The organism is Planococcus sp. A6 (assembly GCF_028823615.1).
Classification (GTDB): Bacteria; Bacillota; Bacilli; order Bacillales_A; family Planococcaceae; genus Planococcus.
This window is the reverse complement of record NZ_JAPEHT010000002.1, coordinates 1-54,993: the sequence shown is the minus strand read 5'-3', so window position 1 is coordinate 54,993 and position 54,993 is coordinate 1. Positions and strand designations below refer to the sequence as shown.

Annotated in this window: 74 protein-coding genes (1 of these 74 only partly in view); 8 read left to right on the top strand and 66 right to left on the bottom strand. The window is 45.3% G+C overall.

Features of this window, described 5'->3' with window-relative positions; translation table 11 throughout:
• The 33 genes from msrB to ON064_RS00600 all read right to left on the bottom strand — a co-directional run.
• A protein-coding gene (gene msrB, locus ON064_RS00755; protein WP_274623205.1) for a peptide-methionine (R)-S-oxide reductase MsrB crosses the window boundary here: on the bottom strand, positions 1–6 show its 5' end (the start). Its footprint begins 420 nt before the window's first position; only the first 6 of its 426 coding nucleotides appear in the window; it begins with the start codon at positions 4–6; its stop codon lies beyond the left edge, outside the window.
• Positions 3–533, bottom strand: a complete 531-nt coding sequence (gene msrA, locus ON064_RS00750) for a peptide-methionine (S)-S-oxide reductase MsrA (RefSeq protein WP_274623204.1) — start codon at positions 531–533, stop codon at positions 3–5. The genes msrB and msrA overlap by 4 nt, the downstream gene beginning before the upstream one ends.
• Positions 534–549: 16 nt before the next feature.
• Complete coding sequence (locus ON064_RS00745; protein WP_058380640.1) at positions 550–1,125, bottom strand: YpmS family protein; 576 nt, start codon at positions 1,123–1,125, stop codon at positions 550–552.
• Between the two features lie 11 nt (positions 1,126–1,136).
• Positions 1,137–1,934: a GDSL-type esterase/lipase family protein gene (locus ON064_RS00740; RefSeq protein WP_274623203.1), complete on the bottom strand. Its 798-nt coding sequence runs from the start codon at positions 1,932–1,934 to the stop codon at positions 1,137–1,139.
• Positions 1,935–1,963: 29 nt separating this feature from the next.
• Positions 1,964–2,803, bottom strand: a complete 840-nt coding sequence (locus ON064_RS00735) for a DegV family protein (protein WP_274623202.1) — start codon at positions 2,801–2,803, stop codon at positions 1,964–1,966.
• A 63-nt stretch (positions 2,804–2,866) separates the two neighbouring features.
• Positions 2,867–3,586: a lysophospholipid acyltransferase family protein gene (locus ON064_RS00730; RefSeq protein WP_274623201.1), complete on the bottom strand. Its 720-nt coding sequence runs from the start codon at positions 3,584–3,586 to the stop codon at positions 2,867–2,869.
• Positions 3,579–4,076, bottom strand: coding sequence for a dihydrofolate reductase (locus ON064_RS00725; protein ID WP_274623200.1), 498 nt, complete (start codon positions 4,074–4,076; stop codon positions 3,579–3,581). Before ON064_RS00725 ends, ON064_RS00730 begins: the two co-directional genes overlap by 8 nt.
• Positions 4,077–4,095: 19 nt before the next feature.
• Positions 4,096–5,037 carry a thymidylate synthase gene (locus tag ON064_RS00720; protein WP_274623199.1) on the bottom strand — a complete coding sequence of 314 codons (942 nt, stop codon included), beginning with the start codon at positions 5,035–5,037 and terminating at the stop codon, positions 4,096–4,098.
• A gap of 122 nt (positions 5,038–5,159) precedes the next feature.
• Entirely contained in the window at positions 5,160–5,753 is a 594-nt protein-coding gene (locus ON064_RS00715; RefSeq protein ID WP_274623198.1) for a YpjP family protein, read from the bottom strand.
• 590 nt (positions 5,754–6,343) lie between these two features.
• Positions 6,344–6,853 carry a class I SAM-dependent methyltransferase gene (locus tag ON064_RS00710; RefSeq protein ID WP_342455302.1) on the bottom strand — a complete coding sequence of 170 codons (510 nt, stop codon included), beginning with the start codon at positions 6,851–6,853 and terminating at the stop codon, positions 6,344–6,346.
• Between the two features lies 1 nt (position 6,854).
• Positions 6,855–7,124 (bottom strand): hypothetical protein, encoded by a 270-nt coding sequence (locus tag ON064_RS18370; protein ID WP_342455301.1) that lies wholly within the window; start codon positions 7,122–7,124, stop codon positions 6,855–6,857.
• Positions 7,121–7,555: a BrxA/BrxB family bacilliredoxin gene (locus tag ON064_RS00705; RefSeq protein WP_058380632.1), complete on the bottom strand. Its 435-nt coding sequence runs from the start codon at positions 7,553–7,555 to the stop codon at positions 7,121–7,123. Before ON064_RS00705 ends, ON064_RS18370 begins: the two co-directional genes overlap by 4 nt.
• 229 nt (positions 7,556–7,784) lie before the next feature.
• Positions 7,785–8,147, bottom strand: coding sequence for a YolD-like family protein (locus ON064_RS00700; protein WP_274623197.1), 363 nt, complete (start codon positions 8,145–8,147; stop codon positions 7,785–7,787).
• Positions 8,148–8,608: 461 nt separating this feature from the next.
• Positions 8,609–9,730: an N-acetylmuramoyl-L-alanine amidase gene (locus ON064_RS00695; RefSeq protein ID WP_274623196.1), complete on the bottom strand. Its 1,122-nt coding sequence runs from the start codon at positions 9,728–9,730 to the stop codon at positions 8,609–8,611.
• Between the two features lie 2 nt (positions 9,731–9,732).
• Positions 9,733–10,221 (bottom strand): phage holin family protein, encoded by a 489-nt coding sequence (locus ON064_RS00690; protein ID WP_274623195.1) that lies wholly within the window; start codon positions 10,219–10,221, stop codon positions 9,733–9,735.
• A 117-nt stretch (positions 10,222–10,338) separates the two neighbouring features.
• Positions 10,339–10,830: a hypothetical protein gene (locus tag ON064_RS00685; protein WP_274623194.1), complete on the bottom strand. Its 492-nt coding sequence runs from the start codon at positions 10,828–10,830 to the stop codon at positions 10,339–10,341.
• A gap of 450 nt (positions 10,831–11,280) precedes the next feature.
• Entirely contained in the window at positions 11,281–13,500 is a 2,220-nt protein-coding gene (locus ON064_RS00680) for an endonuclease/exonuclease/phosphatase family protein (protein WP_274623193.1), read from the bottom strand.
• 144 nt (positions 13,501–13,644) lie between these two features.
• Entirely contained in the window at positions 13,645–13,905 is a 261-nt protein-coding gene (locus ON064_RS00675) for a hypothetical protein (RefSeq protein ID WP_274623192.1), read from the bottom strand.
• Positions 13,905–16,664 (bottom strand): phage tail spike protein, encoded by a 2,760-nt coding sequence (locus ON064_RS00670; RefSeq protein WP_274623191.1) that lies wholly within the window; start codon positions 16,662–16,664, stop codon positions 13,905–13,907. Before ON064_RS00670 ends, ON064_RS00675 begins: the two co-directional genes overlap by 1 nt.
• Positions 16,661–18,088, bottom strand: coding sequence for a distal tail protein Dit (locus ON064_RS00665; RefSeq protein WP_274623219.1), 1,428 nt, complete (start codon positions 18,086–18,088; stop codon positions 16,661–16,663). Before ON064_RS00665 ends, ON064_RS00670 begins: the two co-directional genes overlap by 4 nt.
• A 5-nt stretch (positions 18,089–18,093) precedes the next feature.
• Positions 18,094–21,861 (bottom strand): peptidoglycan DD-metalloendopeptidase family protein, encoded by a 3,768-nt coding sequence (locus ON064_RS00660; protein ID WP_274623190.1) that lies wholly within the window; start codon positions 21,859–21,861, stop codon positions 18,094–18,096.
• A 39-nt stretch (positions 21,862–21,900) separates the two neighbouring features.
• Positions 21,901–22,146, bottom strand: coding sequence for a hypothetical protein (locus ON064_RS00655; RefSeq protein ID WP_274623189.1), 246 nt, complete (start codon positions 22,144–22,146; stop codon positions 21,901–21,903).
• Between the two features lie 80 nt (positions 22,147–22,226).
• Entirely contained in the window at positions 22,227–22,736 is a 510-nt protein-coding gene (locus ON064_RS00650; RefSeq protein ID WP_274623188.1) for a hypothetical protein, read from the bottom strand.
• A gap of 18 nt (positions 22,737–22,754) precedes the next feature.
• Positions 22,755–23,570: a phage tail tube protein gene (locus ON064_RS00645; protein WP_274623187.1), complete on the bottom strand. Its 816-nt coding sequence runs from the start codon at positions 23,568–23,570 to the stop codon at positions 22,755–22,757.
• The gene (locus ON064_RS00640; protein ID WP_274623186.1) at positions 23,570–23,803 is read right to left on the bottom strand and encodes a hypothetical protein; all 234 of its coding nucleotides are present in this window, start codon (positions 23,801–23,803) and stop codon (positions 23,570–23,572) included. The genes ON064_RS00645 and ON064_RS00640 overlap by 1 nt, the downstream gene beginning before the upstream one ends.
• Before the next feature lie 11 nt (positions 23,804–23,814).
• Positions 23,815–24,168: a hypothetical protein gene (locus ON064_RS00635; protein ID WP_274623185.1), complete on the bottom strand. Its 354-nt coding sequence runs from the start codon at positions 24,166–24,168 to the stop codon at positions 23,815–23,817.
• Between the two features lie 10 nt (positions 24,169–24,178).
• The gene (locus ON064_RS00630) at positions 24,179–24,601 is read right to left on the bottom strand and encodes a hypothetical protein (RefSeq protein WP_274623184.1); all 423 of its coding nucleotides are present in this window, start codon (positions 24,599–24,601) and stop codon (positions 24,179–24,181) included.
• On the bottom strand, positions 24,594–24,965 hold the full coding sequence (locus tag ON064_RS00625; RefSeq protein ID WP_274623183.1) for a hypothetical protein: 372 nt from the start codon (positions 24,963–24,965) through the stop codon (positions 24,594–24,596). Before ON064_RS00625 ends, ON064_RS00630 begins: the two co-directional genes overlap by 8 nt.
• Positions 24,962–25,378: a head-tail connector protein gene (locus ON064_RS00620; protein WP_274623182.1), complete on the bottom strand. Its 417-nt coding sequence runs from the start codon at positions 25,376–25,378 to the stop codon at positions 24,962–24,964. The genes ON064_RS00625 and ON064_RS00620 overlap by 4 nt, the downstream gene beginning before the upstream one ends.
• A gap of 1 nt (position 25,379) precedes the next feature.
• On the bottom strand, positions 25,380–25,718 hold the full coding sequence (locus ON064_RS00615; protein WP_274623181.1) for a hypothetical protein: 339 nt from the start codon (positions 25,716–25,718) through the stop codon (positions 25,380–25,382).
• A gap of 13 nt (positions 25,719–25,731) precedes the next feature.
• On the bottom strand, positions 25,732–26,823 hold the full coding sequence (locus ON064_RS00610; protein ID WP_274623180.1) for a phage major capsid protein: 1,092 nt from the start codon (positions 26,821–26,823) through the stop codon (positions 25,732–25,734).
• Positions 26,824–26,836: 13 nt separating this feature from the next.
• Entirely contained in the window at positions 26,837–27,226 is a 390-nt protein-coding gene (locus ON064_RS00605; protein ID WP_274623179.1) for a hypothetical protein, read from the bottom strand.
• Positions 27,226–28,452 (bottom strand): hypothetical protein, encoded by a 1,227-nt coding sequence (locus ON064_RS00600; protein WP_274623178.1) that lies wholly within the window; start codon positions 28,450–28,452, stop codon positions 27,226–27,228. The genes ON064_RS00605 and ON064_RS00600 overlap by 1 nt, the downstream gene beginning before the upstream one ends.
• Positions 28,453–28,531: 79 nt before the next feature.
• On the opposite strand from ON064_RS00600, the gene ON064_RS00595 reads away from it, so the two are divergent.
• Positions 28,532–28,807, top strand: coding sequence for a hypothetical protein (locus tag ON064_RS00595; RefSeq protein WP_274623177.1), 276 nt, complete (start codon positions 28,532–28,534; stop codon positions 28,805–28,807).
• A 30-nt stretch (positions 28,808–28,837) separates the two neighbouring features.
• On the opposite strand, the gene ON064_RS00590 is transcribed toward ON064_RS00595, so the two are convergent.
• The 31 genes from ON064_RS00590 to ON064_RS00440 form a co-directional block, all read right to left on the bottom strand.
• Complete coding sequence (locus ON064_RS00590; RefSeq protein ID WP_274623176.1) at positions 28,838–31,003, bottom strand: phage minor head protein; 2,166 nt, start codon at positions 31,001–31,003, stop codon at positions 28,838–28,840.
• 55 nt (positions 31,004–31,058) lie between these two features.
• Positions 31,059–32,486 carry a phage terminase large subunit gene (gene terL / locus ON064_RS00585; protein WP_274623175.1) on the bottom strand — a complete coding sequence of 476 codons (1,428 nt, stop codon included), beginning with the start codon at positions 32,484–32,486 and terminating at the stop codon, positions 31,059–31,061.
• A complete protein-coding gene (locus ON064_RS00580; RefSeq protein ID WP_407951581.1) occupies positions 32,467–33,090 on the bottom strand; it encodes a helix-turn-helix domain-containing protein in 624 nt (207 codons plus the stop codon). The genes terL and ON064_RS00580 overlap by 20 nt, the downstream gene beginning before the upstream one ends.
• Before the next feature lie 36 nt (positions 33,091–33,126).
• Complete coding sequence (locus ON064_RS00575) at positions 33,127–33,426, bottom strand: hypothetical protein (protein ID WP_274623174.1); 300 nt, start codon at positions 33,424–33,426, stop codon at positions 33,127–33,129.
• Positions 33,427–33,605: 179 nt separating this feature from the next.
• Complete coding sequence (locus tag ON064_RS00570) at positions 33,606–34,097, bottom strand: helix-turn-helix domain-containing protein (RefSeq protein WP_274623173.1); 492 nt, start codon at positions 34,095–34,097, stop codon at positions 33,606–33,608.
• Between the two features lie 11 nt (positions 34,098–34,108).
• Positions 34,109–34,303: a hypothetical protein gene (locus ON064_RS00565; RefSeq protein WP_274623172.1), complete on the bottom strand. Its 195-nt coding sequence runs from the start codon at positions 34,301–34,303 to the stop codon at positions 34,109–34,111.
• Positions 34,304–34,491: 188 nt separating this feature from the next.
• Entirely contained in the window at positions 34,492–34,695 is a 204-nt protein-coding gene (locus ON064_RS00560; RefSeq protein ID WP_274623171.1) for a DUF3954 domain-containing protein, read from the bottom strand.
• A 30-nt stretch (positions 34,696–34,725) separates the two neighbouring features.
• The gene (locus ON064_RS00555; protein WP_274623170.1) at positions 34,726–34,878 is read right to left on the bottom strand and encodes a hypothetical protein; all 153 of its coding nucleotides are present in this window, start codon (positions 34,876–34,878) and stop codon (positions 34,726–34,728) included.
• Entirely contained in the window at positions 34,875–35,198 is a 324-nt protein-coding gene (locus tag ON064_RS00550; RefSeq protein WP_274623169.1) for a hypothetical protein, read from the bottom strand. Before ON064_RS00550 ends, ON064_RS00555 begins: the two co-directional genes overlap by 4 nt.
• Position 35,199: 1 nt before the next feature.
• Positions 35,200–35,628 (bottom strand): RusA family crossover junction endodeoxyribonuclease, encoded by a 429-nt coding sequence (locus ON064_RS00545; protein ID WP_274623168.1) that lies wholly within the window; start codon positions 35,626–35,628, stop codon positions 35,200–35,202.
• Positions 35,625–35,795 (bottom strand): DUF6011 domain-containing protein, encoded by a 171-nt coding sequence (locus ON064_RS00540; protein ID WP_274623167.1) that lies wholly within the window; start codon positions 35,793–35,795, stop codon positions 35,625–35,627. Before ON064_RS00540 ends, ON064_RS00545 begins: the two co-directional genes overlap by 4 nt.
• A gap of 93 nt (positions 35,796–35,888) precedes the next feature.
• Entirely contained in the window at positions 35,889–36,017 is a 129-nt protein-coding gene (locus ON064_RS00535; RefSeq protein ID WP_274623166.1) for a hypothetical protein, read from the bottom strand.
• 25 nt (positions 36,018–36,042) lie between these two features.
• On the bottom strand, positions 36,043–36,243 hold the full coding sequence (locus tag ON064_RS00530; RefSeq protein ID WP_274623165.1) for a hypothetical protein: 201 nt from the start codon (positions 36,241–36,243) through the stop codon (positions 36,043–36,045).
• Complete coding sequence (locus tag ON064_RS00525) at positions 36,243–36,725, bottom strand: dUTP diphosphatase (RefSeq protein WP_274623164.1); 483 nt, start codon at positions 36,723–36,725, stop codon at positions 36,243–36,245. Before ON064_RS00525 ends, ON064_RS00530 begins: the two co-directional genes overlap by 1 nt.
• Positions 36,725–37,324 carry a hypothetical protein gene (locus ON064_RS00520; RefSeq protein WP_274623163.1) on the bottom strand — a complete coding sequence of 200 codons (600 nt, stop codon included), beginning with the start codon at positions 37,322–37,324 and terminating at the stop codon, positions 36,725–36,727. The genes ON064_RS00525 and ON064_RS00520 overlap by 1 nt, the downstream gene beginning before the upstream one ends.
• Positions 37,325–37,448: 124 nt before the next feature.
• Entirely contained in the window at positions 37,449–37,937 is a 489-nt protein-coding gene (locus ON064_RS00515) for a hypothetical protein (RefSeq protein WP_274623162.1), read from the bottom strand.
• Positions 37,938–37,980: 43 nt separating this feature from the next.
• On the bottom strand, positions 37,981–38,163 hold the full coding sequence (locus ON064_RS00510) for a hypothetical protein (protein WP_274623161.1): 183 nt from the start codon (positions 38,161–38,163) through the stop codon (positions 37,981–37,983).
• An 82-nt stretch (positions 38,164–38,245) separates the two neighbouring features.
• Entirely contained in the window at positions 38,246–38,932 is a 687-nt protein-coding gene (locus ON064_RS00505; RefSeq protein ID WP_274623160.1) for a hypothetical protein, read from the bottom strand.
• Positions 38,933–38,953: 21 nt separating this feature from the next.
• Positions 38,954–39,121: a hypothetical protein gene (locus tag ON064_RS00500; RefSeq protein WP_274623159.1), complete on the bottom strand. Its 168-nt coding sequence runs from the start codon at positions 39,119–39,121 to the stop codon at positions 38,954–38,956.
• An 89-nt stretch (positions 39,122–39,210) separates the two neighbouring features.
• On the bottom strand, positions 39,211–39,648 hold the full coding sequence (locus tag ON064_RS00495; RefSeq protein WP_274623158.1) for a YopX family protein: 438 nt from the start codon (positions 39,646–39,648) through the stop codon (positions 39,211–39,213).
• Positions 39,635–40,606, bottom strand: a complete 972-nt coding sequence (locus tag ON064_RS00490; protein ID WP_274623157.1) for a DnaD domain-containing protein — start codon at positions 40,604–40,606, stop codon at positions 39,635–39,637. The genes ON064_RS00495 and ON064_RS00490 overlap by 14 nt, the downstream gene beginning before the upstream one ends.
• 29 nt (positions 40,607–40,635) lie before the next feature.
• Positions 40,636–41,337: an MBL fold metallo-hydrolase gene (locus ON064_RS00485; RefSeq protein WP_274623156.1), complete on the bottom strand. Its 702-nt coding sequence runs from the start codon at positions 41,335–41,337 to the stop codon at positions 40,636–40,638.
• Positions 41,337–42,266 (bottom strand): RecT family recombinase, encoded by a 930-nt coding sequence (locus ON064_RS00480; RefSeq protein ID WP_274623155.1) that lies wholly within the window; start codon positions 42,264–42,266, stop codon positions 41,337–41,339. Before ON064_RS00480 ends, ON064_RS00485 begins: the two co-directional genes overlap by 1 nt.
• Before the next feature lies 1 nt (position 42,267).
• On the bottom strand, positions 42,268–44,241 hold the full coding sequence (locus ON064_RS00475) for an AAA family ATPase (RefSeq protein WP_274623154.1): 1,974 nt from the start codon (positions 44,239–44,241) through the stop codon (positions 42,268–42,270).
• 109 nt (positions 44,242–44,350) lie between these two features.
• Positions 44,351–44,710, bottom strand: a complete 360-nt coding sequence (locus ON064_RS00470) for a hypothetical protein (protein ID WP_274623153.1) — start codon at positions 44,708–44,710, stop codon at positions 44,351–44,353.
• A gap of 13 nt (positions 44,711–44,723) precedes the next feature.
• Positions 44,724–44,957 carry a hypothetical protein gene (locus tag ON064_RS00465; RefSeq protein ID WP_274623152.1) on the bottom strand — a complete coding sequence of 78 codons (234 nt, stop codon included), beginning with the start codon at positions 44,955–44,957 and terminating at the stop codon, positions 44,724–44,726.
• Positions 44,958–44,961: 4 nt separating this feature from the next.
• Positions 44,962–45,111, bottom strand: a complete 150-nt coding sequence (locus tag ON064_RS00460; RefSeq protein WP_274623151.1) for a hypothetical protein — start codon at positions 45,109–45,111, stop codon at positions 44,962–44,964.
• A 262-nt stretch (positions 45,112–45,373) separates the two neighbouring features.
• A complete protein-coding gene (locus ON064_RS00455) occupies positions 45,374–45,886 on the bottom strand; it encodes a helix-turn-helix domain-containing protein (RefSeq protein WP_274623150.1) in 513 nt (170 codons plus the stop codon).
• Between the two features lie 88 nt (positions 45,887–45,974).
• On the bottom strand, positions 45,975–46,277 hold the full coding sequence (locus ON064_RS00450) for a DNA-binding protein (protein WP_407951582.1): 303 nt from the start codon (positions 46,275–46,277) through the stop codon (positions 45,975–45,977).
• A gap of 49 nt (positions 46,278–46,326) precedes the next feature.
• Entirely contained in the window at positions 46,327–46,995 is a 669-nt protein-coding gene (locus tag ON064_RS00445; protein WP_274623148.1) for a Rha family transcriptional regulator, read from the bottom strand.
• An 82-nt stretch (positions 46,996–47,077) separates the two neighbouring features.
• Positions 47,078–47,305 (bottom strand): helix-turn-helix transcriptional regulator, encoded by a 228-nt coding sequence (locus ON064_RS00440; protein ID WP_274623147.1) that lies wholly within the window; start codon positions 47,303–47,305, stop codon positions 47,078–47,080.
• Between the two features lie 153 nt (positions 47,306–47,458).
• Here ON064_RS00440 and ON064_RS00435 point away from each other — a divergent pair, with 153 nt between their 5' ends.
• The 6 genes from ON064_RS00435 (at position 47,459) to ON064_RS00410 (ending at position 52,031) form a co-directional block, all read left to right on the top strand.
• Positions 47,459–47,812 (top strand): helix-turn-helix domain-containing protein, encoded by a 354-nt coding sequence (locus ON064_RS00435; protein WP_274623146.1) that lies wholly within the window; start codon positions 47,459–47,461, stop codon positions 47,810–47,812.
• 86 nt (positions 47,813–47,898) lie between these two features.
• Positions 47,899–48,627: a PH domain-containing protein gene (locus ON064_RS00430; RefSeq protein ID WP_274623145.1), complete on the top strand. Its 729-nt coding sequence runs from the start codon at positions 47,899–47,901 to the stop codon at positions 48,625–48,627.
• A 138-nt stretch (positions 48,628–48,765) separates the two neighbouring features.
• Entirely contained in the window at positions 48,766–49,641 is an 876-nt protein-coding gene (locus ON064_RS00425; protein ID WP_274623144.1) for a DUF4747 family protein, read from the top strand.
• 12 nt (positions 49,642–49,653) lie between these two features.
• Positions 49,654–50,196 carry a hypothetical protein gene (locus ON064_RS00420; protein ID WP_274623143.1) on the top strand — a complete coding sequence of 181 codons (543 nt, stop codon included), beginning with the start codon at positions 49,654–49,656 and terminating at the stop codon, positions 50,194–50,196.
• Between the two features lie 99 nt (positions 50,197–50,295).
• Complete coding sequence (locus ON064_RS00415) at positions 50,296–50,754, top strand: ImmA/IrrE family metallo-endopeptidase (RefSeq protein WP_274623142.1); 459 nt, start codon at positions 50,296–50,298, stop codon at positions 50,752–50,754.
• Between the two features lie 104 nt (positions 50,755–50,858).
• Positions 50,859–52,031 (top strand): tyrosine-type recombinase/integrase, encoded by a 1,173-nt coding sequence (locus tag ON064_RS00410; protein WP_274623141.1) that lies wholly within the window; start codon positions 50,859–50,861, stop codon positions 52,029–52,031.
• Between the two features lie 1,115 nt (positions 52,032–53,146).
• Here ON064_RS00410 and ON064_RS00405 read toward each other — a convergent pair.
• Both ON064_RS00405 and ON064_RS00400 read right to left on the bottom strand, forming a co-directional pair.
• On the bottom strand, positions 53,147–53,341 hold the full coding sequence (locus ON064_RS00405; protein WP_274623140.1) for a hypothetical protein: 195 nt from the start codon (positions 53,339–53,341) through the stop codon (positions 53,147–53,149).
• Positions 53,342–53,933: 592 nt separating this feature from the next.
• Positions 53,934–54,200, bottom strand: a complete 267-nt coding sequence (locus ON064_RS00400; protein ID WP_274623139.1) for a hypothetical protein — start codon at positions 54,198–54,200, stop codon at positions 53,934–53,936.
• A 194-nt stretch (positions 54,201–54,394) separates the two neighbouring features.
• On the opposite strand from ON064_RS00400, the gene ON064_RS00395 reads away from it, so the two are divergent.
• Positions 54,395–54,993 (top strand): Mu transposase domain-containing protein (locus ON064_RS00395; RefSeq protein ID WP_407951580.1); only part of this gene is annotated, 599 nt, incomplete at its 3' end.

Sequence of the window (54,993 nt, the reverse complement as noted above, 5' to 3'; positions counted from 1 at the left end):
TTTCATTTCGATTCCCCCCAATGGTTTTGGATAAATGCCTTGCGACCGGATCCTGTCGCATAGCGGTTATAATGCGTTGGGTTTTTCTCGTAATAATCTTGGTGATACGTTTCGGCTGGATAAAATTCCTTCGCCGGTAAAATATCCGTTGCGATCGGTTTAGTGAACTTACCCGACTGCTCCAATTGCTGTTTGGATTTTTCAGCAGCGATCCGCTGTTCTTCCGTATGGTAATAAATGGCGGTTTTGTAAGAATCGCCGCGGTCGAAAAACTGGCCGCCTGCATCGGTCGGGTCGATCTGGGACCAATACACTTCTAGCAGTTGCTCATAAGGGTAAAGCTCCGGCTGGAACGTGATTTCAACAGCTTCCCGGTGGCCGGTCAAGTTTGTGCAGACTTGCTCATAGGTCGGATTCGGCAAATCGCCGCCTGTATAGCCACTGACGACAGCTTCGATGCCTTCGAGCGAATCAAAAGGCTGTACCATGCACCAAAAACAGCCGCCGGCAAATGTCGCTTTTTCAGTCTTCATTTTACTCCTCCTCACATTATGGCTGAATCGTTACTAAAAGACGGATGTCGTCTTCTTCAAGATCGAACGATGTTGCGCGTACTGAAACGCCGCCGTTGATGGGAATTTCGGTGAGATTCAACACGACTTCCTCTTCTTTCGGCAGTACTTCCATAAATTCTGGAAGATCCACGGAGTCTCGAAGCAATTTTAACGCTGATTCCGGTGGTATGTCGAGCCGTCCGACTTCGACCGAACGCTGTTCCAACAGCAAATTGCCATCCGGCAGCACGACCGGGTCGAATGTCAACAAGATCGGCAAGGTCACCCCAAAGACCGTCAACTCGGTCGACAAGCTGACATTATCGGTCACCGACAGGCGCAAAGGCATCGGCTGGCCTTCCATCGCATCAGCGATATAGGTATTCGCAATGCCTTCAAAATCGGCTTTGGTCGTATTGACGACGACGGTATTGCCTTCTGGCGGCGGGCTGCTTTCCGCTTGGTAGGTCTTAAAATTATCGGATGGTGTTGTAATGAACAGGAAAAATCCAATGACGGCAATAAGGTTCAACACCAATAGCACGAAAAAGGCAAAACGCCATTTCTTCATCTTTCCACCTCCTATCCTTGGAAGCTGATTCCGCATTGCTCCATTCTTTCCGATACCCGCTCAGCCATCAGGTCATAGCCTTTGCTGTTCGGATGGAAGAAATCGGTATGATATACCAAATTCTCGTTGCCGACGAATAAATCGCTGACAGGGACGAAACAGGCATGCGGATCGTCTTCCACTGTTTCTTGCATGACTCCATTATAGGAGGCGATGATTTGATCGAATTCCTCCACTTCATCCGTCACCAGAGAAAACGGATTGTACAGGCCGACGACGATGAGCGGCGCAGATGGATTTAACGAGCGGATGGATGTGTAGATGGTCTCGAAGCGGTTCTGGTAAAGAATTAACTCTTCGGTGAATGCATCGATATTCAGCGAAAACAAATCCCGTTTCACGATGCGCATGACGTCGTTGCCGCCGATCGTCATGAAAATGTAATCCGAAGCGAGCAACGGTCCGGACAGCTTGCCTTGCTGGAACAGTGCCAATAATTGGTCGCTTCTTCTGCCGCGCTTCGCCGTGTTTTCAAGGGCGATGCCTTCCACCCCCGGCCATTCCGCCATTTCTAGCGCCAGACGGCCGGCATAGCCCCCGCGGTTCTCCGTATCGCCCACGCCTTGTGACAAAGAATCGCCAAGGGCCGTGATGATGACAGTTTGCGGGATGAAGTTCGGCGGGACGGTGTAAGGGGTGAATTCCACCGGCAAGCGCGGCGCCGCTTCTTCTTTACCGAAATTGAACGTTGAAGCACATCCCGCAAGCACAATCGATAAAGCGATGACAATATACAGGATGCGTTTCACGTCCGTCTCTCCTTTATGATTCTTTTAATTTACTCCGTGTAATACATGAACCCGATGGCGCCAATCCCCGTATGCGTGGAAATGACCGGAGTCGTGAAATCATATCGTACGGCGGTAAAGCCGGTTTCTTTGATTTTTTCGCGCAGCGGCTCGGCCATCGACTGGCCATTTGCCTGGGCGATTCCGACACCTTTGACCACTTTGCCTTTTGTGCGTTCAGCGAAATCTTTCACCAAATAATCCACCACTTGCTTATGGCTGCGCATTTTGGCGACAGGGGTGTATTCGCCGTCGTCAAGGGAAGCAATCGGCTTGATTTTCAAGAACGATCCGATCATCGCACGGCCTTTGCCGATGCGCCCTCCTTTGACTAAATTATCGAGCGTATCGACTACGACATACAGTTTCGTATTGCGCCGCACCTGCTCTACGCGTTCGACGATTTCCTGGACGGTTTTGCCTTGCTTTGCCATAGTGGCAGCTTCGAATACCTGGAACGTCAGGGCATGGGAAATATAACGGGAATCGATGACGGTGACATCGGAATCCGTCAATTCCGCAGCGGTGCGCGCCGATTCCACGGTACCGCTCATGCCCCCGGTCATATGGATGGAAATGATTTGGCTTCCGTCCTTGCCGAGTTCGTCATAGAGCTCTTTGAAAACGCCTGGAGCCGGCTGGGAGCTCTTCGGGAATTCATCTGAATTCTTCATCAGTTCAAGAAAAGCTTCCGGTTCCAAATCGACACGGTCCAGATAGGTCTTGCCCCCGATCTGGATCGATAACGGAACGACGTGTAGCCCGTATGCTTCTATTTCTTCTGCTTTCAAATCAGCAGTCGAATCCGTTACAATGTGAATTTTCGACATTCGATCACTTCCATTTCATCTACTTATAGGGTGTTAACGGGATTAGCTTTTCACACAAACGATTTACTGAACATCAGCCAGCGCTTGTTCAATGCGGCTTCTGACCAATTGCGCCGCTTTCACGCCCGCAGCGTCCAGCTCTTGCGGAGTTAAGGGTTCAAGCACTTGAACCCTTACACGGGCCGGACGGATTTGGTTATTGTTGTTTTCCATTATGCGCGATGTGCCTTCGATGGCGATCGGCACAACCGGTACGCCAGCTTCTTTCGCGATGCGCATGAATCCTGCTTTAAACTCCTTGAGCCCTTGCCCTTTGCTTCTCGTGCCTTCCGGGAAAATCAAAATGGAATGGCCTTCGTGAAGCTTTCCGATGGTATCGGTGATGGACTTGAATGCGCTGCGGCGGTCGGTACGGTCTAGGAATACGCAATTCATCTCTTCCATATAAGTTGGGATGATCGGGAATTTCCTCACTTCTTCTTTGGAAATAAAGCCAAACGGTTTCGGGATCGACGACAACAGCACCGGAATGTCGAAATTACCTTCGTGGTTGCTGACAAACAACACGGGCCCTTCCGGTAAATAATCGAGCCCGCTCACTTCGACCTGGCTGCCCGTCCGCTTCATGATGCCTGACGCCCATTTCTGGGGTTCGCTATGGATCAGCTTGCTGTATTCCTCTTGGCTCATGCCCGCTTTACGCTTTTTGAATTTCGCCAAATTGGTGGCAGCAATCGGTAAATAGCCGAATAGATAGGAAAATGTTCGGGCGGACTTAATCACCTGATTCTCCCCCTGCGCTTCGTTCGTACACCAAATACGAATACGGGATGCCGTTCGAGTGTTGGCGTTCAGACTCCGATACTAACTTCCATTCCCTTCCGTATTCAGGAAAAAACGTGTCTCCTTCGAAAGCTTGGTGAACCAGTGTAATATACAACCTATCGGCGATCGGCAAGGCTTCACGGAAAATCTGCTCGCCGCCGATAATCATTACTTCGTCGTGCTGCTCTCTGGCCAATTCGATGGCATCTTCCAGGTTATGGGTGATGTCTGCGCCTTGTGCTGTGTATTCCGTGTTGCGCGTCACGATGATATTGCGTCGCTTTGGCAAAGGCCGGCCAATCGACTCGAAGGTATTGCGCCCCATTACCATGCCTTTTCCCAAGGTGTGTTTTTTAAAATAGGCCAAATCTTCCGGAATATGCCACGGCAATTGATTGTCCTTGCCGATTACGTGATCCGGGTCGTGCGCCACCATTAATGAAATCATAAGTTCTCCTCCTTGGCCGTTATACAGCAACAGGCGCTTTGATCCGCGGATGCGGGTCATAGCCCTCGATTTGAATGTCTTCCATGCTCATGTCGAACATCGATTTGCCTTCTGTCAATTTCAAAGATGGCAAGGCTTTGGGTTCTCTGCCCAATTGCTCCTGCACTTGCTCTAAATGGTTCACATACAGATGCGTATCGCCAGTCGTGTGGATGAACTCCCCAGGCTCGAGCCCGCATTCCTTGGCGACCAGATGCGTCAAAAGTGCGTAGGATGCGATATTGAACGGCACGCCGAGAAAGACGTCTGCGCTTCTTTGGTATAGCTGGCATGATAATTTGCCGTCTGCCACGTAAAACTGGAACATGATGTGGCAAGGCGGAAGCGCCATATCATCGATGAATTCCGGATTCCAAGCCGTTACCAAATGGCGGCGCGAGTCCGGGTTGTTCTTGATCGATTCGACGACATTTTTCAGCTGGTCGATCTGGCTGCCGTCAGTCGCCGCCCACGATCGCCATTGCTTGCCGTAAACCGGCCCCAAATCACCGTATTTTTTCGCAAACTCGTCATCAGCCAGCACTTTTTCCTGGAACAGCGTCATTTGCTGTTTGTACAGTTCCGCAAATTTCGGATCGCGCTGTGCCCGCCGGCCGAAATCACTCATGTCCGGCCCGTCGTATTCATCGCTCTCGACCCACTGGGCAAATGCCCACTCGTCCCAAATGTGGTTATTATCCTTCAATAAAGTCTGGACATTCGTATCGCCTTTGATGAACCAGAGAAGTTCAGAGACGATCAGCCGGAACGCCGTTTTCTTGGTGGTCATGAGCGGGAAGCCCTCTGCCAGGTCAAAACGCATCTGATGGCCGAATACGCTCAGCGTCCCGGTTCCCGTGCGGTCTTCTTTTTTGGCTCCTTGCTCCAGAATATGTTCACACAACGCTAAATATTGTTTCATGCAATTCCCTCCATTATTAGTAACATCATAACAAAAACAACTCGAATAAGAAAAACTTTAAGAATACCATGTTTTCAGAAAAAATGAGGGCATTAAAAAAAACCGTTATGATGATAACGGTTTCAAGAAAGCCATTTAGGCGGGGTGTCTTTGGACCAGTAGATGTCCCCGATGCTGATGTGGCGCTGGTACTGATCGCTTGCTAAATGGTAATGGAAATTGAATGAATAGCCTTCGAGCGGCTTTTTCTCTGTACGCACATGGAAACGGATTTCATCTTGCCCGCTGTCTTTGTCATAAACGTGGAAAATTTTCTCTGCGTGGTCGCCGGACGGTTTTTCGGAAATCGCCAAATTACGCAATCTGTCTTTGCCGTATGCAGCCAGTTCCGTGTCGATGACGTCCTGGATCGTCGGCAAAATGCGCGTACGGAATTCCGAGTCGATTACGGGTCCGATGCGCGATCCGAATTTCATATAGGACTGTTCTTCTGCTGCTTGGCGGAAATCGGCCAAAATCGAATCGGTCGTCACATAATATTCTTCCGGGTCTATCCATTCTATCGTATATTGTTTCGTTTGCCCTTGGCTTGCATGCGTTTTTGGGCTATCCTCTTCATCGAGCAAGGACTCCCAAATCATATGGTTTGGCGTAATGGCTCCTAGCGTCAGAACCGTTACAGCAACCATCAAGGACTTCTGCCACCAACTCTTCACTAAACATCACCCTCAATTTTGAACATTTTGTCAAGATAGTTATAGTAATAAACGATTTTTAAGTGGAAAGGTTTCATCTTGTTCCATTTCATTGTACAATAAAGCGAGTAAGTACGCCTTGTTTTTTTCAAAAAGGAGGAATTTTCATGGACGCGTCATTATTGATTGGATTGGGTCTATTGTTTATGCTTGTGTATTTGACTTCGCTATCCTTTACAGACTAAAAAAATCTCCCGCTTTGGGAGATTTTTTTATGATATCGAGAAACTCATGGGCACGTATTTTTCGAAGCTTATCGCTCGCTTTCCGTGGGCTCGCGTCCAAGCCTCCTCAGCCGCTATGCGTCTTGCGGGGTCTAGGCCGTCTCACTAATCCACAGGAAAGATAAGGTCGACCTACGGGAGACATTATCTTTGCGAAAGTAATGCTCAGCATTATTGAGCAAAAGGGTTTACGAGCGAACGCTTCTTCAAATACTTAAATAGAACATTGATTTTTGAATGCGGAAAAGATAATCTTCGTTTAATTTATAATGGACTACAGACTTCTTCAACACTCTAAAAAAATCTCCCTTATTGGGAGATTTTTTATTAGCTCTTATTCATTTGTATGACGCCGAAATGGAATTTCGTATTCGGGCGCACGCGCCGATTGAAGCCGAACGTCTCAAAATCAGTCGAGCGGAAATGCGCTTTCAAGACGACGCTTTTTCTTGCAACGCGCTTCGCTTCCTCTACCCATTCCTCCGTCAATTGCCCGTGATCCGCGTTGTTCCGGAGCGGCGCAAAGTTCGACGCTTCGGCAATTTGTTCTGTGAACATTGGGTCCATGTAAACGACATCGAAGGAATCATCATCAAGGCCCTTCAAATAATCGACCGCATTTTGCGGGACGACTTGGATGCGCCTCATCGATTCGTGCAGCTTCGGCATGTCCTGATAATTTTTTAAGCCTTCACTGATGACATGAGCGATGACCGGGTCGCTTTCACAACCAACCACTCTTCCCCTATCCCCAACGACAAGCGAAGCAATGAGCGCATCACTCGCCATGCCGAGCGTGCAATCCAGATAGGCGTCGCCCGGCTCGAGTCCTGACACTTCAACGAGCGGATCGTTTTCTAACGGCCGCTTCGAGCGAAATGCCGCTGAATTGGGATGAAAAAAGAAACGGCTCGCTTTGTCCGACTGGATAAAGCTCGAGCCGTTCTTTTTTGCAGACAATGACGTCCGCAGCTAGTTCTTCGTGCAGTTTGTAGATCGGCCGCTTATTGCGCTCGACTGCCTGCAGGCCAAGGAACTGTGCGGTCTCTTGTGCACGGCGCTTGGTCACTTCAGTCGGCCGGTAAGCGGTCGTGACGATCGTCTTCACTGCGCTGCTTCCTCGATCGCTTGTTTCACGGCATCACGCACTTGTTCCATTTCAAAGCCTTCGATTTCTTCGCGCGGAATGAAATGTGCAAGCTGCCCGTCTTTTACAACGGCAATCGAAGGAGACGATGGCGGCACTTCCTCGAAATACTGGCGCATCTGCGCTGTCGCTTCCTTGTCTTGTCCAGCAAATACTGTTACCAAATGGTCCGGTTTGTGCTCAGCCAATTCCACCGCTTCACGTACAGCTGGGCGTGCAAGCCCTGCGGCACATCCACAGATCGAGTTGATGATTACAAGACTTACTCCTTGTGAATTGCTCATATGTTCGTTGACGTCTTCTGCAGTCGTCAATTCCGTAAATCCGGATTCCGTTAATTCTTTGCGCATTGGGACGACAATGCCTTTCATGTACTCATCGTATGCTTGCATGGTTTCGCCTACTTTCATATATTAGTGTTCTCGCTTGTTTTAAAGGGGTTACTCACTTTTTACTATAACGCAGTTTCACCGACTTTCATATCTTGCCGTTTGAAATGTGATTTTTTTGTTAGTATTTCAGGATTTGGTTTCTTCTATTATATGACTGTCTACATACCCCATTTTATCATTAGCTAATGATAAATAAAGTTTTCGTGCATCTTTCCAAAGGATGCACAAACTAATCCATTAACCTCACAGAAGTAATCTCATCCACAGATAATCTTTTGGTTGATAAAGAATCATCATAAACAATAGTACGCGTGTGAATGTCCATACTAATAATCATGCCGGTGTAATAGTGAAGTTGATTATCCTTCCAAACTTGAATTTCTGCTTGGCAAGTTCGCACAATCGCAATTTCGATATTCTCTTGAAGCGCATGCAAATCAAATTCATCCAGTTCGGGTTTCGGGACACGGTTATCTTCTTCCTTCCACTCCCTGAGCATTCGAATGTGTTCCGGCAGCATGAGGGCCGTCCACTTCAATGCTCCTCTATCCTGGACGTCTCCTACCATTTTACGATCTCTGTTTATACTCACTTCCATCACTCCTTATAAGAACATTCGTTCTTAATATACCATGCCACTTGAGTAAAATAACCTATAAAATGAAAAATAACTGTATCAAAAGTACTTGATATTGATATACTATCTTTATAACATGCAAAGGGGATAGTTTGATGGACGTTACATTTAGGGAGTGGCTTTACCAATTTAAAAACGATGACTTTCGAGTGGGCACTCTTTCCAGGTACGCGTACTGCGGTGCAGATTTTCCTGATACAAGAGAGTTCGACAAAGTATACCATTACTTAAAATTTACAGCTGGCGCCGGTCCCGAGTTGATCGCAGGTTTTAAATTCGCTTACGACACCTATAGACATTCTACTAACGTTTACATTTATCTCGAAAAATAAAAAAAAGCCCCGCAAGTGAGGACTCCAATCTCACCGCGGGGCTTTTGCGTAATAATATAGCGTTACTTCATTCTTATTCTATTCTTATTTCAGTTTAGCTGTCACATTTTTGGCTGTATCGCTGCGCGTCTTGCCGGATAGATCAATGAGGTTGTCACCTTTGATTTTCCCTTTGCCACCACCGGCGATATAGATTTCTTTGGCAACTTGACGCTTCTCGGCATCTTTACGAAAAAACACACCGCATCCAAGTTGAAATGCCAAAAGTGTCGCCGCGCCTGCATCTGCTGTCCCGTTGATTACTACCGCTGTTTGTTCCATGTCTTCTTCCTCCTTTTGTGCTGGTTTACTAACCACTGGTTTTGCCTGTGGCTTCTTCTCAAGCTCGGTCCATGTAGCTGCCCCGATAATTCCATCTACTACTAGCCCTTTTGCTTCCTGGAAAGCTTTTGTCTTCTTATCTGTGTCTTTTCCGAAGATGCTGTCGACATCTGTCTCAAACTCGTGTCTACCGAGTGCAATCTGAGCATACTTCACTTCGGCTCCGCGGCTGCCAATTTTCACGACTTCTCGGCCATCAGGAAGCACGACGGAATCGAGTGCTGTATCGAGTGCTTTCTTGCCGAAGAACTCCAGGGCAATGTTCGCGTGGATCTTCATGAGCACTTTTTGAACCTTTGGATTGAGCAAGTATTTCTCCAAATCCGAGCGCGTTGTGAAGAAAAAGCTTTCCGTAAGAACAGCCGGCATCTCCGAGTATTTGAGCATATAAAAAGACGACCAACCGATCGCCTGTGATGCGTATGTGCCCCCGGACCAAGTTGGCAATCCGTTTGCTTTAATGTGCTTAGCGAAGATGTCTGCCGCCTTTCTACCAGCTGCACTATTGTACCAATAGAACGCCGCCGCGCCCGTCGCTGTCCGGCTGGCTGAGGCATTGCTATGGACATCAATCATTAGATCGGCGCCGTGCGCATTCGCATAGTCAACACGTTGCTTTAATGTCATTCGGCGTTTGTCTTGCTGAGGGAAAAGGACTGTGAATCCTTCTTTGCGAAGTAAATCTACAGCGCCCTTAGCAATGATGAAGTTCGTGTCGAATTCTTCGTAAACGCCATCTGCTTCTAAATTGGTCCGAACTCCTTTGCCCCCGGTTTTTTCCCATGTATCGTGGTCGTGTCCTGCAAAGAATATGATTTTCGGCATTATTACTCCCCCTCTTTCTTCTTCGCTTTTTGAAGCTCTTCATCTACTTTGCTACCGGCCATTTCTTCTTTCAATTGGCTGCCCAGCGAACCGTTTTCTCCTGGCTGCATCACCTTCAACTTCTCGGCAAGCTCTTTCGGTACCAGTACGCCGATCTCTGCTAGGTTCTCTGTAATCGACAACACTTCATTTGCGATGTAGAAAATAACAGTCGCGTACGTGATCGCCCCGTTCAGACCCAAAATCTGATCGATGATATTGGCGACAATGATTACACCAAAAATAAGAATCTTCCGAGCGTAGCCGAACAAGCTCTTTCTCGACCACAAATTTCCGTTTTTTATCGCTTTGAAGATTCCCGTTAGGATGTCAAATGCCATCAGCACCATCAGAAAATCCAAAAACTTGACCTGTCCAAATAAATACATACGCGCTACTTCCAAATGTTCCAAATCAGCACCTCCGAGATTTAATAACAACAAATTGTCCATTATGATCTTCCTTTCGATTTTAAAAATGGACCCCCTAATTCATTTCTATCTGTTTTTCGTATATAAAAAGAGCGCCCTCAATGGACGCTCTTGTAATTTATGCGTATCGTCTATTTTTTATTCATCTTCATATAAATGGGGGTATCCTTTTTTCCAGTCCTTTAGAAACAAGTCTTCAAAAAAAATCTCAGAGTCTACGTGATTTTTTACGATTTCGAGAACTTTATACTTCACTTCTTCTTCATCCTCAATGCCCCAAAAATGATGAGTGAATTCTTCTATAAAGCATGTTAAGAGATTGTAATCAGTCCATTCCTTGTCTCTCCAAGGTTGTATGCTGAAAACAGCGTAAGTTGCAAGACTCCCCATTGAAAAGTCATCTTCCACACAATAAGATCCTTTTTCCGTCAATAAGATAATCAGGTTTCTTAATTCTTTTTTTGTTAATTTATCACATACTATTTGTTTTGATACCGCATTTAAAGAAGCATGCATTATTTTTGCTTCTCTCTCATTTAATGCATACGTAGCTACAATTTGTATTTTACTTTTCAAATTTCCTGGTATGCCAGGGCCTATGCTGTCAATGCTTTTGAGTATTTTTGCCAATAGAATACACTCCCCTTTAATACAGTGTATTCTATTTCGCTAAATTATTTAACCTTTTCTGAATTTCCTTTATTCCCCTTAATTTGCAGGATGCAGTTATTACCATTCATAAATTTAAGCTCCTTGTTATTTTTTTCGTTTAGTACCCCTTTTTTTGGTGTCAAAAAAATTCCTCCTCTTAGTGTTTTATATTTTTCTTTCGTTTTTTTTTTTTTGGCATTTAAAAAGATGCCCGCTGGTAACGGACACCCTTCTTTGCGGAGTATGCTGTTTTGTTTATCGCGCAGTTTGTTCCTAAGTTACTCTTTCTGTTCCGTACTTATAATATCCTCAGCCTGCTTATGGGTTATGGTAATTCCCACGTATGAATACACTTCTTGCACAGTGATTTCACCCATTACCCACTTATACAAGATTTCTCCGTATAGCAATAGGCACACCTCTCGCTTCTTAGATTAATAAGTCAGCAATGATAGGATAGTGGTCAGAGACAGAGGCGTCAGACACGACTTGGACATTACTAATTTGGATATTATCAGTCACTATAATATTGTCGAGTTTCTTACCTGTATCATGCGTGGCAAACTCCCCGTAGTAATCGTAATTTGCCATTTTGTATCCTGAATTCAAAAAACCTGTGTATTCAGAACCGGGTGCATTAGTTCCTCCGTCACCCAGTACGTTAAAATCGCCAGTGATTATTGCATATTCTTCATTCGCCAAAAGGTCTATTAATTCCTGCATTTGCGCTACCCTTACTTGATAGTCCACTGTGGTTAAATGCGTGTTAATTATGCACACAACTTTACCGTTCAGCCGGATATACGCTTTCTGATAATAGCGAGTGCCACCCGAATCATCGGTCGCTTGATTGACAAAGGAAGCTCTAAGAGTCGTATCAAACAATTCGTACTTAGAGAAGATTTTACTCCCTGAAGGCTTGTAACTGTAAAGCATGAACGGATATAGATAACCCATTAATTCGGTATCCGCAACAATGGTCTGATTGCGGTCAAAGTATTCCGTGTATTCCTGAGAACCGATGTAATCGCAACCCATACTTGCAAGATATCTTTTTGTGTCGATTAAGGCGGCAGGAATATCGTTTGTGGCGTTATCAAGTCCTCTACCCGTACCCTTGCTGAACAAACCTAGATTGAAGCTCGCAACCCGTAATTTTTTCGGTTCTTTTGATGCGACTGGCGACATTTTTATATCGGTCTCATTCAGGAAGTCCATCATATATTTCACGGACGTATTAGCCGGATCGGACAATTCCAGTTTGTGAAACTTTTCGGTGTCGTTAAAATGAATAATCTGAGTGCTGGATACATCAAATATCCGTTTCAATTGGTTTGCGCCGCTAAAAGTGGCTATCTGCAAATTACGGCTTCCGCTGATTTCAACAAGGATATTTCCTGTCACGCTAACCGGGATAAAGTCAGGTGTAACGATCATTGACCTGTCGTAAGCAATTGAACCGTTCACTCCATCAATCGAACCGTATGTCCAGTTCTCGAATAATGTTGGAAACAAGTCGATTGGCTTTTTGTTCAATGTTTTTCGCACATTCGTATTCACTAAGTCATCACTCTGGATAACTTCAAAGTTGAATGCCTTTGCTTCTTCCGGAAGGATAGCTGCACCATCAATCCGCTTTACAACAAAATCAATGTTCGACACATCGCTCCATTTGAGGATGGTGTCCACGGTAATGTAGGTAGCAGTTGAATAAATTGGAGCCAGTTCACTGCCCCTATACCCTCTCAACGTGACTTGATAATCTGTAAACCCATGCAGTTTGATATGCAGTGGTTTATTTTTATCAACAGGAATGGGAGTTGCTGACCTTAATCTGACGGTAGTAGCAGTTTTGGAACTCCCCGAAAAACTCCCTTGCTCCCAAACTGCCTGATAGAGAAGGTTGTCGGATACGGTTTTGTTCTGTAAGTAAGGGTTGAGTTTACTGTATTCCACAGATTTCTCTTGAGGTACGGAAAGAACGTTTATAGTTCCGTTTCCCGTTACGAGAGCAAGTGTTCTATCGGATAAATCTTCCGGGTCTTTTTTCCGTCTTGCCTCAGCCTCTGTTCCAGCCAACTGCGCCACAACTTTTTGATTAAAAGTACGCAAGTTTATCTCGTCCATCCGAGCATCTTTTACTTCCGTGTCCTCTGTGAACGCACCGATTCCTTCCTCAACGCGCTGCTTCAATTCATCGACTTGCGGCACAATAGCCAGCTCAAACTGCTGCTGTTTTTGTTCCTGCTCAGTGCGCAATTGTGCGACCGTCGTCATGCTTACACCGACATAATCCAAGTTATCAGCAGAAGGTTTGATGGTAAGTTCCGATGCGTAATCATCCGTTGGGAATTTCGTTCTATACTCTTGATCGGCTGCGTCGGTGACTGTAAACTCCAGCTGGAACTTCCCGTCATTTAGCACCTGCTTGATCGTAAAGAATATCTTTCCGTCTACAAAGCTTGCCGGCCCCTCATATATAACTCCCGTACTGCCATTAAATATAGAGCCTTCAATTTGCTTGTTCGTTAAATCGACTGATGCACCTGTATAATCACGGGGAATAAAACCGAGGGTCACATAGTCCCCTTGCTTAAAGATGTTCCCACCCTCCACCAGATCGAGACGCGTGTGTTTTTTCATGGCCATGCGGTTATTCCTCCCTTACTTCTGTTGTGATGCAGCCGTAATAATGTCTGCTTGTTCATGAGTGATCCATTTCGGAGCATAAGATCGAACTTTATTGGCATCAATGAGCCCCAATACATATTGTAGTGCTAGAAATTCCAACATTTATATCCCTCCCATTAGTGACATATCCATCAGCGATAAAATAGCTTTCTCGCTTGCTGCTTGCCTTTTTTTGAATTGCTCGAGCTCGTCATCTTCTGGCGCATCCCACTCGGCACCATCAAGCAGTTCAAAAAGACTTAAATTTTGCACATCCACAAATTTAAAAACGGTACCGGATCCAATATGACCCGTTACCGTTTCATCTGTTTTGCAGATTCTTTCTGCTGTATAGATTTCATCGAAGAGTTTCATTCGCTTCATTACGCGACCTCCTCATACGTGATTTCTAGCTTCACTGACACGCCCAATTTCGCATAAGCGCTGCCGCCAATTGCCATCCCTTTGTAGCTTCCACTTTCAAAGCCAGCAAAGAATTTAGAAGGCAATGAGATCCATTTGCTCTCTCCGACTGCAATGCCAACTGAATGCCAAGTAGATTGCATGCTGACATTCCCCGAAGGGCGAGAAGCGTTTGTGTGCGGTCTGAAGCTCACATTCACTTTTGCATTCACGCCGCCTGCTTTACGGGAGACGTATAAACGCATGGATTTAATCTTCTTGCCAGTCGGCAGCGCCCCAAAGAACCAAGCGCCGGTAAATGGACCGTAGCCGTAATAGGATCCCTGTGTAGCATAGCTACCATAGTACGAAGTGGCATCCCATTTATTTTCATCGGCTCGCCAAGTACCGCTGGCTGATGTCGATGAATTGAAAGTTTCTTTCGTTGTCTTGGTCACTGGCGCCGGTGCAGAAGGAGGCGTCGGGAAATTCCATGTGCCGGTCACTTGCCCGCCAGCAATTTCAGAAGTATTTCCAGCGCCTCCGGTAGGTGCTGTTCCTTGGCCAGAAACCATTCCTCCTCCAAATGCTTGAATGGCTGTTCCTGACACTTCGCCGGTATTATCCGACATGTAGGCATTGCCGCCATAAGAAGCGCGTACGGCCGTTACACAGTTGAAATATGAGCAATTATAAAGTTCAAAGAAAGCACCCGAGTTTACATTGACGCCAAAGCTTGTATCGCCGGCAGCACCATTTATTCGGCAATTGACCAATTTCCCTACCGAACCACGCGCAAAGAACCCCGCGTATGGATCCGTGGAGTTCAAATTCAAGTCTCGCCATTCAACGAAGATCGAGTTATTGGTGATTTCTGCTTTACCACTTACGGCGGCCCTTGTTGTATCAGCAGAATTTCGAATAATTAAAGTTCCTCTGCCTGTGAATCCGCTGATGAATACTTCCTCGTTGTACGTCTGGCCATAAGCCAGGCTTATTTCTGCTACCCCGTCAAACATGCGCGGAAGTCTTCTCAGAGCCTCGCTGACGGTTTGTAAGGGTGAACCCCAATCCAGACCGGTGTTTCCGTCTGACGGTTCAGCCACGCCGTTCATAGCTTCCGCTGCTACGTGCTGCACAAAGGGCGTGTCACCAAAATCAATGTATTCAACCTTGTTTGGAGCGTCCAAGTGACCAACCGTTAAATCTGGCATATCTCGTACATTCTCGTCTAGTTGTGCAATCGGTGCGCCGTCTTCGCCTAAAATCGTTAAGCTGCCGCTCTCCTCGCCTCCGAGAATGATACTGGAACCATACATGATGCCTACCATGTTCAAGTTACCTTCGCCATCAACGAAGAAGACCTTTTGGAAATCTTCGGCTGTAAATTTACGTGCTTGAACCGAAATCCCTTCAGTCGCATTTACTACGGAACGAACGAGCTCGTCCGTCCGATCAACAACGATGCCTTCTTCCTCTGACCAGGAAACGCCATTGTATTGTTTATTCAGTTCGATACCGCCAATTTCCCCTGCAGTTTTTGCTGATGCCGGCTTCCACGTTTGGCTACTCATATCCGGAACGTGAGGAATTTCCAACTTATCCGGTTCTTCCGGATTCGTTTGAAACCAAATAGCTTTTTGGATTGGTGGAGGCAATGGGCTGCGCAGTATTTTGGTGCCATAGCGAGCCTGAGCCTTTCTCGCATTTCGTAGCACTTCGTCTTCTTCCAGTTCAGTGATCTCGCCAATCGTATAGGTTTTCTGCAAGTCTTCGCGCCCTATTCTCTCTTTCACAAAAATGGCACGCGACTCCGCATACAATGGCGGTTCAAAGTTTTCATCTTTGATCCTTAAGGTGTCCCCTAATTGAACATCATCATCTTCTAAAACTGCAGCTTCTATTTCATATTCCACGACTGCATTGATTCGTTTCTTTAGCTCGGTTGTGCCCAGGCTGCGAAGTCGCTCTTCTGTCATTTCGGCGTCTGTGCTCTCTGGCTCGTAAAAATCCCAAATATGATTGTTGTTTCGATTCCATCTTTGGAAGGCTTCATCATCTGTCACTCGAATTTCAAGCAGAGAGCCATCTTCTCTTTCGGGCCCTCGACAAATCAATCCTGTAATAACATCTTTCGAGTGAAAGGTTCTGTCGATGGAAATTAAATTACTTCCAGCAACGATCTCTTTTCGCTTGTCTGCCCCTACCCGCTCTACCATGTCGATATATCTTCCGACGAACCGATTTCCCGAGACTTCGATTCTGAAGCGTAGTTCTCGGTCATAGTAATTTGCAATGCGCAATAAGAAGGCGTAGCCGCCGAGGTGCTGCTCGAATGTTTGTGTTTGAAAACTAGCATGATCCACAATACCCGATTGCCAATCGGTGTCGCTTGTCGCAATAGAGAGGCAATATTCTAAGGTAGCCCCAGTAAAGGTTTGAGGATAGATGATTTTCAATCCATCCAGTTCCATTTCCGATCCAGTCGCAACGATCTTCAATTTACGGCCGGTCCTTGTGGAAATCTGGTGGGCAATAAATTCCTGCCATACACCTGAGCTTCCCTGTGCGATTAAGCGGCATCGATCAGTCAGGTGCTGCGCCTCTTCACTATCCGCATAAGTTCCAAATTGAATAAAATTAACGCCATCCAAGCCATGATGGTGCTCATCCTCCCAATAATTGTCCGGAGTGATATAACCAAGTATTTCGTCTTGCTGTGGATGCATGATGTAAATCATAGATATCCCTCTTCCCATTCAGCAGTAGCTTGGAGACTCGTACCTGGCTCTATTTCAAAGAGGTTTTTTCCTGTTGGAATAGCAAAGAAGTTGCTTCCGAACGCTTTTAAGTCCGGCCGCAACTCCCCATTTAAACGAATCTTTTCTTTTTTGAAGTCGATTTCTATTTCATCGTCTGCTACCGCAATGACGTTGGTTTCTTCTAAGGTGATTGGATTGATTCGGAAGACTTCAAGATGGTTTATGCGCATTGTTGTAGGCTCCGTGCCACCACTCTGAGCTACATGAAGCTGTATCTGAGCCAAGTTCTGCACATACTTATTCTGAGTGTCTCTATGTGTAAAGGTAGCTCTAGCCGTGTGCGTCTTTGTGACAGGATCTACTAGCGCAGTATAGACAGTCCAGAGATTGCCGACTCTTGAAAACTCCATGATGCCTTCAAAGTCTCGCCACTCAATGCCTTTTTTCCCAGCATAATTTGCGAAGTATTTATAATCCGTACCGCCGCCCGCTCTCGCCTCAATGCTATTTCCGTATGAGCCACCGCCCGTCCGTTTCATTGCGAATTTCGCCATATCTTGTGATTGATCATCTCTTAGATAAAACTCCATTCTGCCACGAGCTGCCGAAGATGGATTCTTAAAAATGAATTTTGTTCTTACTTTAAAATCTGTAATCGGCGCTTGGGGAACAGTTATCTTAAGTGACGGTCCATGCCATCCTTCTACTTTTTCTCCATAATTGGATGCACCAAATGAATAGCCGTTTGTCTCCATCGCTCCGGATATAACGCCGCCGTCAACCTCTTGGCCGCTGGGGCTCCACCCCACCAAAGAATCGAGCGCGTCATTCAGTAGCCGTTCTTCTTTTGGTCTAATTACACTTCCAATAGGTGCCGGCTCTCCCAATTGAAAATAACGTTTGCTATCGAATAGCTGCAAGTGCGTTATGTCCTCAAGAACTTTGGCTCGGATAATCGGATAAACGGGAACGGTTCCGTTATTCGTAATTTCAAGCATCCCATTCTTAAATGGATCAGTTTGCGTTGGTCCGTGCTTATACGGATCCGGACAAACAATTTGCAGCGTGCCCTTGCCATTCTTCAACATCTCAGAAAAGTCTGGCGCACCCTCTATTTGAGCGTACAGCGTACGGTTCGGGTACTTGGTAAACTTCAAAGGCTTTGGGTCCTTATGGATTAGCCAACTGGCCATGTCCTCCAGGAACGCCTCTTTTTCTTCGAACGTCTTTGCATGAATAATGATAGGAAGGGGGAACCTTCGCATCTCTGTTTCCATCTGCGTTTGTTCCCCGCCTGGCCTTTCAGGTATCTCCATGTACTCTCGTCTAATAGGAGCCCAAGCCGGGAGAGACCAATCGCGAGCAATAGACAAATAATCTTTTCTAACATGATTGAATTCCATTGTACTCAAAAGGTTTTCCCCCTTCTCCCTTGTTTTTCGATACCTTTTTTCTGTTCAATCATTTCGTGCGTTAATTCAAATGTCTCTTCAACAAGCACTCGATCATTAAGCGGCACACTGACTGTCAGGTGAATCGGCTGATTAGAGCCAGTCTTCTGACTTGAGCCAAAGCTCTGCTTGATGCTCGACCCAACAGATGAGGCGCTATCGAGTGCTGCGGTACCGTTGCCGGCATAACTTACATCGTAGTCTCCTGAATTCAACATCGAATCCATATCAAACCCAAAGTGTTGACCGACCCGTTTCCAAAGGTCAATCCCTTCAGCACGGTTTGTTACCAATGGGATGATGGCCTCCATGCCCTTCTCAGCAATCCACGCCAGCTGCTTCGCTTTCACGATGCCGCCTTTGAAGAAGCCTTCCGGGTTTATGTTCTTGCCATTCCGTAGCACCTCATAGTGCAAATGGGGACCGGTTGAGCGTCCAGTTGAACCGACAGTACCGATTCCTTGCCCCTTACGTACCATGTCGCCAGCATTAACCAAGTTTCGCTGGTTATGCTGATAGATCCGCTCCATGATGCCCGATTTAATTCGCACATAGTTACCACGGATAGAATGAAACGCCGACTGAATTACTTTACCAGCGGCCTGTGCCTTGATTAGTGCTCCTGCAGGCGCCGGATAGTCAGCTCCGTTATGGAAGATTCGTTTCTTGAGGATCGGGTGCATCCGCCAACCATAGCTGGATGATTTCCCGAAGAGACGACCGAAGCCAGGAGCTGGACCACCATCATCGCCGAACCCGTCTAGTTTGCCTTTTACAAAACCGACTGCACCGGATTTCACTTTGTTCCAGGCGCCTTTGGCCATGTTTGCTATAAAGCCGCTACCGCTTGGCTTTTTAATCCCAAGACCATCGAGCACAAGATCTAGTAATTTACCAGGCTTTTTAATGTAATCGAAGACATCTATCGCCGTATTTACGACTTTCTTTCCGAAGTCTTTTCCACCTTCCCAAACATGACTAGCTACATCTTTACCTTTGCTTAGCAAGGAGTTTAAGATGCCTTTTCCGTTGTTATATGCGGGTATGCTTTGGAGAAATTTCTTCGTATTAATCGCCGAAAGCACCTGTGTTCCTTTGGCGAAATTACCTATAACATCTTTTCCTTTCATCATGCCTGCACTGCCATCGGGATTTATGATAAGTTCCGGACCCGCGTTAGCACCTTTTCCGTCATTTACTTTAGCTAATCCGCCAGGATGGTCTTTAGTGCCGTGAGCATACTGTGGAACGTTCCACAATGGCACGAAATTCTTTTCCTTCACGCCTATTTTTTCAAGCACTCCGTTGATTCCGCTAATGACACCATTTACTCCATCCCCAAGTTTAGAAGCTAAAGTATTAGCAACTTTGGTGACACCGTTACTAACCTTGGATGCCATCTTCCCTATACCATCACCAATACGTTTTGGTAGTCCTTTTGCCAAAGCCACAATGTCAGAAAAACGGCCTTTCACGGCATCGTAAACATCTCGAAATATATTGGTGAACCAAGACTTGATATTACCGAGTCCAGTTTTTACCGTGCGGAACATAGCACTAAATCCGGTAGTAAAAGCTGTCTTGAGGAAGTTGATTGTTCCGCTCGTAATGCTCTTCAGAGTAGACCAAATACTCTTAAAGAAATTGATCACATTCGTAAAGGTTGCTTTTGTTGTATTGTAAATAAGAAACCAAGCAGACTTGACCATGTTGAATGCTGCTGTTGTATTTCCCTTGAAGAGCGTGACTATCGCTTGCCACATACTCGCAAAGAACGTTCGGAAAGATAGGATGAAAGCCTTCGCTCCTCCGAGAATCTTCCCGTAGAAAGTCAGCTGAACAAAATTCCAGATGAAATTAACAGCTCCGAAGAATAGCTGCTTCACACCCTCCCACATTTTCTTGAAGTCACCGGTGAAAAGACCAGAGAAAATCTTCACGACGCCCATAATGATATCTAGCGCCCCGGTAATGACGCCCTGAATATTCCCCCATACGGACTTAATGAGCGCAAGCACAAACGGCATAACAAATTCGATTATATTAAGAATAAAATCAAAAACGTTTCGAACGGCATCCATAATCTGCTGTCCGTCTGACTGCCAAAAAGCCACTATCTTTCCTACCATGTTGCCTATAAAGGAGACGACCCCAGACACCGCAGACTTCACTGACGGCCATAGGTCAATTAAGACTTCCTTTACTCGATTGAAAATAGCGGGTCCATGCTTGTCCCAATTATCACGTAAGGTTTGAATATAGCCGGCGACAAAGCTAAGCGCTATGCCGACACCGGTTTGCACTTTTGGCCATAAATCTATTAAGTACTGCTGAACATAATCGCCTGCCTGCTTCAGTATTGGCATGATCGAATTCTTGAAATCGATGAATGTATCTTTCATAGATTGGATTGCTGATGTGACTCCAGACCAAGTATCTGGACCGAGACCCCAAGCCCAAAAGATGTTTTCGACAGTTTCATCCTCGCCACTAATCACATCTTTCAAAGCGCCAAACGCATTGCGGAATGGTTCGATTGCGTCTTTTGCGCGACCTATTGCTCCACTAACCCAGTCAAACGTTGCGCCAATTTTATCGCCAATAGCATCTGCATCGATTTTTTGAAGCGCTCCTGTAGCAGCTTGAATGCCTTTAACGGCGATTCCAAGCACTGGCGCTCCAATCTTAGCTTTGAAGTCTTCCCAGGCTTGGCTCATGTTACCCATGACGTTTTCCCATCCGTCAGATTCGCGGGCCGCTTGTCCAAGTGCGCCGGAAACTTTGTTTGCATCTTCAACCATTTGCAAGAGCGTCAATTGCTTCTGAGCTTCGTCCAAATCATTAAATGACTTCCCATAAAGCTCATTTGCCGCTGCATTACGGCTTGTTTCAGTGGCAGAGAGCCCAAGAGCCGCATCGTTCTCATAGTTCCCTTTCAAAAATGACTGCAGGCTTTCTGTCGTGTCCTCGAGTGATCTGTCATAAAACGCCGCACTATCGGCAATCGCTCTCATCGAGCGGTCGGCTAAGTTCAACGAATCTGCAGTGTCCATTCCGCCTGTTTTGGCGAATGCTGCGATTTTTGTGAAGCTTTCTTTCATACGGTTTTCGAGGATGGATGCTTCGCCAGAAATAGCAGATAGACTCTCCGCAGCTTCGCCTTGCATATCGCCGAAGACCGTAGAAAATTGCGCTTCTACTGCCTGGGCTGAGCCTGCAGTTGCTGCGAGTTCAAAACCGAAGTCTTTTATCTTATCAACTGCGAAACCCGCTGCAAGTACGCCAACAAATGTTTTCAACTTGCCACTGAGTTTCCCGACACTTCCTTCTGCTGCGCCAGTTTCTTTGACAGCTGCATCACCGAAGTCCTTCATTTCGCCCGTGGCATCTTCCAGCGCATCGTCTACATCTTTAGCCGCGTCTTCCAGCTCATCCATGTGTTTATCCGCTTTCTTTACATCTCGACCCATTTCATCGAGCTTGTTTCCATCGCCGAGCTTATCCAGCTCACCATCAAGCTTCTTAGCTGAATCGCTGACCTTTTTCATGTCGCCAGTCGTTTTCTTTGCGCTAGTAGATAAGTCGTCGAATGGATCAATCGCATTCAGAACTTGGAGTGATTTCTTCCCGACATTCTCCATATCGCGGAAAAAATCGCCCATGGTCTTACGAGCCTTCTTCGTATTGGCTGTAACTTCGATATTACTTCTACCACCTGTGGCCATATTCTCCCTCCTTTCTTTGGCAAAATAAAAAAGCCGGAATTACTCTCCCGACTTCCACCAATTTCCGCCAACAAATTCTTCTTTCTTTGGCTCTGCTTTTTTCTTTTGTTGTGTCTCTTCATACGTAGGAACCAATTCATTAAAGTTTTTGCCCTGGTTGAACAAACTATCTACCAGCAGCATTAAGCCCTTATGATTCTCGATGGTCCGCTTCCGGCTCTCAGAATACTTCTCTTCATGAGCTTGCTCTGCTTTCCGATTCAGCCATTCGAGGGTATGCTCCAAAACATATTCTTCTTTGTAGCCAAAATGCGAAGAAACAAAGCCAATCTGATCAATGATTTTATCTATCAGCTCGTCGTATGTTAATCGCTGACTTCCGCTCTCACTTCCTCCGGTTGATTCTCCTCCGCTTCTGGGAACCGCTCTTCCATCCACTGCTGAATCACTGTTTGCATGTCCGGAATTTCCACCCCATACATCTTGTTCGCTAGGTGCCGGACTTGAGTAAAAGTTTTGCTTAGGTTCGTGTTTTCCACTAATAGAATCAGAACATCAAGCATTTCGTTTAGATCGAGCTTCAATGCCTCTTCGTCATCTACTTCAAGGATGATCGCGATGACGCGAATCAATTGCTCGTCTTTTAATTCATCAACTACAGCGACGATGCGTTCTAAACTCGAAATTTCGTCGTTCTTCAGTGTTTCTCGAACGCGACTGTAAATGCGCACACCATCGGTACCAATGAACTTTACGATTCCGATAATCTTTTTTAAATCAAGGCGAGGAACGTCGAATGACGTTTCCTCACCTGTGATGTTGACAGTTCCGATAATTGGATTAATATCGAGCGATTTCAGTTTGTTCTTAGCCATGAATGATTTTCCTCCCAGTTAAATAGATTCTTCGATTTCGTAATAAACGTTTTCATCATCAGCAACACCGTCTTCTGGGAATGCTGTAAGTGAAAGTGGCAATAGGCGTTTGTTTTTGTTGAAGCTTTGCTCCTTGTCGTCGCCTGTGACTTGTACTTTGCGGATAACAGCCATGTACAACGAGCCGTCTTTCTTCTGGCTGATCAATGCATAGCGGTGATAGGGCACATCGCGCTTTGTCCCGTAACCAATACGCTTAGTCGGCAATGCAAGGACTGGAGAAACCGAATCAGTGATCTCATAGGCTTTTTCAACGCCCGTTTCGAGTACCACTGTGCCTTCGTTAACGGATGCGATTTTCTTCAGTTCGCCGCCTGTAAACTCGACCCATCCTCCGACTTTGAATTCAGCGTCAGGAGTCGTAAGGGTAATAATTTTTGCCCCTGCAGCAAGAGCGCCGGCCAGCACTTGCGTCGTGCCGATTTCAGCAGTAGTTTCAATGATCTCACCACCGACCAATGCGAGCTGACGATTGACGAGCGTGTTCTCCGCCAGGCTAGTCGTGAGGGAGTGTGCGTAGCTTGTCACTTCCGTGTCAGCTGCTCCCATAATTTGATCCACTTCGAAATCTTCAGTGGTAAAGCCTCGAGAAATTGCGATTCCTTCGCTCGTCGCGCCAAGATCGCGCCATCCTGCTTTCAATTCGAAAGGCGATGACGTGTCCATGACATCGCTGATGCGCGTCGGAGCTGCAACGTTAAGATCTGCGACTACTAGGCGACCCGGGCCGCCAACAAAGTTCTCTGAATTAACTTTATGAATATCTGGTGCCATTATTTAACCTCCTCAAATTTCCAAGAATCCATCTGCAACAATTTATCTGCGACTTCCTTCGAAACATCACGGTCTACAATGAGCGTTTGCCCATCGTAAATATCCGCCTTTTCGTTCTTTTTCATGCCAGTTTGCACTCGCAAAGCGGCGACCCCGGTATTCTTTTCCTTCGGGCCTTTGCAAACGATCTTGTTTAGCTCAGGTGCTTTCTTTTCCTGCTTATTTTCTGCCATCTTATTTCCTCCTATGCTTCAATATGTTCGAGTCTCATATAGACCCACGCTTCAAACGAACCGGTCTCACCGTCTTTGGATGGTATCGGGTTGCCTTCGCGTTCGCACCAGGTGCCCCTCAACTCATCGATGCTTGCCGCTTCCCTCTCCAACAAAACCATCGCTCTAATGAGCCCAGCCATTGCTGCTGCTTCATCAGGCGAGCGATAGATCATTTGGATACGAGAAAAGCCTACACCGCCCGCAGAGCGGACGAGTAGGCCTTCTTGAATGTTGGATTGAAAAGTATTCGCATCGACATGATAATCGGTACGGTCATCAAAGAATCTTCGTACCGGAGGAATCGGATCTTTATAAGCAATCATTTAACCCACCTCATATACCTAAGATTCTTTTGATTTGCTGATCGCCCACTCGGTTCATCCGGTCCTGTGCCCGGTCCAACCCGCGAGCCATTACGTTGTATTTCTTTTCAAGATAAGGAGCGTATGGAACAGATGAGCCGATTTTCAAGGTGGTTTGTTCGTTCTCTTCGACCATTTCATAAACCACATCCGCTTCAGTCGCCTTCGGACCGTCTTTCTTTCCAGAGACGTTGGTCACGTAGCCGATAGAGTTGATAAAAAGGGAAGTGTCGATATGGTCGTCTTCCATGACGATCTCCTTGGTTTCATCAGCCCATACCATCCCTGCCGCTTCAACCGCTTTTTGCCTCGCCATCTTCATGTTCTTTTCGGAGAATTGCCCCGCCAATTCCTTAGGCATCTTAAATTCAAAGTTCATTGCGCCTTCAGCCATTCGATCCACTCACTTTCTCAAGAGAGACTTCATGATGATGCAGCCTCCGTTTTCCGTATGCCGGCTTGCTTTCCTGGAATCGATAAGCACCGGGCAATACTGGATGGCCATTCTGATCGCGAATGTTTTCAAACTTTGTATTCTCGTTGAACTGCTCATCAGGCGAAAGAAAAAGCACATTCTTGGTGACGATATCCGTGCTATAAGCGTCTGTGGCGATTGTGCGCTGAATTGAATCGGCGCGGCACGGCACATCTTCTTTCTTCACGTCTTTATAAATGGGCTTCCCGTATTCCGTTTCCCCCACTTTAAGTCCGGGTGTTATGACTGTGCAGCGGTGTATCAATAAGCGGCGCAAATTCATCGCGTCCCGCTCCCTGGACCAAAAGTTGAAAAGAAGAGTGGCTTTAGATTTGCAGACGGCCGCAGAGAGTAAAGAATCTGATCCAATTCAACAACTCCAGTGGCTTCACCAGGTTCTGCGCTTTTTTTCGTATATGAATACGAGCCCAGCTTTTCAGACTGCACATTATCAAAAGCTTCTTCTTTCATTTCTGGCTGATCCTGAAACCACAAAAACTCCACAAGTAGAATGGTCGCTCGCCTCAGGTCTGCTTTTTTATCTGCATCTTTTTCATCAGCAAAGCTGCGGCCGGTGAATCGTCTGATCCACCGCTCCGCTCGCTCAACTAAGTCTGTAATCTTTGCATCAGCTAAATCATTTATTTCTTCAAAAGCAACGCGCTCTCTTACTTCCTCAACGGTTGCAAATGCCATATCACTTCACCTCAACAATAAACCCGGCTTTAATACGAGCCATCAGGAATGACGACGGATTCTCTGGAAGCTCCTTCTCCTGATCGTCAGCCAGAGTGAATCCAACTTCCTGATAAGAAGTCTTTGGATCTTTTAGCCGATATTTCTTGACAGCCTTCTCTTCTGGAACGTCAGAAGGAGACGGTGGGGATTCATCCCCGGCCGCCTCCCGCTCCGCCCGCAAGTCTTTCTGCAGCTGATCCAGATCTGCTTGCGTATTCTCTTCAGCAAGCTTCTCTGCTTCGTACCCTTTATCAGGGAACTCGTTCACGATTTCATCTGCTGTATCGATTTTAGCCATTAGGCTCTCCTCCTTATCGTGCTGTGTCCAGTTTGATGATCATACGTGCGTTCTTATCGAATGGCACGTAGTCAGAAGTGACGGTTGCGTATGAACCTTCAACCTGCGTCTTCGCGTTACGCTCGTTTTCAACTGAGAATGGCTTGTACTGGTACTCAGCAAGCGCGAAGCGTGTATCGACAACCATGATGCGGTCATCTGGCACAGACTCGGAAATGAATGGAGCCATGCGAAGCATATCCGGCATATCGCCGTTCTTCAGCTCGTTCAAGAAGATCATTTGACCGTTATCCTCTTTCATCGTCGCCCACTTCTCGGCAGTTTTCAGGTTCATGACGGCACGGTTGTAAGTGAATCCGTGTTCTTGGTTCCCGTATTGAGCGGCGTACCAAATATCGGACATCTTCCAGTCACTAGCCGTTTTAACGCCAACTGTCGGAGCGGCATCAGTGCCGTCTTTGAAGTACCCATTCAACAAGCGATGAATGGCCAGCTTTTCATCCGTGCGGCCCATTTGCAAGCCGCGTTTGCGCAAGTGCAGCGCCAACATATCGAAGCGCATAGACTTTGCCTCATCCGTGATTTCAATACCGCCACCGCGCTTGTACACAAAGATCGTGTGGTTCGTATCGAGCTTGATGGAGACGACCGGAATTGGCGCACCCTGGCCAACAAGAGATAGATCAAGGTCATCGTTCTCTTTGTTTTCGATTTCATAGTACTGGTAAGACATCTGGTCCATCGAGATTGTCTGAGCAATCAGCTCGCTTGCACGGCCTGCAGCCAAATATCCTTCACGGAACCCGTCTTCCAATACGGCGTTAAAGAGCGGCTTCGTATTATCGTTCTCATACAATGCACGAGCTTGCATCGGCCCGACATCCGCAAAGCCGAGTGAACGAATGGCATCTTTAACCGTTACGCCTTGTTGATCCAAGTAAGCGCGGAATGTTGCCGAGCTGTTTTTGCCCATCAAATCAGGCGCCTGTCCTGCAATTCGACCATCCGCTCGTGCTGCTTCTTTGATTGCTGATGTGAGGTCCGTCCCGTTTTTAAGTTGAACTACTTCCCCGCGACTGTTTTTGATTTTGTGTTTGAATTCCATTATTTCCCCTCCATTATGGCAACAGTACTTCGACTGTGCCTTTCGCTGTATTTACCAATGCCACAAATGTTCCGTTTGCTGCTGCAGCCACTTTTACGCCGCCAGTTGCATCTGCTACTACTGAATCACCGACTGCAATTGCGCCAGAATACTTAAATTCTGCATTGCGTGAGAAGCCGTAAGCATGTACGCCAAGCGGCGCGTCCGAATCCGTGACAGTATGCTTGGCCACCAATTGCACGTCGTCTCCATCCGCGCATTTCACTGCGTGGTAAGCTCCTGTTGTTGCGAGTTTCAAAGGTGCCCCGGCTTTGACCGGCGCTTCCTGCGTTGCCTCCTGTGCGAATACTGTTAGTGATAGACCATAGCTATCAGGTACAATTCCACCGCGCTTGTTCAACATTATTTCCCAGCTCCTTTATATGTTTCAGATACGATGACGTCATCATCGCCACCAGCCGCTTGTTGGCGTCCAGCTAGCTTCTCTGCTTCTGTTTGGCGACCTGGCGTGAACCGCTCCCCTGCCATCGCGTCGTATGCTTCGATTTCTGACTTGATGTATTCAATATCTGCAGAGCGAGACAGCATGTTCTTATATGGCTCCGACTTGAAGCCTTCGCCTTGCGCACGGACACGAGCTTTCACGGCTTGGTCGACAAGATCAGTTACGTATTGGCGCCCCTGCTCCGCCTCTTCCTTCATTTTCTTCACACCATCAACAGTTGCCGCATCTCCAAGCTCATTGCGAATGGCGATGTCATCCGGCTGACGGAATTTCTCCCCCTCCGCTGTCAAAAGATCGTAGACGGCCCGCTTTTCAATTTTGTTATCTTTCAATTCACTTCGTAGTTGATCCATCAAATTCATATTTGCTCCTGCTCCCTTCTTATTTTGCGCAATATAAAAAGAGCGGCTTCCGTCGTCCAATCGAACGTCGAATCGCTGCTCCAGCTTATGCACTTTATCCATTTCCATTTGGCCTTGCTTCACGTAATCTCGCGCTTTGTCGATGTACGCGTTTGGTGTAGATCCCTTATAGACTGTCGAGACTTCTCGTAAGCGTGCATCCACGATCCACGCGAATGATACGCGTCCATTTTCGTCTTCCAGTCCAGGAATATGCGGACAGTCAGAATTCCACAGGTCTTTGCCGCAGCTACCGCACCGATACGACCCGCCAGCGAAGCCGACCGACATATCGCGGACGATACCGGCTTTGATTTGCAGGATGGTGTCATCCGTTTTGTTGCCGTTTGCTGTAATCCCGCGCATGATGTACCAGCTGCCGCGAACGGCATTCGATAGCCCGCTCTCGTCGCCTACTGTGGTGACCTCTCCGTCATAGGAACGGCCGTAAGGATTCACGTAAACGTTATGGCCTTCCTGCAAGCTGACGCCGTTCTTCAAGTCGTCTGCGTAATTCCGCAGCGTGGTGACTGGATCCATTCGTGTAAAGTGCGAGTCCATTCGATCATTCGAACAGTTCCCGCTGAATGTGAAAATTTCAGATACTTCAACCGGCTCCAATGTATGCCGATTAATCTTTTCGAGATCTATATCGGTATTCGGTGCCTCTTCTGTCGATAACGTAATTCTTGCTGGCAAATGCAGTACAGTACTATCTCCCATTTATTTCACCTCCTCTCAAAAAAAGGATTTTTTTAATGCTTTAACGAATTTACTAAATATAGAAAGTGTGGTGAAATTTATGACAGTCTATTTGATTACTTATGATTTAAAATCTCCAGGACAAGATTATTCCGCTTTATATAAAGCAATCAAGTCTCTTGGAGATAACAGACATGATTTAGAATCCATCTGGTTTGTAGATACAAACTTGTCGGCAAAAGAAATCTACAATGTCGTTTATCCTGTAATGGATAAAAATGATAATGTCTTTATTACTAAGGTGACTTCAGGTTACTACGGGAAAGCCTCAACAGAACTTTGGGACTGGTTAGCTAAAAAAGGTCTGCAACCCTAATAAAAAGCCGCTAATATTTTTAGCGGCTTTTTACAATTCTTCTCCTTCTAATATCCGTTTATACCAGCAGCGGCACTGAATGACATTCGAAGCGGACGCCCCACGTGACGAGTCGCCCGGGAACATCATCTCTTCCAACTCCCCGTTTCCGTTTTCAATCAGGAAAGGCTCGTCAAAAGCAACCGTTTGCCCACTCGCTTTCCGGTGCCCTGGGCGCGTCCGGTCTTGCCTTGCAGATTTCCAAGTCTTCCCGATTACTAAGCCGCTTTGCCGGTCTGAATCGTTCTGTCCGGTGCGGGCCGCTCCAATCATTTCAGTTCGAGCGATAACTTTAGCTCGGTACTTGCTGAATGATTGGCTTTCTTCCAGCGCTTTTGCTGCTTTATCAATGGTGTACTTGTCGTCCGCTACGGTGTCCCAGAGATCCATAATGACATCTTCGTCAGTTGCATCTTGAATGAACTCAGCGGAGCGGCGTGACCGGTCGCTGAGCGCTCTTAGCAACTTCTCATCCCGCGGATTGAACTCGACTGCAGTATCGAAGGTGAGCACGTTTGCCATCCCGCCTTCAGTAGCAGCGAGCTCGATCCAATCGCGGCCCAATTCATCCCACAGTGCCAATTGCTCGGAACTGTCATAAAGGATATTCGCCCGGACCCAATCGCCGAAAGCTTCAATAGCTTCCTGCTCAGAAGTCAGGGGCGTTCCAGCTGCTCGCATCCGTTCGATGTATGCCTTGCGTTGGAACTCCAAGAACCGCCCGAAGGCGTCTTCCGCTTGATCCGTCAGTTCTGCTACTTGCTCGGCCCAAGGCTCTTCTGTTTCGCTGATGAATGCCTCTGCGCCATCTTCAATATCATCTTCATCAGCTCGTGTCTTTCCCATCATTCGCGCTGCGCTTGTCGGCGGCCGGAACGAATTAAGAACCGGATTGCTCGCGGAAGGAGCGGGACCAACCGCATCATGGCCAACAACATCGTTTGCCGCTTCGTTATTATCAATCCATCCTTGATTTACCTGGTCTCTCTTCGTGGTCGTCCGGATCTGCTCGGCCTGCGCCTCTTGCATGGCATTTCTGACAGGCAATTCGTTGAACGTGACCCTTGCACGTCCCTGAAAGCCATTCACCTGCAGGTAAACGTTAAAAGACCGCTCCATTAGGCGTTTGATTGTTCGCTGGATGCTTTTCACACCCGCAACAAAGATTTGCCATTGGACGGTCCCATGAGTTTCTGTCGTGCCTTCATTGCGGCCAAGTAGAATCGGCAGCATCTTCAGAGCGGAAACGATTTGCTGATTGATGACCTCAATCACTCGAGTAGCATCCATCGATTTACTACCCGCTCCGCCTGTAGTCGTGATTTTTACAGAATCGGTATGAATAAAGTCAGCATCCGGCTCTAGCTCGTTGAAATGCTTCTCCATATCTGCGATAAAGCCCTGAACGAAATCTGATACCATCTGCGGATCATGCTTAATCTCGTCTGGTAAGGCGCCCATGATGCTCTCTTCCACAATGGAGATGTCAAAGCGCTCATAGCCTTGATGATGAATGACCCGCTGCAGGTCTTTGAGAACTTGCACCTGGAAGAAAACAATCTGCAGAATCGGCAGGAGCGGCGCTCGCCCGTGCGGATCTCCAACATCAGGATCCAGCGGATAATAAAAAACAGTCTCCGGATTCAATACTTTGAGTGATCCGTCAGACTGCCGCTGTACCATATTCATTTTCAGCTCTTTATCACGCATGAAGTCGATTGATGTCGCTTCTACAACATGGATGTCCACCACATCGTTCAGCTGCTCGTTCAGTTCGACTTCTGCAGCAAAGCCGCCGCTCGTGTAACCCGATAGCGTCCACACACCGACAAGCTGGTCCATGCCGCCTCCATAGAGAGGGCCGACCCGCTTCGCCAGGTCTTCGAGCTTCTCGGTCATTGAATCGTCCGGTGTTCCATCAGCCCGTACCGCCTCGACTTCGAAGCCGCTATTGACTAATCGAATCAAGTTCCAGATGGCCATGCTGGCATCCGGGTTCAAATCCCGAATCACTTTCAAGCTATCGATTACTTCTTTCGAGCTGTACGATTTTCGACTGAGCACCTTTTCATAAAGGCCCCACTGCTGCTCCCACTTAAATGCGGTTTGCTTTGTTTGCTTGGTGGTAGCCGCTGCCGCTCTTACATGCTTCCTCAAATTAGAATCTCTTTTGGCGTTTTTGATATTAAACCAATCATAGAGTCCCAATCACTCACCCCCTTCTTTTAACCCCGCCAATCATCGGCGGCGCTACATATTTCTTTTCAGCTGGCGGCTCATGCCAGCGGGACAATGCTTGCGTCATTCCATCGACGTCATCATCGTTCTTTCCATAAGGGAACGTACTGAATTCGCCAATATAGTCATGAATCCAAGGGGCAATCGAGCCGTCCGGCAAATATACATTGCCTGCTTCTACTTCTGGAGCGACCGCTTGAGCACGGACCACCTTACCGCCTTTCGGATTCACTGGAATAAGACCAGGTATTTCTTGAGTCAGCAATTCAATGACTGCGGTTCCGTTCGCCTTATCCTCAACTAGCTTTGCCCGAGCTTGAGGCCATTTAGCTGACATTGTTCGGATTGCCTGCATTGTTGCTTTCAGGCCCATTCGTTCTTTTACACGGTCCAACAAATACTTATCCGCTCCAATACGGCCCCATACTTGACCGGAAACAAAGTCGGATGTCTCAGCATCTTTGAACGTGCAATCCCATGATTGAATGATCTCATCGAAATGAGCGGGAGCCACTTTATAATGCTTCCACCAGTCTCGCTTAAAGATGGTACCGCCTGCCGGAGCGGGACGTTGTTGGAAGAGTGCGTTCCATGTTCGCGTTCCGACTTCCTTCTGTTTGTCTGCTGCCCACTTTTCGTCATATCCCAGTTCAGGACAAAGCGGCTCACCGATTTTCCGACCGAGTAAATCATCTTCGTCCTCAGCAATGGCCGGCATACGGATCCGCTCCCAATCGTGAGGAGAGCGCTCGAGTAAGCGGCCAATAATATCGTCCTCGTGCCACCGCGTCATAATGACAATGACTGAAGCATTGTTGTGCAAACGAGTTGAAAGCGTCGATTCCCATTCATCCCATACCGTGTCGCGAATCGTTTGCGAGTTTGCGGCCTGGGCGTTCTTGAATGGATCATCAATAATCAGCAGGTCTGCCCCTTGGCCGGTAATAGAGCCGCCGATACCCGTGGAGATCATGCCACCATCTTCAGCAGCTACATCCCAGTTACTCTGAGACGAATTGCTTTGCGATAACGAAACGCCAAAAAGCTCGGGACCGTACTCTTCCAGCTTTGACCGGTTGAGGCGCCCAAACTTCTTGGCTAATGTATCGGAATAGGAAGCGGCAATGACTCGCTTGTTCGGGTTCTTAGACAGGTAATAACTTGGGAAGCTCTCAGTCACCGTCATTGATTTACCATGCCGAGGAGGCATTTCGATAAACATATACTTCTGTTTGCCTTGAGCAATTGGCTCTAATCGATCAGCAATGTATTCGGTGTGCCGGAAATGTTTATAATTCCCGCGATGAACATGGACCACATAATCGCGATATGAGCGGCGAGCCAGTTCGCTCTGAGCTTCCCACGCCAGCTGCTTCCGCTGCTTATCCGTCAGTTTGAGCAAGTTTCCTCAACTCCTCGACAGACAGGCCGGTTAGATCTAGCTTGTTGTCCAAACCACCACTGTGGTTGATTTCCTGCTTATCCCTCCACTGATCAGGCATACGGTTCTTCAGCCAGAAGATTTGAGCCAGCGTTTCCGGTGATTTGTGTTTCGTCACACGTTTGCTGACCACTTCTTTTGTTTTCGGAATGGAGGCGATAAAGCTGAGGCGTTCTTCCCTGGAAGCATCCGGGTATTGCTCATCGAACTCGTCCAGTTTCGCATCAACCAGCTCGTCATGTTCTTCGCGGCCCATCTCCACAGTTACATAGGTCACTTCTTCGTAATCGTAGCCAGTGGCGTTCTTAATCATCGCGTTCTCTATAATTCGATCAACAACTTCTTTGCCTCTTTTTAAGGTGTCCGAAATGTCCGGGTACCGCTTCTTCCACTCATTCAGTGTGGACCGGCTAATTCCGATGTTATGAGCGATTTGTTCATCTGTCAGGCCGTCTCTAGCCCAACCACTCAGCAGTGCTAATCTCTCTTCAGTTACCCAATCAAGATACTTCCCTTTAGCCATCTTTCTATCACCCACTCTCGCGCTATTTGCTTTTTTAGACATAGAAAAAACGCCACCAATAATGGGGACGTCAATACCTTAAAATTTATCGAACGCTTCTAAAAGCGCCTGGTTTACTTTTACTCTCAACTTCTGGTCTTCAAGGTTCTGTTCGAAATCATCAATCATCCTAACCAGAGACTCTCTGTCTAGCTCCATTTCCTCTCTAACTTCAGGATCCAGATTTTGCTCTAGCGCTACGTCATACGCTTTTAACTGTACTTCGCGCATAACCACTTTGTTTTCTCCATTTTCATAAAAGCGCAATTCTTGAACGCTTTCATCATATTGCTTTTTTAAATTCTCATATACCCGTTCTTTATGATCAGCCATATTCATTATATTCACCCCCTCCACTAACAATTCATCAGAGAAGGAATAAAACCCTTTATATCCAATAAAAACCACTCGAAAATAACGGGGCTGTGGGAGGGACTATTCTCTCGAACGCATCCCCTCTTTTTTTCTCCCCTTCATTTATAGTGATATCGTACGGCAAACGTACGGCAAGGACTGTGCTAAATACTGACTCTGACAGCAATCTTCCGCTTTGCGCGTTCAATATAACTTTGAGCTGTTGATTTTCCAACCCCTAAACCTTTTGCTATTTTCGCTACACTGATCTGCCGGCCAATGTGCAGGATATAGCAATGCCGCTCCCGGAACGATAAAGAGGCGAAGATATCGGCCATGATGATTTTCTCTTCAGCAGACATATAGAGATGCTTAGGCCCTTCTTCAATCTGCTCGGTTATGTCCGGAATAAAGTCCATGCTCTGGAAGGATTGAGACTGATAGATTCCCTTTTTATCCGCGCCGCGGTAATTGTTCGGATCTCTTCCAGTTTCCAGCCACTGCAGCACAAAATCCATTTCATCAATCATGCTGTTGTATTGAGTTAAATCGAGTTTGTCCTGCGGATCCTCTTTGTTCAATTTCGCTCTTTTTTGAATCAGTTCGCCCCGGTGCTTTTTATACTGTAGTATCAGTTCATCCGCCCAAATCATCATCTTCACCCCTCCTATCGATTGCGTCTGATGGCCCCGCCTTTTGCTCGTCTGAATGTATCGCGATTACTCCCCATGATTTCCGCCCATTCTCGATCAGAGAGTTGTTCTTTAGACTTCTTGCTGACATTTGTATTCGATGGCGTTCCCGTGTCTCTGAGGCTCGCTGAAAGCCCTTTTTCTCTCAGTTGGTCTTGAATCGTTCGCATCGGCCTATCCCCCTTTTTGGCAAATAAAAAAGGACACAAATCAAGAGCTAGTACGCTCCTAATTTGTGTCCAGTCGGTTCTTCCGTAATGGACTGCTATATGAAGTTATGAATTTTCGGTAGTTGTCATTTTGTGCCCGTTTATGAGCCTAATTATACCATATATTGTGTTCAACGTTCCTATTTTTCTTAATTCTCTCCGATTTCCATTTCCCCTGCCAAACGGATTCGGTGAGACCTAACAACGTCGAGCACAATCCCCTCTTTCCAAATCACTTGATCTTGTCCTGATCGCATGGGGAGAAGCTTCGTGCAGTAGCCGTCCTTCACTACATATACCGCACTTTCCCGCAAGTCGATTTCTTCTGTCATGTCCTTATCTCTCTCGCTCACAAGCAACCCTCCTGATGCATGGAATCTATTTTATACCCAGATAAATGTTGCGACCGTGGCCAACATCGATGCGATGCACACTGCAGTTACCGAGCGCCGGAAATCTTTATCTTTCTCCGCGACCGCTCCCATGAAGCTGATGCACATAATTAAAATTAAGATAATTTTTAATGCAAGAATCATTTACTCACCCCTTCTGGATCCACTAAATCGCCAGTTTCCGCAAAATGCTGAAGTATTGGCAACAACTCCTTCACCTGATCCTGAGTAAGGTGCATTCGAGTACTCAGCAATACATCTTTAGGTATTTCATACGGAACCCACCCTGTCCCGCCTTGCGGTGTCTTAGATGCCATTATTTGTGGATTAGCATCTGCAATTCCAAACCATATTGCGTCTTCTGTAGCCAACGAAGATTTTTGAATCTCGCAAGCGTCTCCGTATCGGTCTTTAAATTCAATAATAGGAAATCCTCTGTTTGTGTATCCACCTGTGATTTTCATCTTAATCCCCCTCCAAGTATGTGATATGCACAACGACCCTCGGCGTCATGCTATAGAATTTTCGGACGTTCAGGCTGACTACTTGGCTGTCATCATGCCACATCACTTTATTCAGACCATCCTTGACGCCCTTGATGTAATTATCGACATCGGGCTTGGTGGTCGGCAGCAGGAGCCCCTTCTCAATCAACTCAAGCTTTGGTTTGGTTTGAAACTTCTTCGGTACCGAACGGTAAAAATCAACGTTAAAGTGAATCGGCCCCTCTATCAACTTCGCCGGCGCGTGCTGTGCAGCTACCAGCCGGACATAGCTTTTGAAGTCTCGGGATTTCGTGGGATCATATAAAACCGTTTTGCCGGTAAAAGACTTACCGGCTCTTGGTCTTCCCTGGGCGACTGGATCCCCAGGGATTTCAAATAATATTTTCATCGACGTTTCACCTTTTCCTGATAAGCTAGTTCTTCGTCAATCGTGATTTGAATCTTCAAGAACTCGGCATCTGCTTCTTCCTGCTTTTTCTTGCAGGTCGGCCCATAACCGGCCGCGATGCTCTTTTGAGTTTTCAGCTCTCGATTGCATCTTTTGCACCCCGACATAGGCTGCCACCTGCTTTCTGTTCCGAATTCAATTTTGCCTCCGAGATGGTTTTCTCAGCGTCTTTCAATAGTCTTTTGAGCTTGCTTTTGAACTCAGCGCCCACTACGTGAATCGGCATCGCCTTCGACCTCCATCCGCTCTTCCCAATCGGTATCTCTGATAGTGAAGAGTGTAATAAGTGCGGCGATTGCAATTGTTAGCTTGTATGCTGCCAAAATCATAAGTTCTTCCTCCACCTTTAGTTTTTTATATTCGGCCCATCTGACGTAGCCGGTGCGTCCGCTGCTCAACCGTGAGCTTATGCCGGTTCTTTTCCTTCTCAGTCGCCGCCACATCTTTCCGGTAGCAGACGCCGTCGATCAAGAGCAGTGTGGGCATTTCGTTTTTCACTTTCAGCACTTCCGCAGTGACCGCAATTTTAATCCCTGGCTTTACTTTCCAACCCATCAATAACCAGCCTCCTGTCGTTGCCAATTGATTTCGTGCTTGGCCATGTACGCATCTGATATTCGCTCCCAGTTGAAGCCGAGCAGATCGCCGAGCTCTAAGAATCGATAAAACGAAAAGTTCCAGCAATAGCTGCTCCATTCGATTTGCGGCACCTCTTCAAAGATGTCGAGCAAGCAATCCTCAACGTCCTCGCTCGCAAGCATCACAAATCCTTCCGGTAGTTCTGTCTTGCCGATTCTCAATCCGATTGCCAGGAAGAGATGAAGCACATCGCAATATTCCTCCAGGAGCGTTTCTTTCGCTTCCTGGTCAACGCTCCAGTATTTAAAGCCGCGCCAGTCATTGGCCGCCTCGGCTAATTCAACGATCAAGGCGAGAAGTTGCTTTTTCAGTCGATTCTCGCCTGGCCGTACCGGATGATTGCGCTCGATTTCTGCTTCCAGCTGCTGTTGCTTTTCGAAGAGTACGTGTAATTCCATCAGTCATCCCCCGCTTTAAAGAATGGCTTGAATGATTCGGCTGGGTAGATACCTTTGAAATCGCCTGACTCATACCAAAAGTCTGCGTCATTCAATCCTCTATAACCATCAGCAGGATGTGCGTCTCTCAACAAATATGATTCTCCCTCTTTATCGATAAACACATCGTTGTATTTAAAATCCCCAATCTTATCCCGCCCCAACTTATGCAGCCAGTAGATTTCTTCTTCGATGGCTTTTCTAAGCTGTTTGGTCCCCATAGTGTTCAGAGGATGGTTGAATGTACTGTCGAACATTACCGCTCTGTTCTCTCTATCGTGAGCGTGGACCGTTGCGATTCGTTTCCCATTGGCAAACAGTCCACCATTTTTATAAACCACCATGTCCCCAGGGAGATATGCCACATCTTCTATTTCATAACCGACATACAGAGCTTTCGCTAAAATCGGAAGTTCTAAATAATTCAAAGGCTGGCAATCAAAAAACCATGTTTCGTGATCTCTTGCTGCACGCTTTAATATCTGATCAGGTCGATCTTCTCGCAATGCAGCTTCCAGCGCGGCGGCTTGTTCCTTTGTCAAAACCGGTTTTTCAGTCATTGATTAGCCCCCTTCTTCTGCTCTTCTTGACGCAGCTGTTGAATTTCCATGCCTGCCACCATACCTGTGATCAGAGCGACCATCATGCCGCCGATTAGAATACCTACCATGCTAATTCCTCCTTTTAGTGGTACACCGTCAGGCTGAAGTGCGTATCGCCTTCAGCACTGAGGATGTTGAATGAACTGAATAAGGGATGCTGCAAGTGCGGTTTTTTTATAAAGCGGCCACCTGCATCCATCACCGATTTCTCGAATGCCGTGACGAACTCGTTCCGCTTTGCTTCCTCGTAAAAGAAACGGTTCAGTCGCGGGTGATGTAGTGGGTGTTGCTCTCTGTTGCGATGATCAACGAGCGTCACTTGGTACGGGTGGCCATTCGGTTGATCGTCACCCAAATCCGGAATGGTGATATGAACGGATTCTCGGAAATGGGCCGCTTCTTTTCTCACGGGCAAGGTCGTACGCCAGTGGGTTCCTTTTGGCAAATCTTCTTTATTGACTACCTGGACGCCTTCTTCGGTAACAAAGAAGTTTTTGTTTAATAACTTCTGGAATTTCTTCCAGCGGCGCTTCAGCTTCAAGTTGAGATAAGCTTCGTATAGAATCCACATGAAGTGTGGCCCCCTTTTTTATTGCGCTGTTTGGTCGAACGATTTACTTGATGATTTCCAGATATTCAGACGCAAAAGGGCTGTCGGTATCACATAACCATTCCCCATCAACGTATACAGCGTCGCAATCGTATTGGTTGTCGCCACTGATACTAAGGATTTCATCAACCTCAACAATTCTTTTTTTCCCTACTATTTTGAAAGACTTAATTACTTTAGCTTGCATATAATCTCTCCTTTTCCGTCAACTCCGCAATAACCAGCTCAGCGTCATGGCAGCGATCAATGCGATGCAAATCCAAATGACGTTAAGCATCGACCGTTACGCCGTTCTTTTCTTCCCAAAGCTCCTGCCGTGTCTTGTATCGGACCTGAGCAACGAACACATTGCCGTCAAAATCTTCTTCGCCACGTTCCTCAGCTGCATATTCGAGGAAAAGCTTTTGATCGCACCCTTTGCATTTGGTGTACTTGTTCGAAAGGTAAGTCCCGTGAGTACCGTTATATCCGCAGTCTGAGCAACGAATCAGGACTTGAACATTCTGTCTGTCATCGAATCCATCAGTACGCCCCTCACTTGATGGCATCTTCAAGTCTGGGTACTTATCAGCAATCGAGAAGCTCGAGCGCTCTGAGCCGATCAGCTCTACCGCACGCGGCCGACCTTTAGGCTCTTTTGGCTTTTCACATGGTTGCTTGCCGATGTCGAACTTGTATTCTGTCTGAGCTGCTTCAATTGCTGCTTCTGCTAATGATTTAGATTCTCGCACCGGTTCCGGAGTTGGAGCTGTAGCATTGGCCATCTTTGGGCTCTGAACTTTTATAGGCACGTTTTCTTTTGGTGGAGCCACCTCTTGTCCGCCAAAGAACCGTTGCATCAGATTAATCACTTCAGTGCCGTTTACAAACGCCTCATCGTTCGTCAACTGCAGTTTGTTTTCATCACGGCCATGCTCAGTGTGCTGTACCTTAGTAATCGTCAATTTAAAGCTCATTTAATTTCCCCCAGTCGATTTTTAGTTTTCTCGCTGCTGCATAACAACGCTGCGCAGATCGTAATAATCAAGTTGCTCAAGTGGCTGATTGTTCGGCCCGTTCGTAATGCCTGCGCTTTTCAGTTCGCGGATCCAGTTCAGCATGAATCTTTGTTTTTCAGTTAATGGCTGGTGAGTTGTTCGTCCCATCTTGTCCCATCCCCTTTCAAATTTTTAACATCCCGAAATGCTTAGCTCAGTGAGTTAAAAGAAAATATTGACAACTTATTTATAAAAAATTAAGTGTTCAGCAAATCAGGATTTTCGTAGATGTTGCCGATCACTTCGTACTGCTGCCGAACGCCTTTGTCATAACAGACAATCTGATATCCGTGCTCTTCCGTGTTGACAATAAAAGCAAATCGCATTGTATCAGCGAGGTAGACGACCTTGCCATTTCCTTTAAATCGGTATGCCCCTTGTTTCCAACCAAGATGAATCATTCCCTGGACTGGCACGATATCGCCTTCATAAAGCTCAACGTCATGCTTCACTTTAATTCCGGTGTACTGCATCAATTCATAGGATCCATGCTCGCCACTACCTTCGCCATTTTGCAGATTGTAATATTGAGCTTCTTGATTCGAATAGAATGTCATGGAGTCATGCCTGTTATCTCCGCATATATGCATCCTCTTCAAATCTTTGTCGTAAACTCGAAATTTAATCTTCCTCATGACCTGCTCCTCTCCGCGCTGCCAGCTTGGCTAGCAACTTCTGTTTTTCGGCTTCCAGGTGCTCATTGCTCGGCGGTACCGTCTCGCGCGCCGGTTCTTCCTCAGGCTTACCAAACCATTCAGGGAGGAGTTCCTCCCGCATTGGTTTGTTTCGGTAGCTCGGCCGCGGCTGATTGTTATTGCCCTGTTTAGCAGGAGCGTTGTTAAACTTATTCCGTTCGTAAGTTCGTACCTGATCAATTGTTTGGAGCTTGTTGCTCGCCCATTCTTTAAGCAGGTATTCTACGAACCTGAAAGTCTTTTTATTGCTATCTGCAGCAATCTTGATCGCCTCTTCGATAATTTCGTAAGATTCATCGAAGTCATCGAACCATTTGCCAAGGCTCTCCATTTGAATCGGACCTAAGCGACAAATATTCGCTTCAAAGGTTTGAAGAGCTTTTGCAAATCCATCTACCTGCGGAGCTGGTGCTGCTGTTGTAGATGTAGTAGATATAGATTCTTTAGTTCTTAAGTTCTTTAGTTCTTGTTCTTGTTGCGTGTTCGTTCTGGGTTCGTTCTGGGTTCGTTCTGTTAAAGGTTCGCTATCCGTTTCGTTAAGCGTTTCGCTATCACCGTCAAACCCTTGATACTCTTGGTATTTGCAGACTGTGAAGAGCGTTCCGTGTTCCGTTTCGCGAACCGACACCATTCCTTCTTCAACTAATTTCCTAACAGAACGTAAAACTGTGCTTTTTGCGACCTTTTTATAGCCTCGGCCTTCTTTATATTCCAAGTCTTCCGCAAGTTTCGAATAGGAACGGAGGTACTGACCTCGATTAATTTCTATGCCTCTCACTTTCACTCCATCCTTATGGGATGCCTTGAAGATCAGCAAAGAGAAAAGCCGAAAGGTTGTCACATCGTTCCAAATATCATGCTCTACGATTCTCCGGTGCATTTTTACCCAGCCTTGCATTCTCGTACCCCCTTCCCATCGAAATTTGTTTATGGAATGTAGATCATCTTGCCAGTGAGCTCTGCGACTTCTTTTCGGAATAATTCTTCGTTGCTGTTCGAGTCCGATAAATGGAGCAGCCAAATCTCCTCCAGTTGCTTCAGGTCGTTCGCTTTTAAGAATTCCTTCATGTTCTCCAGGGAGAAGTGAGAATGCATCAGACGCTTTCTGAGGACCTTTGGCGTGCGTCCCGATAGAATGTTTTCATCTAGTATCTTCTGCGAGTAGTTGCATTCCACCATCAGGTGAGTGAGCCCCTGGAACTTGTACTTGATGTAATAGGTGTCAGTGGCGAATAATAGCTTGTCTCCAGCTTCATTCACCAACAGGAAGCCAAAGGGTTCAGAGACGTCGTGCTGTACATCAAACGGCAAAACAGTCCATGTGCCGACAGTGAATTGCTTTTTGTTTTCGATTGCCTTCAGGCGATGATGCTGGATGCCTAGAGCTTCTTTGGTGCCTGGCGAGAGGTAACAGTCGATGCCGCTCTTTAAGACCTCCGGGAGACCGGCGCAGTGGTCCTTGTGCTCGTGAGTGATCAAGCAACCTTTGATGCTGCGAGTTTGAAAGTTCAATTTCCGTTGGATGTCTTTGAACCGGATGCCCGCTTCCAGAAGAAGGGGAGTGTGGCCATCAGTGATGTAATAGCAGTTCCCCTTCGATCCAGTCGCCAGTGTTTTGATCTCGATCATTAGAACGGTGCAGCATCGTCTTCAGCCGTAGCAGCGTCGACGAGCTCTGTTTCTTTCTCAGGTGGTGTTTCGCCTGTGGATTTATCTGCTTTCGGTTGTTCAATAGTCTTTGGTTGAATATCCAGCGATTCAGTGTTCGCATTTTGCTTAATTTCAAATTCTGGATTAATTTCTTTTCGTTCATTGTCATACTCATTTTCCGTGGTACGGTTAATTGCCCCAATGAACAAGTCACTGTCATCTGAAGTGTTGATGAATGCTTTTGCTGCTCGGTTGATTACAGTTCGCTTTGCCATTTCTTGTGGATATTTGTTTTGTACTGCTGCCATACTCGATTGAGACCAAGAAGTTTGTATTTCCGCAATCGTCATGACGGTCAGGAACTGTACTCCATCATCACGTTCGATGATGCAATAAGCACCTTCGATATCGTCTTTCTTGCCGGTAGCAGCCTTCCAATCAACTTCGTGTGATTTAAATGCCAATTGGCCACGCTCGTTATAGGCTACCTCGAACTTTTCACCTTTCCAGATAACGTTAGCCCAAATGTCTTTAACACCACGCATGCGCTTAATAACCGCTTGGGTACCGTGGTAAGACCGGATGAACTGCATCTTGTCACCGTAAACGATAAAGTACCCTTGATTCTTAGCGACGCTCAATGCTTGGATAGCCATATCTTGTAAGGAGAATGCGACACTCTCTTTGGTCGCGCTATCGATTAATGCAGTCTTCTTCTTGAAATCTACCTCTGTCAGCTTGAAATAAGCTGCTTGAACTGCGTTGACAATAGAGTAATTTTCCGGGATGTTGATTTGATTATTTTCAACCATGCTTTGAACCTTTTCGGCGACCCTTGTCACCATTGCATTCTGTTTGTTTGATTCAGCTGGCAGGTTGTTTGGATTTTGCTGAATTTGATTCGTCATATTAAATTGCCTCCTCTAATTTGTTGTTTTCGACGCGTAGTTTTTTGTCAGCTTCTGAAACGACCAGGCTGATCAACTGCGAGTCTGTGTCGATGAGCTTCGTTACGGCTTCGGCATTATCGATGAAAATCGGTGCCTTGATGCCATGGAACTCGGAAAGCGTGTTGATGATGTCCAGCCCGACATTGATGCGTGCCGCGTTGTTTAAGCCAGATCCGTAAGGTACGCCCTCAAACGTCGTCTCACAGACTTCCTGCAAACCGCCGTTGATTTGGTTTTCGAACAATTTGAAGCGAGCATACTTAAATTTCGAATTGATTTTGTCTTCCATGATTTTCACTTTCGCTCGAGTAAACTCATCGACCAGGAATAAGTGATGTTCTAGCTTTTCGAATTCAGCAGCGAGCGCTTCTTCTTGATCCATGTATTCTTGAATCCGCGCTTTGAGAGGTCCGACATTCGCGTAAACCGCAATTTCCTCGTTTACCGCATCACGCTTCACCTTCAACTGAGCAATCTCGGTCTGAATGTCTTCTGCTGCTTCGTCGGCCTTGTATTTCAGCTCGCCGATATCAGATCGGATATGAGCTGCCTCGTCTTGGAGCTCTGTGAACTTAGGAGACTTGGTAACATCCTGCACACTGCTTTCAGCGGTGGCGAAGTCGGCTTTGATTTTAGCAATTACCTTTTCTTTAGCATCAATCGCTGTCTCCAGTTCGTCCAGCTCGCTTTGGTGCCGGTTATTTTCTTCTTCAATTCGTTTCTTTTCAGCGGCTCCGCGGCCCCCGTCTTCCTGGAGCTTTTTCAACTCACCAGACTTTCGAAGGTTGAATTGAGCCAACGCTTTTTCTTCCGCCGCTTTTACTTGCTCTTCCGGAAGTTCTTGGCCACAGGTCGGGCAAGCACACTCGGCATTGTGATTAGGCTGCTGTTTGTTGATCTCCGACCATTTCGCTCTCAGTTCGATAAGGGAGTTTTCAATGCGTTCGATCCGCTCGACGTTGTAGCTAATGTCTCGAGTCTTTTCGTTTTTGCGGGATGTCATCAGCTGCAAGTTCGATTGTTCTTCCTGGAGCTTCGCTTTCAGGCGATACAACTCTTCTTTGGAATCGTTCTCGAACTCACGCTTAAAGTTGCTGATTTCCATTTCTACTTTCTGCAGTTCCCCTTCTTTCGTGAGGACTGCATTCCCGTTCTTAATGGAACTGATTTGTCCCTGAAGCTCTTCGATTTGCTGATCGAGCTCATTAGCCTTTGCTTTCAATGCCGGCAAGTCCGCTTCTCCTTCCGGAATAGACAATTCAAGCTCGTTCACACGAATCGGAATGCGGTCCAACTCTTCGTTGATCTTTTTCCGTTGAGAGCTGATGGTCTTTTTGAAGTCCTCTAAGTTCTTGCCTTTAAGGATTAACTTCAAGCCTTTCATATCGTCCTGCGACTGGAAGACTTCATCGTCCTCAATCTCACCTGAAATGCTTAAAACAATTTTGCGGCGATCCTGCCATTTCACTTGTTCATTAAAGTAAGAAGGCGATGTAAGGAGCTTGAAGATTTCTTCTTCCACGATGGTTTCAATCCGCTTATTGAATTCACTCTTTTTCAGCGGCGTTTCATCTATGAAGTAATTGGTTTCATGACCCGTAAACTCTGATGCACTGGATCCGCGCTTCTGTGTCCATTTTTCTCGGAAGACTTTGCGAAGGACCATCGGCTGGTTGTCCACACTTAATCCACACTCTACTTCGTGGTCCAGCATGTGTTTTTCTTTGCCTTGCTCTAACGTTTTGATGCCGAAGTCTTTTTTGTTTTGGCTGTCCTTATCGAACAGGAGCCAAAGGAAGGCGTCGAACAAGGTCGTCTTTCCAGTTGCGTTATCGCCATAAACTCGGACATCTTCACCGTTTACCGGTAAATCGAAATATTTTACGCCTTTGAAATTGGTGAGCTTCAGATAATTGACTCTGATTTCTTTCATGACCATTCCTCCTGATTTGTGCTACAATAAGCACATAATATTTAGCTTTGCACCGTCTACCCACGCCAATGGGACGGTAAGTCGTGAGCCGGTTGCTTCTGCAGCCGGCTTATTCTATTGCCCGGCAGATTTGAAGGTTCGCGACTTCCAGTAAGTAGTCGTCCATGTTGTCTTCCAAAATCACTCTGCCTGCTTGATCCGTGAACCACTTATCGCCAACTCGAATCTCTGACCCGAAGTGATCTTCAATCGGGAAATCAGCTACCGCTTTCTCCGCCCGTCTTTCGACGATCTCCTGGCATTTGATTTCGCCGCTGAGCCATTCGCGATCAACCGGACCGTGCCAGCAAACTTGCGTGATGATGTTTTCTAGGATGCGCTCATGAGCACTGCTTGGAAGCTTGCGCAACCGATTACTCAGTTCTTGGTTGTCTTGAAATTCGATTAGTTCTTCAATTTTTTTGGCCATTCTAATTCCTCCTTCATAATTTCACTGCAATGCCTTCTTTGTGGAAGGTCACCGTATAGTGATAGTCGATGCGCAACAGCGTGACGATTAAAACAGCATCGCGAGTTGAGCCGAGTTTTTCGTTCAAAATAAACGCGAACTTTGCGCCTCCATTTGTTGCGAGTTGAATACTTTTAACGATTTCCTGCATCTTCTGGGAGCTTTTGAATGTTGCAAGCTGTGCAGCTGCAAGCCCTTCTGCTGTCATTTCCTTACCGCCTTTCAGATTCAACTTTCTTCAATAGCGCTTTATGATCGGCAATTAGCGCCTTGAGGTTTTTCCGAGAAACAGTAACTACTGGATTGTAGTCTGCAGTTTCTTCGATTTCTTCTTTCAGAAGACGAACAAGCTCTTTTGACATCTGTGCTCACCTACTTTCTGATGGTTGAATCCCATCAATCAGACCAGGAACGGAAACGGGGGAACATTCCTGGGCTGATTGACGAGAGCCAAAGCTCTCGGTATAATCGAAATAACCTTTTGTAGTTTTCTTGGCGGCTGAGCTCTAACTCAGTCGTCATTTTTTTGTGCATTTATAGAACCGAACTGCGTTCCAACTAAGAAGCAAAGAAATCCCACAAGACCAGTAGCGATGAGCGTGTGTAATGCTTCGCCAGTTTGAATCATTGCACATATCCTTTTGCTCGCATTTGAGTATGATGCTTTTGCCATACACCGTTGTAACTGATATTCGCTTCCTCGCAGACGATTGCAGTCAAGTGCTCTAGTGCTGTAATGGCTTCTGCCGTTTCCTCTAAAAGCTTTTCTACCTGCGGTAATTGCCATGAGGATAAGATTGTAAATGGCTGAGCAAAACTGAATGCTTTAATCGCTTCGGAGACTTCTTTGATTTCTTCAAGCGTCTTCTCCTTTACTGCCGAACGATGTAAATCTACATTGGGACCATCCAACCAGATAGGCCCTGTTTTCGTATACTGGCTTCGAACAGCGAGAGCAAAGCGTGGATTGTCGTGCTTGGCCATTAGGTTTCGTGCGATGTCTTGGGGCAACCGGACATGGCCGTTCTCGTATTTAGATATAGACTCTCTGGAAACGTTGAGCTCCATGGCCAGCTGTTCTTGAGTCTGGCCATTTCTCATTTCTTTAAACGAATCGGTTAATCTTGATTTCTTCATAGTTTTTCTTCCTTTCTTTCGATAGATTCACATTACTTGTACAAGATGTCTTCTTGTTTACCAGCAGTTACGTGCAGCTTGTCTATACTTAAATTACAGACAAGCTGTGATGCCTCTTATGGAGGGCCGGCGTATTGGCTTCAACCCATTTGAACAGCTCGTCTGTATTGATTTTGACGCCGAACTCTCTGCAAACTGGAAAGTCTGTCCTGCCCATCAGCTCACTCATCTTAGTTTCGCTGACCCTCAGCAGAATCTTCGCCTCCTCGCGAGTTAGAAACCGCGGCAGCTCTTCCCTTGGAGCCAACTGTTTCACAGCTGCATGCACTTCTGAACGAATTTCTTCTCGAAAGACTTGCCGTAAATCCTCAACAGTTAATGTAACGATCATGTTTGTATCCACGGTTACCACTCCTCCCGGGCGCCTCTAGGCCCTTTTTTTATGAAACCTTTCTTGGAAGCCAACCATCGATATAACGAATAGCGATTTGTAGATCTTTACGCTTTATGTCCTTGTACGAGGCGACCGCGAAGCGATCTTTTATTTCGCGATATAGTTCACTGAATAGCTTTCGTTTGTCGATAGGGTCTGTTTCCAGCTCGTAGACTTTGATGGCCACCGCTTTTTGCAATCGTCTTTGTTCACCGTAATCCAACGTCACTTGGTTTTCGGCGATATCCCGAACTTCTGCGATCTCTTGCTTCACCAGCCCAATTTGATCGTGTGCTTCTAGCGTCAGTTTCAGCGAAGCTCTTAATTGCTCGCTCTCGGAAAGCAATTTAGGTTGTTGCATCGATTTTTCCATTTTTTCAAATCGCGTGACATATTCTGCAGTGAATAGAACCCCACGCTCGCCGGTCATTTTATTGGCGACCATATCGCATCCCTTTTTGGTAAGTAAGAAACAAGGGCGCTGCTCCTTTTTGGCATCTTCATAGTAGTGAGGAACAAAGAAATCTAACGAGCGCAATTTTGCGCCGGTTAAAATACTTGAATACTGTCTGATCGACCGCATCAATTCTTTGTGTTCTTTGCCGGTCATTGCTGCGACATCTCTGCTGTCAGTTACTAATTGTCCATCTTTGGAAACAACTTTCAGATTATTCATCATCCCGCCTCTTTTCATTGTTTAATATTTCCTCAGGAGCACGGCCTCGCTCTCAGAGCAAGACTTCTACGGTCCCCCTTTCTTATACTACAACTCGCTTTTCACTACGCGATTCGTGTACTTCTTTTTCAAAAAAAATAGTCCATTGAAACTCGAGAGACTGTGCGATTTTTTTTGCGACTATAACGCTAGGGGATCGCTCTCCTTGTTCAATCATTGCGTAAGTAGTACGTGCAATCCCTGCCTTCTCTGCTACCTCTTCTTGAGTAAATCCTAAGTTAATGCGCTGATCTTTTAGCCATTTCCTCACTACGAACACCCCCTTAATTACACGATTCGTGTACTTATTGTTTTTAATTTACTACACATTTTGAGACATGTCAATAAATAACTACGCATTTTGTGTAATAAGTATATTTACACGCTTTGTGTATATATAATTACATTAATGGAGGTGACTACTTTGCTTAGTCAGCGAATGAAGAATCTGCGCAGCAAAAGTAAAATGACCCAGTCAGAATTAGCAAAAATACTTGGAGTTGCAAGAACGACATATGCTATGTATGAACAAGGCCAGAGAGAACCTGATTATGTAACACTGCAAAAGATCGCAGACTATTTCGATGTAAGTGTAGACTACCTTTTAGGTCGAGAAGAAAAGAAAAGTCCCTCCTGGAACCATAACCCAGAGTTCGAAGAATTTTTAAATGATCCGAAAATATCTAAATTATATAGTGAGTACAAAGAGAGTTCAGAAGAGCGCCGAGAAGCATTATTTGCTGCCTGGGAATACCTGAAGTCACTGGATAAAAAGTGATTTTACAAAAATCTCAGATAGTAAAATACTAAACTTTTTTCGTGTAAACTTTTAATCAAAAATATCTTTATAAAGGGGATGTTTGTATGGGTTTCTTTAAGAAGAAAGAAGTTAGTGCCGAAGAGCAAGAAAAGCGTGATGCGGAGAAAGCCGAGAAAGAACGGCTCAGACTAATAAAAAAAGAAGAACGTGACAAACAAAATGCGATTGATAGCGCTGCGAGAGCCGAGAAAAAAGAAGCTAAAAAAGCTGCTGAAAAAGCGCACTTAGAGCGTTTCTTCGGAACAAACCCTAGCTTTGACGACACTATGAATATTGGCATCTATAATTGGGCTATAGAACGGGTACGTGATAACTTACTTGAAGAAAACGAGACAGTTCTAGCTACAGTTCCAGCAGAATACGATAAGTCGGACAAAAAAGAAGTGAAAGGTGTTCTCGTCGCAACTGACCAAAAGTTAGTTTTTTCGTCTAATGTAATGACTAAAGAATATTTGGAAGTTATGGATTACTCGAGTATGTCAGGTATTTCTTTAGAGAATGATGGTTTCCTTAAAAAGGAACTACATATCGTATCCGGTAAAGAAAAGCGTGTGTTTGATGACATTAAAGATGATAAACAGCTCCAAAAACTTTTGACCGGTGTAAGAAAGCATATTTCTCTTGCAAGGTCGGGAAGTAGTTCACAAGTGGTAGCTGCTGCACCTCAGCCCGATAAATTTGATCAACTTGAAAAGATCGCAAAACTTAAAGAAATCGGTGCTCTAACTGAAGAAGAGTTCCAATCTGAAAAGGCCAAAATCTTGGCAGAATAAAATATATACTTCCCCTGCTCTCCAAATGCAGGGTTTTTTTCGAATAAATTAATATATTATTTATATTAATTTATTAATCGATAGGGGAACACTTGTTTTATTAGAAAAATACTATAATCTTAAAGGTGATGAATTCAGTTGGCAAACAGGAAATTTTTTATTGCAAAAGTTAATATTCACGGAAATATTTTTAGTCAAAATTTGGACGAGCTTATTAAAGTACATATTCCCCGCGTTATTTTGAACCCTGAAGAAATAAAAATAAATACTTGGAATTGGTCTTTTACAGATGTAGCTAATTATGTAATTAATGACAAGAATTTAATCATAGGAAATGTAACTAAATCTAAGTTTAAAAAACAAAAATTTAAAGATGGTGGAAAAACTTTCTTATCCGTATCTGAAAATGAGCTTGCTGAAACAGCCTTCTTCGTTTATGACCCTGAAAATGAACTTCTAGTACATCAATCAAACACTTCTATATCTGCACCAGAATTCCGAAATTTTTTCACCAGGCTATTAAGTAGAGACACATACGTGGGAGAAGTAATTATTAATCCGATTCCTATTCCTTATAAAATCAAAGACGAGCTTAAAAGTTATGACAAAATTACAAGAATCGCTTTTCACTTAATTCACCCTAACCCAGGAAAAAAAGAGTTCAATTTATATAACCAGATTATCGATGGCGTTCAATTGAAAGAGCTAGACATAGATATGAAAAATAAAGATGGAATTGACATTTATGAAGACGAAAGTACTGAACAGTCAAATTTGAATGAAGTTATCGAGGATGGAATAAATTTAGTTGAAAAAGGTTATGGAGATATTGATATTAACGGTTACAATGAAACTACAATTCAAGGAAAAAGAAAGCCAAAGAAAGTCAAAAACATCAGAAAATTCAAATCGTCCAGTTCAGTTAGATCTATAGTTGTTGTTGATTTAGATTTAGATAAAACCGTAGATAAGATTTTCAATTTTATGAAAGATGTTTTGTCGAAAAAAGTATAATCGAGGTGAAAAATGGATTCAAACAAGAAAGTTTCATATAAACTTGGTTATGAAGAAACAACCTTTATCGGTCTTTTAAAAATAAGTGGTTTCAAATCTATTTTCAATTTTTCAATGTTATATTCTCTTTTATTGACTGCGGCTCTAGGTACTTTAATATTTCAAAAAAATTATTTATTTGTTTATAAATTGGCTGAAAATTTATCACCCATATTGCTTGGCGCCGCAGCTACTATTTTCGGTATAGTACTAGCGGCTTTGGCAGTAAGTATAAGTCTTTTTCATCCTTCCGTACTTTATTCTTTGTTAGAAGTAAAGTTACTTCATAAGTATTTGTTTCCATTTTGGAAAGCTGTTTCAATGTGGGGAATAAACATTTTATTGAATTTACTTCTCATCATTATAGTTATTGCAGAATTGAAATTGAAATACTCAATTGAGGTACTTTTTACATTAAACTTTTTTCTTTTTACATATTCAACACTTTATACAGTTAGATTGACTGGAGAAATAATAAGATTAACATTGCAAAGAGCCCAATTGAAATTACAGTAATTACTAGCATTTATAAATTTCACTAAATCCTTGCTTTTCAAAAGCAAGGATTTCTTATATACTAAAATAGAACAAATGTTCTATAAAGGAAGTGCCTCCATGAATCTATATAATCACTTGGAAGAATACATAAATAAACTATTGAATCGTATTGACGTACATTCGCCTCATCAACTAAATATTACTGTTATCTCTGCACGTCTTGGCCTGTCTGTTCATTACCTCCCAATCGATTCAATGTACCTAGCTGGCCATATTTTCTTAGACAGCAGAAAAACAGATGTTCAGCAGTGGCAAGACTTTGCGCATGAGCTGCCGCATTCCTGCTGGCACGAAGGAGACCAGGCGCTCATATCCGTGATGATGCGTGAATATCAAGAATGGAAAGCAGATAACTTCGCACGTAACCTTTGCATTCCTACTTTTATGATTGAAAACATGAAATTACCTTCGTACGAAAAAGAAGCTATCTGGATGTTACAAGAAACGTTTGGAGTAGAAAAAGAATTTGCAGCTATCCGCCTCCAGCAGTACTTGCAAAACTTAATGTACCGCTAAGGTATACGATGACAAAAAAGAATACCATAACAAGTTTCAGGGACAGCCTTTATGACCATTCCCTTCTCTGGCATGATGGTATGTTGATATGAAGGGGGAGTTCTATGTATTTCCGTGAGTTAGTGAAGGGTAAAAAGTGGGTGTGTGTCGCTGAAGGACCGCGTGATCCGCGTTCGGGAAAACGGAAACAAATTTCTCGACGAGGAAAAACAAAGGGCGAAGCCAAAACCAAAGTCGAGCAAGCGATCCGAGAAGCACAGCAACTGTTGGATTATGATGCGAAAATACTTTTCAGTCAGTTTGCTGTTGATTGGTACCAGCATTATCGTAACCGAGGGAATAAAGAAAATACCAATATGACTCGTGAATTTGGTATGCGATGGCTAAATGAGTACTTCGGTAATATACCGCTGCAGAGCATTACACCAAAGTTGTATCAAGCTATGCTTGATGACTTATTTAAGGAGGGTAAATCGAGAAGTTCACTGACAATCATTCATACCACAGGTCGCTCTATTTTTGAGCATGCTGCGAGCCATCATCTTATCAATAAAAGCCCGGCAGCCGCCGCGCGTATTCCGCGAAAGAAAGTGACCGTTGAAGATCTCGAAAATACCAAAGTCGAAGAACTATTTCTGGAACGCTATGAACTGGCTGAGTTTCTAGAAAAGACGGACGATTATAGTAATTATGTCTATGCAGTCCTAATATACGTTCTAGCTTTTTCTGGTATGCGGCCAGGTGAAGCTGTAGCGCTTCAAGAAACGGACGTGTATCGCCAGTACAACCAAATATGGGTTTCAAAAACATTGTTTCGGCGCGAACGACAAAAAGCTATTTACGAACTGACCCCTCCTAAAACGGATACTAGCATCCGAAAAGTGGATATGGATCCGACCATCATTTCGATGATCGATAGTTTGCTGGAATACAAGAAACGGCACGGCTTTAAAAAGAGCCCCTTCCTTTTCACCACGCCTGATGGATTTCCTCTTAGTGTGGATCAGACCCGGCAAGTAATCACTCGTATCGGTAAGAAGACAACTATCCAGAAGCATTTGTTCACTTACATCCTGCGCCATACGCATATTAGTATATTGGCCGGAGCTGGTGAAGGGTTGCCTGAAATCATGAAGCGTGTAGGTCATAAGAATTCAGAAACCACCACGCAAATATATATGCACGTTACAAAGGAAATGCGAGAACGAACGGTTTCGCGTTTGGCTGCGGAGTTTAATCAATTAATGGATATTAAAGAGGAACTGAAGAGAAAATAGAGGAAAAAAGAAAAAATGTTAGCAGAATGTGATTTTTCTCATTCTCGCTAACATTTTTTATTGGTTAAACGTTGATATGACAGGGTTTCAAAGAGGATAGAACTCATATATTCATCGTATGCGTTCATGCTATCGCCTACTTTCATATATTAGTATTTTCGCTTATTTTAAAGGAATTACTCACTGTTTACTATAACGCAGTTTCATTGATTTTCATATCTTACCGTTTAAAATGTGATTGTTTTTTAGAACTTATTTTCTTCTATTCAAAGTCCAGGGCTGTTCAAATCAGCTCACCAATTTCGATGTCGAGCAAATTATCTTCGTCTTCTGCAATGAACGGCATCCGAATCCGCTCCCAATCGTGTGGAGAACGTTCAAACATGAAGCCAGTAATGCCGTCTTCCTGCTAGCGAGGCATAAAGATGAACGATGCACCCACTTGTAATCGAGTGAGCGGTGTGAATTCCCATTCATCCCAAATCATATCGTGAATAGCTTGCGAGTTTTCTGCCTGGGCATTCTTGAATGGATCATCAATAATCAGTCAGCACCTCGTCCAGTAATAGAGCCACAATTATTACCCTCAGAGATCATTCTGCCATCATTACCGGCCACATCTCAGCTGTCCTGAAAGGAGTAATCTGTCACAACTTCATGTCAAAAAGCTCTGGACCATAATCTTCTAGCTTCATTCAGTCAATTGGCTAAACCTTCTCACCAGTCCATCTGAATAAGAAGCCACAATGACTCGCTAATCTGGATTCTTTCCTAAATGTATTACCTTATAAAACTCTCTAAAACAATCAAATTTCCGCCAGACTGTGGCGGAATTTCGATGAGCTTGTACCTCTGCTTATTACGATTAATTCGATTAGAGCCTGTTAGGAAGGTACTGAATATGTCTTAAATATATTAAATTATCTCAATGAACATGGACCACATAATCACGATAAGAGCGGTAAGCCAGTCCGCTCTGTGCTTCGCATGCCAGCTACTTTCTCTGCTTACCGGTCAGTTTGAGCAAGTTTCCTCAACTCCTCGACTGGCACGCTCGAGAGGTCCAACTTGTTTTCTAAATCCTGACTATGGTTGATTTTCTGTTTATCCCTCCACTAAATAGGCATGCCGTTCTTCAGCCAGAAGATTTGAGCCAGTTTTACCGGTAATTTATGTTTCGTCACACGTTTGTCGACCTCCTCTATTGTTTTAGGAATAGAGGCGATAAAGCGGAGGTGTTCTTCGCGACCCGTTCCCACGGTTACATAAGTCACTTCTTCGTATTCGTAACCAGTTACGTTCTTCATCATTGCATTTTCTACAATTCAATCAACCCCCTCTTTGCCTCTTTTTAAGGTTTCCGAAATGTCTAGGTACCGCTTCATCCACTCGTTCAGTGCGGACCGGCCAATTCCGATATTGTGAGCTATCTGTTCATCCTTTAAGCCATCTCTAAGCCATCCACTTATTAGCGCCACCCCTATTCAGTTACCCATTCAAGTTACTTTCCTTTAACCATCTTTCTATCCCCAACTCTTGCGCTATTCGCTTTTGTAGACATAACAAAAAGCACCCCGAAGGATGCTCGAATTAATCATATTGTCCCTAATCCAACTAATATAAATAAGATTATGCTTGCTGGTATAGTGATTATTACTAATCCGGAAATCAACTGCTTTAATACACCCGGTCACATGACAGTAATAAAAACCGCCATTACCATCATAAATATAAACCAAATTATCACTGGTATTGCAAATGGTTTTATAACTTCCCATAAATATGGTAAATCGAACAATTACCTCTCTACCATTCTTCACTCCTCCTCAAAATTTTTATCGGCAGAAACATTCAATTTATTAATAGACATAGAAAACAGCACCTCCGAAGAGCTGCTGTTTTTTAGTGTTTCCCCATATATTTTTTACACTCTTCAATCATTTCGGACAATGAATAATCACCATCAGACGATATTTCCATCCAAGGTATAACTACTCCTCTTTTAGCTTCAATAGCTCTGCCTTTAAATGTATCTTCTGTTTCACCCTTATAGACAGCGATAGAGATATCCCAATTCCAAATATCGGTCCAGGTACCTCCGTTAAACGGTTTTGTTTTTTCAATCTCCACCAACTTGGTAGTTGTGTCATGAAAAATTTTATGTTCCACTTTTTCACCTCCTCTGAAACAAATTTCTATAGTGAAGAGGTCAAATCCTTTATATCCAATAAAAACTACTCGAAAATAATGGGGCTATTAGGAGGGCCTATTCTCTCGAATGCATTCCCTCTCTTTTCTCCCCTTCATTAAGGAGCCAAGTATTTTTTTCATTACAAGAACTGAACGAAGCCGTTCGGCTTAAATTGGATGAATTCAATCAAAAAGAATTTCAAAAGAAAAAGGGAAGCCGGCTCTCTGCCTTCTTGGAAGAGGAGAAGTTTGCGCTTCTGCCCCTGCCTGCTTCCCGATACGAAATGGCTCACTGGAAGAAAGCCACCGTACAACCAGATTATCATATCGTAGAAGATAAAATGTATTATTCCGTGCCTTATGAATACATTAAGCATGTGGTGGAAATCCGTATCACCCGAACGATGATGGAAGTATTCTTCAACAACTTCCGGATTGCCTCCCACAAGCGATTGTTTGGAAAGGATGGGCAAACGTCTACGATGTTCGAACATCTGCCCGCTAAGCATCAGCAATTTCTTCTGTTTACGCCAAAGCATTTTATTGAATGGGGAGAGTCCGTCGGACCCTCTACGGAAAAAGCAGTCCGCACGATTTTAGCCAATGGCACCAATGAAAAGCAGGCATTAAAACTGTGCCAAGGGCTGTCTAAACTCGTTGCGCAGTATAGCGAACGTGAACTCGAAGTGGCTTGCGAAAAGTCACTAACCTTCTCTCCAAGGGTGAGCTTGAATACGATCAAAACGATTCTAAAAACAGAGCGTGAAGTCAA

What these genes read in the sequence shown, in the direction of transcription:
- ON064_RS00510 (WP_274623161.1), bottom strand. Translation starts at nt 38,163, where the DNA reads ATGCAAGCTAAAGTAATTAAGTCTTTCAAAATAGTAGGGAAAAAAAGA.
- ON064_RS00640 (WP_274623186.1), bottom strand. Translation starts at nt 23,803, where the DNA reads ATGGCAGAAAATAAGCAGGAAAAGAAAGCACCTGAGCTAAACAAGATC.
- ON064_RS00595 (WP_274623177.1), top strand. Translation starts at nt 28,532, where the DNA reads ATGACAGTCTATTTGATTACTTATGATTTAAAATCTCCAGGACAAGAT.
- ON064_RS00605 (WP_274623179.1), bottom strand. Translation starts at nt 27,226, where the DNA reads ATGTTGAACAAGCGCGGTGGAATTGTACCTGATAGCTATGGTCTATCA.
- ON064_RS00485 (WP_274623156.1), bottom strand. Translation starts at nt 41,337, where the DNA reads ATGATCGAGATCAAAACACTGGCGACTGGATCGAAGGGGAACTGCTAT.
- ON064_RS00540 (WP_274623167.1), bottom strand. Translation starts at nt 35,795, where the DNA reads ATGTCGGGGTGCAAAAGATGCAATCGAGAGCTGAAAACTCAAAAGAGC.
- ON064_RS00430 (WP_274623145.1), top strand. Translation starts at nt 47,899, where the DNA reads ATGGGTTTCTTTAAGAAGAAAGAAGTTAGTGCCGAAGAGCAAGAAAAG.
- ON064_RS00720 (WP_274623199.1), bottom strand. Translation starts at nt 5,037, where the DNA reads ATGAAACAATATTTAGCGTTGTGTGAACATATTCTGGAGCAAGGAGCC.
- ON064_RS00415 (WP_274623142.1), top strand. Translation starts at nt 50,296, where the DNA reads ATGAATCTATATAATCACTTGGAAGAATACATAAATAAACTATTGAAT.
- ON064_RS00615 (WP_274623181.1), bottom strand. Translation starts at nt 25,718, where the DNA reads ATGGCTAAAATCGATACAGCAGATGAAATCGTGAACGAGTTCCCTGAT.
- ON064_RS00630 (WP_274623184.1), bottom strand. Translation starts at nt 24,601, where the DNA reads ATGGCTGAAGGCGCAATGAACTTTGAATTTAAGATGCCTAAGGAATTG.
- ON064_RS00705 (WP_058380632.1), bottom strand. Translation starts at nt 7,555, where the DNA reads ATGCAAGCATACGATGAGTACATGAAAGGCATTGTCGTCCCAATGCGC.
- ON064_RS00545 (WP_274623168.1), bottom strand. Translation starts at nt 35,628, where the DNA reads ATGAAAATATTATTTGAAATCCCTGGGGATCCAGTCGCCCAGGGAAGA.
- ON064_RS00455 (WP_274623150.1), bottom strand. Translation starts at nt 45,886, where the DNA reads ATGAAGAAATCAAGATTAACCGATTCGTTTAAAGAAATGAGAAATGGC.
- ON064_RS00535 (WP_274623166.1), bottom strand. Translation starts at nt 36,017, where the DNA reads ATGATTTTGGCAGCATACAAGCTAACAATTGCAATCGCCGCACTTATT.
- ON064_RS00405 (WP_274623140.1), bottom strand. Translation starts at nt 53,341, where the DNA reads ATGATGAAGAACGTAACTGGTTACGAATACGAAGAAGTGACTTATGTA.
- ON064_RS00475 (WP_274623154.1), bottom strand. Translation starts at nt 44,241, where the DNA reads ATGAAAGAAATCAGAGTCAATTATCTGAAGCTCACCAATTTCAAAGGC.
- msrA (WP_274623204.1), bottom strand. Translation starts at nt 533, where the DNA reads ATGAAGACTGAAAAAGCGACATTTGCCGGCGGCTGTTTTTGGTGCATG.
- ON064_RS00490 (WP_274623157.1), bottom strand. Translation starts at nt 40,606, where the DNA reads ATGCAAGGCTGGGTAAAAATGCACCGGAGAATCGTAGAGCATGATATT.
- ON064_RS00460 (WP_274623151.1), bottom strand. Translation starts at nt 45,111, where the DNA reads ATGTCAAAAGAGCTTGTTCGTCTTCTGAAAGAAGAAATCGAAGAAACT.
- ON064_RS00745 (WP_058380640.1), bottom strand. Translation starts at nt 1,125, where the DNA reads ATGAAGAAATGGCGTTTTGCCTTTTTCGTGCTATTGGTGTTGAACCTT.
- ON064_RS00575 (WP_274623174.1), bottom strand. Translation starts at nt 33,426, where the DNA reads ATGAATATGGCTGATCATAAAGAACGGGTATATGAGAATTTAAAAAAG.
- ON064_RS00565 (WP_274623172.1), bottom strand. Translation starts at nt 34,303, where the DNA reads ATGCGAACGATTCAAGACCAACTGAGAGAAAAAGGGCTTTCAGCGAGC.
- ON064_RS00610 (WP_274623180.1), bottom strand. Translation starts at nt 26,823, where the DNA reads ATGGAATTCAAACACAAAATCAAAAACAGTCGCGGGGAAGTAGTTCAA.
- ON064_RS00625 (WP_274623183.1), bottom strand. Translation starts at nt 24,965, where the DNA reads ATGAATTTGCGCCGCTTATTGATACACCGCTGCACAGTCATAACACCC.
- ON064_RS00695 (WP_274623196.1), bottom strand. Translation starts at nt 9,730, where the DNA reads ATGCCGAAAATCATATTCTTTGCAGGACACGACCACGATACATGGGAA.
- ON064_RS00645 (WP_274623187.1), bottom strand. Translation starts at nt 23,570, where the DNA reads ATGGCACCAGATATTCATAAAGTTAATTCAGAGAACTTTGTTGGCGGC.
- ON064_RS00665 (WP_274623219.1), bottom strand. Translation starts at nt 18,088, where the DNA reads ATGGAATTCAATCATGTTAGAAAAGATTATTTGTCTATTGCTCGCGAT.
- ON064_RS00580 (WP_407951581.1), bottom strand. Translation starts at nt 33,090, where the DNA reads ATGTCTAAAAAAGCAAATAGCGCGAGAGTGGGTGATAGAAAGATGGCT.
- ON064_RS00450 (WP_407951582.1), bottom strand. Translation starts at nt 46,277, where the DNA reads ATGATCGTTACATTAACTGTTGAGGATTTACGGCAAGTCTTTCGAGAA.
- ON064_RS00465 (WP_274623152.1), bottom strand. Translation starts at nt 44,957, where the DNA reads ATGACAGCAGAAGGGCTTGCAGCTGCACAGCTTGCAACATTCAAAAGC.
- ON064_RS00675 (WP_274623192.1), bottom strand. Translation starts at nt 13,905, where the DNA reads ATGAAGCGAATGAAACTCTTCGATGAAATCTATACAGCAGAAAGAATC.
- ON064_RS00525 (WP_274623164.1), bottom strand. Translation starts at nt 36,725, where the DNA reads ATGGAATTACACGTACTCTTCGAAAAGCAACAGCAGCTGGAAGCAGAA.
- ON064_RS00505 (WP_274623160.1), bottom strand. Translation starts at nt 38,932, where the DNA reads ATGAGCTTTAAATTGACGATTACTAAGGTACAGCACACTGAGCATGGC.
- ON064_RS00445 (WP_274623148.1), bottom strand. Translation starts at nt 46,995, where the DNA reads ATGAATAATCTGAAAGTTGTTTCCAAAGATGGACAATTAGTAACTGAC.
- ON064_RS00635 (WP_274623185.1), bottom strand. Translation starts at nt 24,168, where the DNA reads ATGATTGCTTATAAAGATCCGATTCCTCCGGTACGAAGATTCTTTGAT.
- ON064_RS00660 (WP_274623190.1), bottom strand. Translation starts at nt 21,861, where the DNA reads ATGGCCACAGGTGGTAGAAGTAATATCGAAGTTACAGCCAATACGAAG.
- ON064_RS00495 (WP_274623158.1), bottom strand. Translation starts at nt 39,648, where the DNA reads ATGAGGAAGATTAAATTTCGAGTTTACGACAAAGATTTGAAGAGGATG.
- ON064_RS00480 (WP_274623155.1), bottom strand. Translation starts at nt 42,266, where the DNA reads ATGACGAATCAAATTCAGCAAAATCCAAACAACCTGCCAGCTGAATCA.
- ON064_RS00520 (WP_274623163.1), bottom strand. Translation starts at nt 37,324, where the DNA reads ATGACTGAAAAACCGGTTTTGACAAAGGAACAAGCCGCCGCGCTGGAA.
- ON064_RS00735 (WP_274623202.1), bottom strand. Translation starts at nt 2,803, where the DNA reads ATGTCGAAAATTCACATTGTAACGGATTCGACTGCTGATTTGAAAGCA.
- ON064_RS00690 (WP_274623195.1), bottom strand. Translation starts at nt 10,221, where the DNA reads ATGGACAATTTGTTGTTATTAAATCTCGGAGGTGCTGATTTGGAACAT.
- ON064_RS00570 (WP_274623173.1), bottom strand. Translation starts at nt 34,097, where the DNA reads ATGATGATTTGGGCGGATGAACTGATACTACAGTATAAAAAGCACCGG.
- ON064_RS00500 (WP_274623159.1), bottom strand. Translation starts at nt 39,121, where the DNA reads ATGGGACGAACAACTCACCAGCCATTAACTGAAAAACAAAGATTCATG.
- ON064_RS00530 (WP_274623165.1), bottom strand. Translation starts at nt 36,243, where the DNA reads ATGGGTTGGAAAGTAAAGCCAGGGATTAAAATTGCGGTCACTGCGGAA.
- ON064_RS00515 (WP_274623162.1), bottom strand. Translation starts at nt 37,937, where the DNA reads ATGTGGATTCTATACGAAGCTTATCTCAACTTGAAGCTGAAGCGCCGC.
- ON064_RS00620 (WP_274623182.1), bottom strand. Translation starts at nt 25,378, where the DNA reads ATGGCATTTGCAACCGTTGAGGAAGTAAGAGAGCGCGTTGCTTTTGAA.
- ON064_RS00470 (WP_274623153.1), bottom strand. Translation starts at nt 44,710, where the DNA reads ATGGCCAAAAAAATTGAAGAACTAATCGAATTTCAAGACAACCAAGAA.
- ON064_RS00420 (WP_274623143.1), top strand. Translation starts at nt 49,654, where the DNA reads ATGGATTCAAACAAGAAAGTTTCATATAAACTTGGTTATGAAGAAACA.
- ON064_RS00550 (WP_274623169.1), bottom strand. Translation starts at nt 35,198, where the DNA reads ATGAAAATCACAGGTGGATACACAAACAGAGGATTTCCTATTATTGAA.
- ON064_RS00555 (WP_274623170.1), bottom strand. Translation starts at nt 34,878, where the DNA reads ATGATTCTTGCATTAAAAATTATCTTAATTTTAATTATGTGCATCAGC.
- ON064_RS00680 (WP_274623193.1), bottom strand. Translation starts at nt 13,500, where the DNA reads ATGGCCATGAAAAAACACACGCGTCTCGATCTGGTGGAGGGTGGGAAC.
- ON064_RS00410 (WP_274623141.1), top strand. Translation starts at nt 50,859, where the DNA reads ATGTATTTCCGTGAGTTAGTGAAGGGTAAAAAGTGGGTGTGTGTCGCT.
- ON064_RS00725 (WP_274623200.1), bottom strand. Translation starts at nt 4,076, where the DNA reads ATGATTTCATTAATGGTGGCGCACGACCCGGATCACGTAATCGGCAAG.
- ON064_RS00670 (WP_274623191.1), bottom strand. Translation starts at nt 16,664, where the DNA reads ATGATTTACATCATGCATCCACAGCAAGACGAAATACTTGGTTATATC.
- ON064_RS00650 (WP_274623188.1), bottom strand. Translation starts at nt 22,736, where the DNA reads ATGGCTAAGAACAAACTGAAATCGCTCGATATTAATCCAATTATCGGA.
- ON064_RS00600 (WP_274623178.1), bottom strand. Translation starts at nt 28,452, where the DNA reads ATGGGAGATAGTACTGTACTGCATTTGCCAGCAAGAATTACGTTATCG.